48 protein-coding genes and 1 tRNA gene are annotated in these 54047 nt (G+C 33.2%); 23 read left to right on the top strand and 26 right to left on the bottom strand.

The genetic code is table 11. From position 1 onward, the window contains the following. The 3 genes from V7P59_RS12240 to V7P59_RS12230 form a co-directional block, all read left to right on the top strand. Positions 1-1349: T9SS type A sorting domain-containing protein (locus tag V7P59_RS12240; protein WP_333810439.1), on the top strand; the 1349-nt coding region annotated here is incomplete at its 5' end. Positions 1350-1644: 295 nt separating this feature from the next. Beyond that, positions 1645-7677 carry an Ig-like domain-containing protein gene (locus V7P59_RS12235; RefSeq protein WP_333810438.1) on the top strand — a complete coding sequence of 2011 codons (6033 nt, stop codon included), beginning with the start codon at positions 1645-1647 and terminating at the stop codon, positions 7675-7677. A gap of 72 nt (positions 7678-7749) precedes the next feature. Then, positions 7750-8241 carry a GNAT family N-acetyltransferase gene (locus tag V7P59_RS12230; RefSeq protein WP_333810437.1) on the top strand — a complete coding sequence of 164 codons (492 nt, stop codon included), beginning with the start codon at positions 7750-7752 and terminating at the stop codon, positions 8239-8241. On the opposite strand, the gene rluF is transcribed toward V7P59_RS12230, so the two are convergent. From rluF to V7P59_RS12215, 3 genes are all read right to left on the bottom strand, one after another. After that, entirely contained in the window at positions 8238-9026 is a 789-nt protein-coding gene (gene rluF / locus V7P59_RS12225; protein ID WP_333810436.1) for a 23S rRNA pseudouridine(2604) synthase RluF, read from the bottom strand. The two genes, V7P59_RS12230 and rluF, sit on opposite strands and share 4 nt — an antisense overlap. A gap of 226 nt (positions 9027-9252) precedes the next feature. Next, entirely contained in the window at positions 9253-10032 is a 780-nt protein-coding gene (locus tag V7P59_RS12220) for a zinc ribbon domain-containing protein (RefSeq protein WP_333810435.1), read from the bottom strand. Positions 10033-10034: 2 nt separating this feature from the next. Continuing rightward, positions 10035-11129 (bottom strand): Nif3-like dinuclear metal center hexameric protein, encoded by a 1095-nt coding sequence (locus tag V7P59_RS12215; RefSeq protein ID WP_333810434.1) that lies wholly within the window; start codon positions 11127-11129, stop codon positions 10035-10037. A 111-nt stretch (positions 11130-11240) separates the two neighbouring features. On the opposite strand from V7P59_RS12215, the gene lpxK reads away from it, so the two are divergent. Together lpxK and V7P59_RS12205 are read left to right on the top strand one after the other, a co-directional pair. Next, positions 11241-12254, top strand: coding sequence for a tetraacyldisaccharide 4'-kinase (lpxK, locus tag V7P59_RS12210; RefSeq protein WP_333810433.1), 1014 nt, complete (start codon positions 11241-11243; stop codon positions 12252-12254). Further along, entirely contained in the window at positions 12226-13038 is an 813-nt protein-coding gene (locus V7P59_RS12205) for a purine-nucleoside phosphorylase (RefSeq protein ID WP_333810432.1), read from the top strand. Before lpxK ends, V7P59_RS12205 begins: the two co-directional genes overlap by 29 nt. Here V7P59_RS12205 and V7P59_RS12200 read toward each other — a convergent pair. From V7P59_RS12200 to recF, 8 genes are all read right to left on the bottom strand, one after another. Further along, positions 13013-15193 (bottom strand): tetratricopeptide repeat-containing hybrid sensor histidine kinase/response regulator, encoded by a 2181-nt coding sequence (locus V7P59_RS12200; RefSeq protein WP_333810431.1) that lies wholly within the window; start codon positions 15191-15193, stop codon positions 13013-13015. The genes V7P59_RS12205 and V7P59_RS12200 overlap by 26 nt on opposite strands. 89 nt (positions 15194-15282) lie before the next feature. Further along, a complete protein-coding gene (gene gap / locus V7P59_RS12195; protein WP_333810430.1) occupies positions 15283-16281 on the bottom strand; it encodes a type I glyceraldehyde-3-phosphate dehydrogenase in 999 nt (332 codons plus the stop codon). A 103-nt stretch (positions 16282-16384) separates the two neighbouring features. Then, positions 16385-17260 carry a lipoyl synthase gene (gene lipA, locus V7P59_RS12190; RefSeq protein WP_333810429.1) on the bottom strand — a complete coding sequence of 292 codons (876 nt, stop codon included), beginning with the start codon at positions 17258-17260 and terminating at the stop codon, positions 16385-16387. A gap of 200 nt (positions 17261-17460) precedes the next feature. After that, positions 17461-18024 (bottom strand): RNA polymerase sigma factor, encoded by a 564-nt coding sequence (locus tag V7P59_RS12185; RefSeq protein ID WP_111567675.1) that lies wholly within the window; start codon positions 18022-18024, stop codon positions 17461-17463. Then, positions 18015-19124 carry a glycosyltransferase gene (locus tag V7P59_RS12180; RefSeq protein WP_333810428.1) on the bottom strand — a complete coding sequence of 370 codons (1110 nt, stop codon included), beginning with the start codon at positions 19122-19124 and terminating at the stop codon, positions 18015-18017. The genes V7P59_RS12185 and V7P59_RS12180 overlap by 10 nt, the downstream gene beginning before the upstream one ends. A gap of 12 nt (positions 19125-19136) precedes the next feature. Beyond that, entirely contained in the window at positions 19137-19340 is a 204-nt protein-coding gene (locus tag V7P59_RS12175) for a hypothetical protein (RefSeq protein ID WP_026724852.1), read from the bottom strand. Between the two features lie 303 nt (positions 19341-19643). After that, positions 19644-20651, bottom strand: a complete 1008-nt coding sequence (murB, locus tag V7P59_RS12170) for a UDP-N-acetylmuramate dehydrogenase (RefSeq protein WP_333810427.1) — start codon at positions 20649-20651, stop codon at positions 19644-19646. Between the two features lie 141 nt (positions 20652-20792). Further along, positions 20793-21872: a DNA replication/repair protein RecF gene (gene recF, locus V7P59_RS12165; protein ID WP_333810426.1), complete on the bottom strand. Its 1080-nt coding sequence runs from the start codon at positions 21870-21872 to the stop codon at positions 20793-20795. Between the two features lie 136 nt (positions 21873-22008). Between recF and V7P59_RS12160 the strand changes: the two genes are divergently transcribed. The 7 genes from V7P59_RS12160 (at position 22009) to V7P59_RS12130 (ending at position 28290) form a co-directional block, all read left to right on the top strand. After that, positions 22009-22794: a tetratricopeptide repeat protein gene (locus V7P59_RS12160; RefSeq protein ID WP_333810425.1), complete on the top strand. Its 786-nt coding sequence runs from the start codon at positions 22009-22011 to the stop codon at positions 22792-22794. A 2-nt stretch (positions 22795-22796) separates the two neighbouring features. Further along, complete coding sequence (ribH, locus tag V7P59_RS12155) at positions 22797-23282, top strand: 6,7-dimethyl-8-ribityllumazine synthase (RefSeq protein WP_333810424.1); 486 nt, start codon at positions 22797-22799, stop codon at positions 23280-23282. A gap of 114 nt (positions 23283-23396) precedes the next feature. Continuing rightward, positions 23397-23696: a hypothetical protein gene (locus V7P59_RS12150; protein ID WP_333810423.1), complete on the top strand. Its 300-nt coding sequence runs from the start codon at positions 23397-23399 to the stop codon at positions 23694-23696. Continuing rightward, positions 23696-25552, top strand: a complete 1857-nt coding sequence (mutL, locus tag V7P59_RS12145) for a DNA mismatch repair endonuclease MutL (RefSeq protein WP_333810422.1) — start codon at positions 23696-23698, stop codon at positions 25550-25552. The genes V7P59_RS12150 and mutL overlap by 1 nt, the downstream gene beginning before the upstream one ends. Continuing rightward, positions 25549-26346: a rhomboid family intramembrane serine protease gene (locus V7P59_RS12140; RefSeq protein ID WP_333810421.1), complete on the top strand. Its 798-nt coding sequence runs from the start codon at positions 25549-25551 to the stop codon at positions 26344-26346. Before mutL ends, V7P59_RS12140 begins: the two co-directional genes overlap by 4 nt. 36 nt (positions 26347-26382) lie before the next feature. Next, positions 26383-27237: a rhomboid family intramembrane serine protease gene (locus tag V7P59_RS12135; RefSeq protein ID WP_333810420.1), complete on the top strand. Its 855-nt coding sequence runs from the start codon at positions 26383-26385 to the stop codon at positions 27235-27237. Further along, on the top strand, positions 27238-28290 hold the full coding sequence (locus V7P59_RS12130) for an endonuclease/exonuclease/phosphatase family protein (protein ID WP_333810419.1): 1053 nt from the start codon (positions 27238-27240) through the stop codon (positions 28288-28290). It begins immediately after the preceding gene. Here the strand turns inward: V7P59_RS12130 and V7P59_RS12125 are convergent. From V7P59_RS12125 to V7P59_RS12095, 7 genes are all read right to left on the bottom strand, one after another. After that, positions 28287-28901 (bottom strand): WbqC family protein, encoded by a 615-nt coding sequence (locus tag V7P59_RS12125; protein WP_333810418.1) that lies wholly within the window; start codon positions 28899-28901, stop codon positions 28287-28289. The genes V7P59_RS12130 and V7P59_RS12125 overlap by 4 nt on opposite strands. Before the next feature lie 87 nt (positions 28902-28988). Next, positions 28989-30542 carry a signal peptidase I gene (gene lepB / locus V7P59_RS12120; protein WP_333810417.1) on the bottom strand — a complete coding sequence of 518 codons (1554 nt, stop codon included), beginning with the start codon at positions 30540-30542 and terminating at the stop codon, positions 28989-28991. Positions 30543-30578: 36 nt separating this feature from the next. Continuing rightward, positions 30579-31313, bottom strand: a complete 735-nt coding sequence (dapB, locus tag V7P59_RS12115) for a 4-hydroxy-tetrahydrodipicolinate reductase (protein ID WP_333810416.1) — start codon at positions 31311-31313, stop codon at positions 30579-30581. A 44-nt stretch (positions 31314-31357) separates the two neighbouring features. After that, positions 31358-31918 carry a DUF5683 domain-containing protein gene (locus tag V7P59_RS12110; RefSeq protein ID WP_333810415.1) on the bottom strand — a complete coding sequence of 187 codons (561 nt, stop codon included), beginning with the start codon at positions 31916-31918 and terminating at the stop codon, positions 31358-31360. Then, positions 31918-32817, bottom strand: a complete 900-nt coding sequence (locus V7P59_RS12105; RefSeq protein WP_333810414.1) for a ParB/RepB/Spo0J family partition protein — start codon at positions 32815-32817, stop codon at positions 31918-31920. The genes V7P59_RS12110 and V7P59_RS12105 overlap by 1 nt, the downstream gene beginning before the upstream one ends. A gap of 9 nt (positions 32818-32826) precedes the next feature. Continuing rightward, a complete protein-coding gene (locus tag V7P59_RS12100) occupies positions 32827-33591 on the bottom strand; it encodes a ParA family protein (protein ID WP_333810413.1) in 765 nt (254 codons plus the stop codon). A 148-nt stretch (positions 33592-33739) separates the two neighbouring features. Further along, on the bottom strand, positions 33740-34867 hold the full coding sequence (locus V7P59_RS12095) for a methionine aminotransferase (protein WP_333810412.1): 1128 nt from the start codon (positions 34865-34867) through the stop codon (positions 33740-33742). A 311-nt stretch (positions 34868-35178) separates the two neighbouring features. On the opposite strand from V7P59_RS12095, the gene V7P59_RS12090 reads away from it, so the two are divergent. Next, a complete protein-coding gene (locus V7P59_RS12090; RefSeq protein ID WP_333810411.1) occupies positions 35179-35739 on the top strand; it encodes a hypothetical protein in 561 nt (186 codons plus the stop codon). 53 nt (positions 35740-35792) lie between these two features. On the opposite strand, the gene V7P59_RS12085 is transcribed toward V7P59_RS12090, so the two are convergent. Genes V7P59_RS12085 through udk form a run of 5 tightly spaced genes read right to left on the bottom strand, consistent with a single transcriptional unit; the run spans position 35793 to position 40871 of the window. Next, a complete protein-coding gene (locus tag V7P59_RS12085; protein ID WP_333810410.1) occupies positions 35793-36293 on the bottom strand; it encodes a hypothetical protein in 501 nt (166 codons plus the stop codon). Between the two features lie 3 nt (positions 36294-36296). Then, positions 36297-38438 (bottom strand): methylmalonyl-CoA mutase, encoded by a 2142-nt coding sequence (gene scpA, locus V7P59_RS12080; RefSeq protein ID WP_333810409.1) that lies wholly within the window; start codon positions 38436-38438, stop codon positions 36297-36299. Between the two features lie 48 nt (positions 38439-38486). Continuing rightward, positions 38487-39896 (bottom strand): methylmalonyl-CoA mutase subunit beta, encoded by a 1410-nt coding sequence (locus V7P59_RS12075; RefSeq protein WP_333810408.1) that lies wholly within the window; start codon positions 39894-39896, stop codon positions 38487-38489. Positions 39897-39907: 11 nt separating this feature from the next. Further along, positions 39908-40261 carry an FtsB family cell division protein gene (locus V7P59_RS12070; protein ID WP_333810407.1) on the bottom strand — a complete coding sequence of 118 codons (354 nt, stop codon included), beginning with the start codon at positions 40259-40261 and terminating at the stop codon, positions 39908-39910. A 1-nt stretch (position 40262) separates the two neighbouring features. Continuing rightward, entirely contained in the window at positions 40263-40871 is a 609-nt protein-coding gene (gene udk / locus V7P59_RS12065; protein WP_333810406.1) for a uridine kinase, read from the bottom strand. A gap of 191 nt (positions 40872-41062) precedes the next feature. On the opposite strand from udk, the gene V7P59_RS12060 reads away from it, so the two are divergent. The 3 genes from V7P59_RS12060 (at position 41063) to V7P59_RS12050 (ending at position 42772) form a co-directional block, all read left to right on the top strand. Beyond that, positions 41063-41137, top strand: a tRNA-Pro gene (locus tag V7P59_RS12060). Positions 41138-41267: 130 nt separating this feature from the next. Beyond that, complete coding sequence (gene trxB / locus V7P59_RS12055; protein ID WP_333810405.1) at positions 41268-42215, top strand: thioredoxin-disulfide reductase; 948 nt, start codon at positions 41268-41270, stop codon at positions 42213-42215. A gap of 17 nt (positions 42216-42232) precedes the next feature. After that, the gene (locus V7P59_RS12050; protein ID WP_333810404.1) at positions 42233-42772 is read left to right on the top strand and encodes a peroxiredoxin family protein; all 540 of its coding nucleotides are present in this window, start codon (positions 42233-42235) and stop codon (positions 42770-42772) included. Between the two features lie 47 nt (positions 42773-42819). Here the strand turns inward: V7P59_RS12050 and V7P59_RS12045 are convergent, their stop codons facing one another. Further along, complete coding sequence (locus tag V7P59_RS12045) at positions 42820-44268, bottom strand: glyceraldehyde-3-phosphate dehydrogenase (protein ID WP_333810403.1); 1449 nt, start codon at positions 44266-44268, stop codon at positions 42820-42822. Between the two features lie 124 nt (positions 44269-44392). Continuing rightward, positions 44393-45775, bottom strand: coding sequence for a Do family serine endopeptidase (locus V7P59_RS12040; RefSeq protein WP_333810402.1), 1383 nt, complete (start codon positions 45773-45775; stop codon positions 44393-44395). 123 nt (positions 45776-45898) lie between these two features. On the opposite strand from V7P59_RS12040, the gene dapF reads away from it, so the two are divergent. The 5 genes from dapF (at position 45899) to V7P59_RS12015 (ending at position 50089) form a co-directional block, all read left to right on the top strand. Further along, the gene (gene dapF / locus V7P59_RS12035; protein WP_333810401.1) at positions 45899-46687 is read left to right on the top strand and encodes a diaminopimelate epimerase; all 789 of its coding nucleotides are present in this window, start codon (positions 45899-45901) and stop codon (positions 46685-46687) included. 31 nt (positions 46688-46718) lie between these two features. Further along, positions 46719-47249 (top strand): GNAT family N-acetyltransferase, encoded by a 531-nt coding sequence (locus V7P59_RS12030; RefSeq protein ID WP_333810400.1) that lies wholly within the window; start codon positions 46719-46721, stop codon positions 47247-47249. Between the two features lie 13 nt (positions 47250-47262). Continuing rightward, positions 47263-48303, top strand: coding sequence for an endolytic transglycosylase MltG (gene mltG / locus V7P59_RS12025; protein ID WP_333810399.1), 1041 nt, complete (start codon positions 47263-47265; stop codon positions 48301-48303). A gap of 172 nt (positions 48304-48475) precedes the next feature. Continuing rightward, entirely contained in the window at positions 48476-49348 is an 873-nt protein-coding gene (locus tag V7P59_RS12020) for a DUF2279 domain-containing protein (RefSeq protein WP_333810398.1), read from the top strand. 96 nt (positions 49349-49444) lie between these two features. After that, positions 49445-50089 carry a peptidoglycan-binding protein LysM gene (locus tag V7P59_RS12015; protein WP_333810397.1) on the top strand — a complete coding sequence of 215 codons (645 nt, stop codon included), beginning with the start codon at positions 49445-49447 and terminating at the stop codon, positions 50087-50089. Positions 50090-50091: 2 nt separating this feature from the next. On the opposite strand, the gene V7P59_RS12010 is transcribed toward V7P59_RS12015, so the two are convergent. Next, a complete protein-coding gene (locus V7P59_RS12010; RefSeq protein WP_333810396.1) occupies positions 50092-50811 on the bottom strand; it encodes an SAM-dependent methyltransferase in 720 nt (239 codons plus the stop codon). A 314-nt stretch (positions 50812-51125) separates the two neighbouring features. Here V7P59_RS12010 and V7P59_RS12005 point away from each other — a divergent pair, with 314 nt between their 5' ends. Continuing rightward, positions 51126-52874, top strand: coding sequence for a hypothetical protein (locus V7P59_RS12005; protein WP_333810395.1), 1749 nt, complete (start codon positions 51126-51128; stop codon positions 52872-52874). Between the two features lie 8 nt (positions 52875-52882). Continuing rightward, positions 52883-54047 (top strand): GEVED domain-containing protein (locus V7P59_RS12000; RefSeq protein ID WP_333810394.1); only part of this gene is annotated, 1165 nt, incomplete at its 3' end.

Here is a 54047-nt window from a genome sequence, read left to right as displayed (position 1 = left end):
CGATTTCAGGTACACCATCAGCTGCAGGTACATTCAACTATAGTATTCCATTAACCGGAGGTTGTGGAACAGTAAGTGCTACAGGTACTATTACTGTAACTGCTACTAATACAGCTGGAGCTGCTTCATCTTCTCCTTCAGTTTGTATTAATACAGCTATAACGGATATTACTCATACGACAACAGGAGCAACAGGAATTGGTACTGCAACAGGTTTACCAGCAGGTGTGACAGCTACATGGGCATCAAATACGATAACTATTTCAGGTACACCATCAGTTGCAGGTACATTCAACTACAGTATTCCATTAACAGGAGGTTGTGGAACAGTAAGTGCTACAGGTACTATTACTGTAACTGCTACTAATACAGCTGGAGCTGCTTCATCTTCTCCTTCAGTTTGTATTAATACAGCTATAACGGATATTACTCATACAACAACAGGAGCAACAGGAATTGGTGCTGCAACAGGTTTACCAGCAGGTGTGACAGCTACTTGGGCATCAAATACGATAACGATTTCAGGTACACCATCAGCTGCAGGTACATTCAACTACAGTATTCCATTGACAGGAGGTTGTGGAACAGTAAGTGCTACAGGTACTATTACTGTAACTGCTACTAATACAGCTGGAGCTGCTTCATCTTCTCCTTCAGTTTGTATTAATACAGCTATAACGGATATTACTCATACAACAACAGGAGCAACAGGAATTGGAACTGCAACAGGTTTACCAGCAGGTGTGACAGCTTCTTGGGCATCAAATACAATAACGATTTCAGGTACACCATCAGCTGCAGGTACATTCAACTATAGTATTCCATTAACAGGAGGTTGTGGAACAGTGAGTGCAACAGGTACTATCACGGTTAATGCTTTACCAAATGCTACAATTACACGTACGGGAGATACATTAACAGCTACTGAATCAGGAGCAACTTATCAATGGTACACTTGTAGTGCAGGTCCAGTTTATACAATAATATCTGGTGCAACTTCTCAATCATATGTAGTAACAGCTATTGGAAGTTATGCAGTAGAGGTGACTAAAAATGGTTGTACCACTATGAGTACATGTTTTGATGTTACTACATTATCAAATAATTCATTTAACTTAACTCAATTAACTTATTATCCAAACCCTGTGATTAGTAATTTCACAGTAACATATACAAGAGCGATTACATCAATCCAAGTATATGATATCAATGGAAGATTAGTTAAAAACATGAAAACAAATAACAATGAAGTTAATGTTGATATGTCAGATGTAGCTGCTTCAGTTTATATTGTAAAAGTATTTGCTGATGACACAATGGGTGAATTTAAAATAATTAAGAAAGAGTAGTAAAATAATTAAATCTATTTAATACCCCAAAAAATATTTTTTTGGGGTATTTTTTTTTACAACATAGTAGTATTGTTACTTAATTAGATTATAGTAAATTACAATCGATTATGATTTAATTTTAAGATTGGTTTTTAATGAATTTTATGAGATATAATAGCGGGTATAAAAATGCATTTAATCGTTAAAAAATGCATTTCGTCGTTATTTTATTAAAAGCCTTTTTTTTTTACGGAAATTGTAAGGCTTTTGTAAATTAACCAATTTATAAAACCAAATTAACTAATTAAATAATATGAAAAAAAATTACGATTCAGTTGACATGTTCCTATTAACATGTACAACAAGTTTTAAAAAACAAGAAAAGAAATCGTACAATGTAACAAAGCGAAATAGGCTTATGTTATGGTCTGTATTTTTGATGTTTTTTTCTTTTGTTTTTGTTCAAGGTCAAACTACTTTAATTTCTCCTACAGGCGATGGTGGTTTTGAGAATGGAGCAACTTTTGCTGCTAATGGTTGGTCTGTTTCCAATAGTGTAAACAATCCTTGGATTGTTGGACCATTATCTAATGGTTTGATAACTGGTAACGCAGCTTTTGTTTCTAATGATGGAACTACTCCATCCTATAACATTGCTAATGCTAGTTCAAATTATTTTTGGAGGGATGTTACAGTACCTGCGGGCCAAGGTGTAATTCAGTTATCTTTTAATTGGATTGCTAATGGAGAATCGACATGGGATTTATGGCAAGTGTTTGTTGCTCCAACAAGTGTAACCCCTGTAGGAGGAACAACTTACCCAGGATCAGGAGCAGTCAATGTTCCTGCTGCTATAACTGGTTCAACATGGGTGGCAAATGGAAACTTACAAACAACTGTTCAAACCACAACAGTATTGTTGCCAGCTTCACTTGCAGGAACAACTTTTAGATTAATTTTTCATTGGAAAAGTGATACAAGTGGGGGTGTAACTCCACCAGCTCAGATAGATAATATATCTTTAACTTCAAGAGCTGCTGGAACTTTTATTTCTGTTGCGAATGGAAATTGGGGTAATCCTTCCACTTGGGATGCTAATGCGGTGCCTACAGGTGCTGATAATGCAATTGTAGATGCACATACAGTTACAATTAATGCAGTAGGGCAGGCTATTAACAATTTAACTATCAGAGGAACTTTAGATTTTGGAGCAACTCCTACTACCTTTAATGTAAACGGTAATTTAACACTTGAAGCAGGTTCTGAATTTCTTGTATCTAATGCGGGTACAACAGGTAAAGCTTTAGTTGTTACAGGAAATATAGTAAATAACGGAAATATTGATCTTTCTATAGGAGCTACTACGGAAGGCTCTTTAACATTGAATGGAAGTGCTGTTCAGTCAATTACAGGAAGTGGAATATTTGTAAACGATGTTATAAGAAATTTAATATTCAGCAATACTGCAACCGCTACTCCTAACGTAATTTGGGGCTTTAATAATGTTAAAGTTGCAAATAACCTTAATATTACTGGTGCAAGAATAAATTTGAGCGGTAATAAGATTTATTTTGGAAACAATGCCGCAGGAGGAACTTTTACAGCACCTGTAGGAACTGGTTTTATTAATGGTTCTTTTTCAAGATGGTGGACTACGGCGGCTACAGGAACTGCAATAACTGCAGGTACAGATCCTACAGGAACGACAAGTAGATATCCATTTATTACTTCAAATGGTTCTTCAAGAGCTTTATATATTACACGTTCAAGTGCTACAACTACAGGAAATACTGCTGGTTATTTAACAGCCGTATTTAATGATGTGGCAGGATTTACTACTGGTTTGAGTATCGCTGATGGCACTTATACAGTAACAGATAGAACAAATGGAAATTGGCAAATTTCTGCAGAATCTGGATATGTTTATACTTCAGGAACCCATACACTAGTAGGTTTTTATTCAAATGGTATGTTTGTAACATCAAATACTGCTGCTAGATTAATGAATCCAAATTCAGTTGTTGGGACTTTTCAAAACGGTACCACAACTCCAGCGCCACAAAGAACAGGAATTACAACAGCACAATTGCTAGCTGAGCCATTCCATATTGGTGTGAATTCAGTTGATGTTCCTTTTGTATCTGTTGCTTCAGGTGATTGGAATGTAGGTACTACATGGAACAAAGGAACGGTTCCTACTTGCGCTGATTTAGTTACAGTTGCGAATGGTCATACAGTAAGCTCAACTATTTCTGGAAATGTGGCTAGAAATGTAACAATTGCAACAGGAGGTACTTTAGTAGTATCAGCTGGAGATTTAACAGTAGGTTGTACTTTAAATAATAATACTTTAACTAATAATGGTACTTTAACTGTATCAGGAGGATTGTTAGCTGTTAATGGTAATATGGTACACAATGCAGCTTCGATTTTTAATCAAAGTGGTGGAGATATTTTGGTTGACGGTAATGATGGTGGTAATGCTGCAAATTCAGTAGCATCAGGAGTTGCAATTGTTCAGTTAAATTCACAATTCATCAACTGGACTGGTGGAGCATTAACCATTTTAGACCCGCATGCAAATGCTACGGCGTCAAACACTTTAGCATATAATAATAGTACAGCACATGTAAATGTACCAAGTACACATACTCTTAAATTGGGTGATGGTGTTTCTACAGATGCAGGTGGTAATGCTACTAATGGTTTTAGATTAAATACTTGGGTTGGGTCTAATAGAATTTTATTAGGTAATCTTGAAGTTAATACTTTAGGAGGTACTAATCGTATAGTGACAACAAGTTGGACATTAGGTTTTAGCGGAAATGTACTTATTCAACCTAGTTCTGAAGTTTTATTTGGAACTTCTTATGTTGCCGGTAATATCACTAATAATGGAATTTTTACATCTACTACTGAATTTGGTTTAGCTAATTATGCAAACGGAACTGTTGCTGCAACAACCAATGCACAAACTATCGGAGGTACGGGTGTATATAGAAATTTATCTGCTTCTCCTACCGCTAATTTAACATCGTTAACGATTAATAATACTAATGCTACTGGGGTTACATTGAATGTGCCATTATCAGTAAGTGGAACATTAACAATGACTTCGGGTATTATTAATACTACAAATACAAATTTATTAACTTTAGGAACTACAGCTGCTGCCGGGACTTTGGCTGGTACACCAAGTGCTACTAACATGGTTAGAGGTCCTTTTGCAAGAACAATTGCAAACGCAAATGCTAATACTAATTTTATCTTATTCCCAGTTGGTAAAACAACTTATGCTCCTATTTGGGCAGCTCCAGCAACTACTTCAGTAGCGGTAATGAGAGCTGAGACTTTTGATACTAACACAGGTACTCAAAGTGCTGCTATTACAAGTATGGCAACAAATAGAAGATGGGAATTGCCATTGATTTCTGGTACAATTAGCAGTATCAACGTAAGATTAGGTGATGCTGGAATTTTAACAACAAGTATTCCAGTTCAAGCTCCTACTGCTAGTGGCCAATATACAAGTACTTTTGGATCTGTAGCTACTGCTGTTGCTGGAGTTTCAACACAATCAACAACTCCTGTTTTATCAGCTAATTATACAGGTTTCTTAAGTTATGCAAATTCAAATGCTTGTAGTGGTACTCCTACACCTGGAAATACTATTGCATCATCAAATTCAATTTGTTTAGGAACTTCTGTTACTTTAAGTTTACAAAATTTAACAACAGGATCAGGTGTTACTTACCAGTGGTTTTCTTCACCTGATGGTGTAACATATTCACCAATAGCAACTGCAACGAATCCAACTTATACATTAACACCTACAGCTGCAACATATTTTAGATGTGAAGTAACTTGTGCGACGGGTCCTTCAACAGCTTCTTCAACTCCAGTTTATGTTGTTTTTGCAAATGATGTATCGGCAACAGTACCTGGTGTTAGATGTGGAACTGGAACGGTTAATTTAAGTGCAACACCAAGTGCAGGTGCAACTATAAACTGGTATGCGAATGCAACGGGGGGGGCTTCATTAGCATCTGGTTCTTCATTTACAACACCTTCAATTGCTGCAACAACTACTTACTATGCTGCTGCAACAACTACAGCTGCAGGTAGTTTAGTTTTAGGAGCAGGAGCGACAAATTCATCATCAACTGGTGATAGTTTTCTACCAGGATTCTGGGGAGGTGCTAAAACACAATACATAATTAGAGCATCAGAATTAATTCAAGCTGGTCTAACTGCGGGACCTATTACTAATTTGGGATTTGAACCAACAAATTCAGGGCAAACTTATCAAGGATTCTACGTTCAAATTGGACATACTACTGCAACTACTGCTCCAACAACTACATTTATTCCTAATACTGGTTTAAGTTTTGTTTATTCAGGAACAGAAGCAAACGATGGGTTTACTCCAGTTGGGGGTATAGTAAACAATTTAACATTTGGAACAGGTGCAGGAACTACAAGTAGTTTTGTTTGGGATGGAACGTCTAATATAGTTATATCAATTTCTTGGTCAAGAGTTCCTGCTGCTACTACTGCAACTGCTACAACCATGAAAGTTGATAATGTAGGGTTTGTTTCATCGAATTACAGACAAAGAGATAATTTAACTCCTACTGATATGCTTGCAGAAACATCTGTTTCAAGTACTACCTCTAATAGACCTAGATTTACAATTAACGGACAATTAATTTGTTCATCAGGAAGAGTTCCTGTTACTGCAACAGTTTCAACTCCTCCTACTTTAACTTTAAGTGGTACAACTACAACGACTTGTGCTGGGGATTCGACTAATGCAGTTACTTTAACTGCTGGAGGATCTGATTATAATACATTTGTTTGGAGTCCTTCAACAGGAGTAAGTGGAAATGAGATTACGGGTTGGACATTTAACCCTACTGTTACTACAACTTATACTTTAACAGCTAGCCAAACTTCAGGAGCTCTTTGTGCTTCAACGGCAACTTATACAGTTAATGTAAATGCAATTCCAAGCGCAATTAGTTTTAGCCCAGTTAGTCCAATTTCGGCTTGTGAAAATACAGCTACTGCTATTACTGCATCTGGTGGTAATTTCAATTCAAATGCTTTTGTTGAAACAATGAATGTATTACCTGCTAATTTTACAGTTGTAAATACTGCAGGGACGGGTTCAGCAACTTTAAATACTACTTATTACAGCGAAGGTACTGGATCAGTTTTATTTACTACTGCCTCTACTAGTGCAAATGTAAGTTATCAATTAAATTCTAACGTTGATTTAACTGGATCTGCTTCAGCTTCAATTGTATTCTCTCATATTGCAGCTATGGAAAGCCCAACAACTTCATATGATTATGGTATAATTGAATATTCTACAGACGGAGGTTCTACTTGGAATTTAATTCCGGTTGCAAATTATTCAGGTTCAGCTAATGCTGCTGTATTTAATACGAATATTCGTTTTTCAACTAGAAGTTATGCAGATTGGATTGCTACTTTTACTGGAACTACTTCAACTCCAGGATCTGGACCAGCGACCTCTCTATGGAAGACAGAAACTATCAATATACCAACTGCGGCTTTAACTAGTAATCAATTTAGAATTAGATTTAGATATACAACTGATAGTTCGACTAATTATTATGGATGGTTAATTGATAATGTAAGAATTATCAAATCTGCAAATAATATTACTTGGTCTCCAGTTACTAATTTGTATACTAATGCTGCTGGAACTATTCCATATGTTGCGGGTTCTAATGCATCAACGGTTTATGTGAAATCTTCAACAGCAGGTAGCCAAACTTACACTGCGACTTCAACGAATCCATTAACAAGTTGTTTTAATAGCAATACTGTAAATGTTACCGTAAATGCTTTACCAAATGCTACTATTACAAGAGTAGATGATACATTAACTGCTGCTGAAACAGGAGCTACTTACCAATGGTATACTTGTACTGCTGGTCCAGTTTATACAATTATTCCTGGGGCAACATCACAATCGTATACAGCAACTGCAACTGGAAGTTATGCGGTTGATGTAACGCTAAATGGTTGTACTTCAAGAAGTACTTGTTTTGATGTTACAACTTTAGGAAGTTCTTCATTTGATATGAATGCTTTATCGGTATACCCAAATCCTGTAATTAATACATTATCGATTAAATATAATGAAGAAATTACTTCAGTTAGTGTTTATGACTTAAGTGGAAGATTGGTTAAACAAGTTATGCCAAATCAAACAGAAGCTCAAGTTGATATGTCTGAATTAGCTGCTGCAATGTATATTGTAAAAGTTAATGCAGGTGGAAACCAAACAGAAATTAAAGTTATTAAAAAATAATATTTAGTTTTTTTAAGTTAAAAAAAGGGTCAATCTTTATAGGTTGACCCTTTTTGTTTTTATTTTAGCAGTATGAAACTAGTACTTTGTAAAATAGATCAACTTTCAGTTGTTATCGATTTAACCAATAAGATTTGGCCAGTTGCGTATGGAGAAATTTTATCCAAAGCACAATTAGATTATATGATTAAAAAATTTTATAACGAAACCGCTTTGCTCGAATTAATGCAAAAAGGTCACGTTTTTTATTTGGCAAAAGATGATGAGGGCAAGTACGTAGGATTTGTTTCTTATGAAATTAATTGCGAACCTAACAAAACCAAAATTCACAAAATTTACGTGTTACCTGAAACTCAAGGAACAGGTTTAGGAAGACATTTTTTTGAATTGGTAAAAGAAAAAGCAATCGAAAATAACCAAAAAGCCATTTTCTTAAACGTAAACAAATACAACAACGCCATACATTTTTATACCAAACTAGGCTTTACAAAAGTTAAAGACGAAGTAATTGATATTGGAAATGGTTATGTAATGGATGATTATGTAATGGAACTTTGTTTTTAACGATTCCTCTCCCCATAATTCCTCTTTCCAGTAAACTTACCTTTATTACTTGGTAAACTTGCTTCCTCTGTTTTGCTTGAGGGAGCAATTAATTGGTTTAATTCGGTAATTTCTTTATCAGTTAGATGACGGTATTTTCCTTCTGGTACGTCTAATGAGATGTTGATAATTCGTGTACGTTTTAAAGCTGTTACTTCGTAATCTAAGTATTCACACATTCTACGAATTTGTCTATTCAAACCTTGTGTTAAAATAATTCGGAAAACGTATTTACTAATTTGTTCAACTTTACATTTTTTGGTTACTGTTTCCAAAATTGGAATACCGTTTGCCATTCGATCAATAAATCTATCCGTAATAGGTCTATTTACAGTTACGATGTATTCTTTTTCGTGGTTGTTTCTTGCTCTAAGAATTTTGTTTACAATATCGCCATCACTCGTCATGAAAATCAAACCTTCACTGGCTTTATCTAATCGGCCAATAGGAAAAATACGCTCAGGATAATTGATGTAATCTACTATATTATCTTTAATTTTTTGGTTAGTAGTACATTCAATTCCTGCTGGTTTATTGAAAGCTAAGTAGATGTGTTTTTGTTTCTTTTCTTCTACTAAAACACCATTCACGCGAACTTCATCACCAGGCGCTACTTTAGTACCCATTTCTGGAACTTTTCCATTAATTGTTACTCTTCCTTGCTCAATCAAACGATCGGCCTCTCTACGAGAACAAAAGCCTGTTTCGGATAAATATTTGTTGATGCGTACTGTGTTTTCTTCCATGTTGCAAAGATAGAATATTTTAGTGATTTTTTTGTTGCACAAAGTTTCTCAAAGTTTTCAAAGAGTAACACAAAGTTTCTTTATAATTTTTAAAAAAGTTAAACGCTCTGTGTGTTTCTTTTAAATAATCAATCCCGAAGCTTCGGGACAAAAAAACTCTGTGTAATAAAAATAAAAAAAGCCCTTTTTAAAAAAAGGACTTTCATTTATTTTGAAAAGGATTTAATTAGATGCTAGCAAATAATTTTTCCATTTTTTCTCTTTCTTCGTCAGCTAAAACGCCATCTACTAAGATTCTTCCACTGTGCTCATCTGTAATGATTTTTTTACGAGCTGCAATTTCCATTTGCGTTTGTGGTGGAATTGTAAAGAATGAACCAGCAGAAGCACCACGCTCAATAGAAACAACAGCTAAACCGTTTCTAACACTATTTCTAATTCTGTCGTAAGCTGCTAATAAACGCTCTTCAATTTGACCTCTTAATTCTTCTGATTTACCTAATAAGAAGTTTTCTTCTTTTTCAGTTTCAGCCATAATGTCGCTTAATTCTGCTTTCTTATGTTTTAAGTGCGTTTGTTTGCCTTCTAACTTTTCTTTTGTTTGAGCTACAGCTTCTTTTTTGTGTTCAATAGAAGCTTTCATTTCTTTAATGTGTTTTTCAGCCAATTGAATTTCTAATTCCTGAAACTCCACTTCTTTTGTTAAAGAGTTGAATTCTCTGTTGTTGCGAACATTTTTTTGTTGTTCTAAATATTTTTTAATGGCAGCTTTGTGCTCATCGATAGCATTTTTCTTTCCTTTGATTTGCTCGTCAATTGTTTCTAAATCGCTTTTTAATTTTTCTAAACGAGTAGAAAGTCCTGCTACTTCATCCTCTAAATCTTCTACTTCAAGAGGTAATTCTCCTCTTACATTTCTTATTTCGTCTATTTTAGAATCAACTAGTTGTAAAGCATAAAGGGCTCTTAACTTATCTTCTACACTTAGCTCTTTGATTGTTGCCATATTTAAAAGTACTTAACTGGATTTGTATTTTCTTCTGATAAAATGATTGCAAAATTAGTGATTTTTTCTTTAAGAAAATCAACAATATAATTTTTTGTAAATCTTTCGCTTTCAAAATGTCCAATATCTGCTAAAAGTAATTGATTTTCAGCTTCATAGAATTGATGATATTTTAAGTCGGCAGTAAGATAAGCGTCTGCTCCTGAGGTAATTGCATTTTTTATTGCAAAACTTCCACTTCCGCCTAAAACAGCTACTTTTTTTATTAGTTTTCCTGTAAAAGCCGAATGTCTGATACCTCCACATTGTAATTTATCTTTTACCAACTTCAAAAATTCGGTTTCAGAAAGTGGATGTTCAAATTCACCCACGCGTCCTAAACCAATATTTTGATGCTGGTTTTCCAATTGATAAATTTCGTACGCCACTTCTTCATATACATGATTTTTGAATAAAGCCTTCAATATTTTCCCTTGTAAATGCTTTTCAAAAGTCATTTCAATTTTTATTTCTTCGTTTTCTACAAATTCAAATCTCTCGCCAATTTCTGGATTCGAATTTTCATTTCCCATGTAGGTTCCAATTCCTTTCGAATTAAAACTACAATCTTCATAATTACCAATTGTTCCAGCTCCAGCATCAAATAAAGCATTTCGCAATTTTTCAACATTTTCAGGAATTGTATAGGTTACTAATTTTTGTATGTAATTTTCTTTTGGAATTAAAACTTTCGAATTTTTCAATCCTAATGCATCACAGAAAATTTTATTCACACCTTTTTGATGGTTGTCCAAAGCGGTATGAACAGCATAAATTGCAATGTCATTTTTTATCGCTTTCAAAATGGCGCGTTCGACATAATTTTTACCTGTTATCTTCTTAATTCCCGAAAACAAAATAGGATGGAAACAAACGACTAGATTACAATTTTTCGAAATTGCCTCATCAATCACAGATTCAAGTGCATCATGACAAACTAAAACACCTGAAATTTCCTGATTCGGATTTCCAACTAAAAGCCCCACATTATCAAAATCTTCGGCATAACCTAGTGGCGCCATTTCTTCAAGAACCGAAAGTATATTGGAAAGTTTCATGATAAGTAATTTTTAAAAAATGTTTACACAAATTAACGAAATACTCGTTAGAAATGAAATGATAAAAGACATAAACTTTAATATAAAGATAATTTATTATACTTTCGTAATATGAATTTGTTGCGAAAAATACTTTTTCCATTAGCCTTTTTGTATTGGCTAATTACTTATATCCGAAATTGGCTTTACGATAACGGCATTTTTAAAAGCTACTCTTTTGATATTCCAATTATTGCTGTTGGGAATTTAAGCGTTGGAGGCACAGGAAAAACGCCTCAAATTGAATATTTAATCCGATTACTTTCGGAAAAGCATAAAGTGGCTGTTTTGAGTCGCGGTTACAAGCGAACGACTGAAGGGTTTATTTTGGCAGATGAAAACGCTAGTGCGAGTTCTATTGGTGACGAACCTTTTCAGTTTTTTTCGAAATTTCCAAACATTCAAGTAGCAGTTGATGCCAATAGAAAAAACGGAATTGAAAATTTATTGCAACTTCAAGAAAAACTGGATGTAATTTTATTAGACGACGCTTATCAGCACAGAAAAGTTAAAGCAGGGTTTTATATTTTACTTACCGCTTATGACGATTTGTTCTGCGATGATTATATTTTGCCTTTCGGGAATTTACGCGAACCGTCATCAGGTAAAAAAAGAGCAGATATGATAATTGTCACAAAATGTCCGAATGATTTGTCCGAAATTGCGCAGCAGAAAATCAAAGAAAAGTTGAAGGTAAAGCAACAAGTTTTCTTTACTACAATTCAATATGACGATTATGTTTTTGGAAATGATAGTCAATTGTTAGTTTCAGAAATTAAATCCGAAAGTAAAGTATTGGTTGCTGGAATTGCAAAGCCTAAATTGTTTTTCGATTTTCTAAAAAATGAAACGGATGATACTTTGGTTTTTCCAGATCATCACCATTTTTCAAAACAAGATTGTGAGCAAATATTAATAAATGCTAACGGAAGAAAAATAATTACAACAGAAAAAGATTTTGTTCGTTTAAACGGATTGTTGCCAAAAGAGCAATTGTTCTATTTACCAATAAAATCATTTTTCTTAAATACAAACATTGATAAAACGATAGAAGATTATGTGGGAAAAGGTTCAAGAAACAGTTAATTACATTAAAAATAAAACCAATTTCACACCAGAATATGGCGTGATTTTAGGCTCAGGATTAGGCGGATTTACAGAAGATATTGCTATCGAACATACATTACCTTATGCTGAAATTCCGAATTTTCCAATTTCTACTGTGCAAGGTCATAAGGGAGCTTTGGTTTTTGGAACGATTCAAGGGAAAAAAGTGGTAGCAATGCAAGGGCGTTTTCATTTCTATGAAGGGTACGATATGAAACAAGTTACGTTTCCAGTGCGTGTAATGAAATATTTAGGTGTTGAAAAATTAGTGGTTTCAAATGCTTCAGGTGGAGTTAATCCTGAATATGTTGTAGGAGATGTGGTAGTTATTACAGATCACATTAATTTGATGCCAGAGCATCCTTTACGTGGACATAACGATGAACGTTTTGGGCCTCGATTCGTAAACATGAGCGAGCCTTATTCAAAAGCAATGATTGAAAAAGCCTTTGAAATTTCTGAGGATTTAAATGTATATCTTAAGACAGGAATTTATTTAGGGTTGCAAGGACCCACATTTGAAACGCTTGCCGAATATAAAATGGTAAAAGCTTTGGGTGCAGATTGTGTAGGAATGTCAACTGTTCCAGAAGTTATTGTGGCACGACACATGAATATGGAGTGTTTTGGTGTTTCTGTAATTACCGATATGGGTGATGAAGATAATATTGAAGAGGTAAATCATGAAGAGGTTTTAGAAGCAGCAAAAAAAGCAGAACCTCATGTGAGAAATTTAATTAAGAATTTGATTGCTCAGTACTAGTTAAGTGCTTGGTTACTACATTATAAAAATGCTCTGGTTCAAAAGGTTTGGTTATAACTTCATTCATGCCAAAGGACAAAAGCATTTCTCTATTTTCATTCAAAGAAATTGCTGTTAACGCTACAATTGGAGTATAGCTATTGAATTTTCTAATTTCTCTTGTAGCTTCAGTTCCGTTGATGCCTGGAAGGTGGACATCCATAAGAATTAAATCGTAGTTGTTTAGTTTTGTGTCTTCAATAGCGTCTTCACCATTATCTATAATTTTACATGAAATACCTCTTTTTTCGAGCATTTTCTGTGTTATCATTTGATTGATTTTATTGTCTTCAACTAGTAAAACTTTTTTCTCAGTTAATAGACTAAGTTCTGGTTTTGTAATTTCTTCTTTTGTTTTAGTGGCAATTCCTTTTTCAAATTGTAATTCAAAACTAAAGGTACTTCCTTTGCCTGATTCACTAGAAAGATGAATTTCACTTCCCATTAATTCTAATATTTTTTTCACAATAGAGAGTCCTAAACCAGTTCCACCATATGTACGATTAATTTCTACCGAGCCTTGACTAAAGCTATCAAAAATTGCACTTTGTTTGTCTTTTGGAATTCCAATGCCGTTGTCTTTTATCTCAAAAAATAAAATTACATTATTGTCTGTTTCGTGTTTCTTTTTAATGGTACACCATACATCACCATTTTTACTAAACTTGATTGCGTTGTTTAATAGATTGATTAAAATTTGAGATAATTTAGTTGGGTCGCCTTTTAAATTGTAATCAATAGATTTATCAATATTTAAATGACACTTAATGTTGTTTTCATGAATAAATTCTTTGAAAGAAATGACAATGTTTTCAGTTAATTCGCAAAGATTGAAATTGATTTTTTCAATCACCACTTTATCTGATTCTAAACGGTTGATTTCTAAAATGTCATTAATGAAGTTTAAAAGATAATTACCTGAAAACTCTAATGATTTTAAATAGTTTAACTGACTTGCTTTAGGTTTTTCTTGTAGTAAAAGATAGGTAATTCCGTTAATAGCATTTAATGGTGTTCTTAACTCATGACTCACAGTTGATAAGAAATCTGCTCGTGCTTTCGATGCTCTTTCTGCTTTATCTTTTTCAATAGTTAATTCTCTGTTTTTTTCTTTTAGAAGTTTATTGGTGCTAATTCTAATTTTATTATTTTTATACAAAGACAAACTTAATAATGATAAAATTGAAATTAAGGCAATACTCAAAATACTAATTAATTTAGAGAAACGAAGCGTTTTTTGCTGACTTTTTTTCTCTTTATCTAATTGTTCAATGGTTTTAAGTTGTTTGTCAAACTGAATTTTATCTACCGTATTTTCTGCTACATAACTGTTATAATATTGTCCAATAGAATCCGTTAGAGCTATATATTTTTTTAAATATAGATTGGAATTTGATAAGTTTTTATTTCTTTCGTAAGTAACGCTTAGTAATTTGTATATGCGTTTAGTTAACTGAAAATCGTTGTTATTAGATTCGTTAGTTTGGTTTGCAAGATTTAAATAGTTTACTGCTTGATTGAAATTTTTTTTAATAATTTCAATTTCACCTAATTGAATGTAAGCTTCTGTTTTTGTGCTTAATAAGGCATCATCACTAATATTGTCTACAACACCTTTTAAAATTGTGCTAGCTTCATTATATTTTCCTTTTTCTTTTTTTATGATAGCTTCTTGTAGGTTAATTAATTCAATTGCTTCAAGAAAGTTAAGTTTTTTATAAACGGCAGCAGCTTTTTCAAAATAGATTTCGGCTAAAGGAACATTGTTTTTTTTAAGATAACATTTACCTAAACCATAATAAGAAAGCGCAATATTAGATTTTGGTTCGCTTTTGTTATAAATGCTGATTGCTCTGATGTAATAATCTATTGCTAAATCATTTTTTTCAAGTTCGTAAAAAATAGTAGCTAACTGTAAATAGCAATCTGCTAATTTATTGTCTAAATTATTTTTTTTAGCATACTCAATTGCCTTTTCTGTATATAGTATGGCTTTAGTGTATGATTTTTTAGCTTCTTTGTTAAAAAGACCAATCTCTAGGTAATAATCGGTACTGTCACTGATTTTTCCTGCATCTTTATAAACAGATTGTGCGTAACTATTTAAAGTTACCAAAAAAAATAATATGAAAAGTCGATTAATCAAGAAATGACTGAGTTAAATTTAACCCTGCAATTTAAGTTTTTTAGCGATAATAAAAAACTTTATTTTTTTGAAACGAATGTTATTAAATCAATTAATCGTGAAGAATAACCAATTTCATTGTCGTACCAACCTACAATTTTAACCATTTTGTCAATAACAGATGTTAATTGCGCATCAAATAAGCAAGAGTTTTGATTCCCAATAATATCTACAGAAACGATTGGGTCTTCCGTATAATCTAAAATGCCTTTAAAATTAGTTTCGGCAGCTTTTTTGAATGCTAAGTTGATTTCTTCAATAGAAACTTGTCGTTTTACATTGAAAGTAATATCCGTCAATGAACCATCTGGAACTGGAACGCGAATACCGCAACCGCCCATTTTTCCTTCTAATTCTGGGAATATTTTAGTCAATGCTTTGGCTGCACCAGTTGTTGTGGGAACAATAGATTGCGCTGCGCCACGAGCTCTTCTTAAATCTTTATGCGGTTGGTCGTGCAAACTTTGGTCGGTAGTGTAGGAGTGAACCGTGGTGATGTACGCTTGTTCAATTTCGCATAATTCCTGAATAATTTTAATCATCGGAGCTGCGTTATTTGTTGTACAACTTGCGTTAGAAATTATGGTTTCACTTCCGTCTAAAATATGTTCGTTTACACCTAAAACAACGGTTTTTATTTCATCCACTTCAGAAGGTGCTGAAAGAATAACCTTTTTCGCTCCAGCTAAAATATGTTGGTTAATCTCTTCAAACGTTTTGAATTTTCCCGTCGATTCAATAACAATATCAACGTTTACCGACTTCCAATCTAAATTTTTGATTTCTCTTTCGTGAAAAAATAAAAAAGATTTATCATCGATTATAATCAAATTCTCAGAAAAAGAAACGTTCTGATTCAAAACACCGTGAATGCTATCGTATTTTACCAAATGCGCCATTGTTTTGTTATCCGCAATGTCGTTGATGGCAACTACTTCAATAGTAGGATGATTCAAAAGTAATCGGAACAAATTTCGTCCAATTCTTCCAAAACCATTAATAGCAATTCTTGTTTTCATTCTTGAGTTTAAAAGTTTATGGGTTTAAAAGTTTAAAAGGTAATTAAGTTTAGAGGTTTTGCCAACCCTTTTAAACTTATAACCTTCTAATCTCATAACCTTTTTAATGAATATGTTTCTCAGCATGGTAAGAAGAACGCACTAAAGCGCCACTTTCCACATGTCTAAAACCTAATTCTTTTCCTATTTTTTCGTATTTCGCAAATTGTTCTGGCGTGATGTATTCTTTAACTGGTAAATGTTTTTTACTGGGTTGTAAGTACTGACCAATAGTAACAATATCCACTTTTGCATCGGCTAAGTCATGTAAAACTTGAATCACTTCTTCTTCCGTTTCACCCAAACCTAACATGATACCCGATTTAGTTCTTTTGATGCCTTGCTCTTTCAAATAGCGTAACACTTCTAAACTTTTTTCATATTTCGCTTGAATACGTACTTCGCGAGTCAAACGTTTTACGGTTTCCATGTTGTGCGAAACTACTTCCGGAGCTACTTCAATAATTCGGTCTAAATTTCTTGTGTTGCCTTGAAAATCTGGAATTAACGTTTCTAATGTCGTATGTGGATTCATTCGGCGAATCGCTTTCACGGTTTCTGCCCAAATAATTGAACCCATATCTTTTAGATCATCACGATCCACACTCGTAATTACGGCATGTTTGATGTTCATAATTTTGATAGAACGCGCTACTTTTTCAGGTTCGTCCCAATCCACCGTTTCTGGACGACCGGTTTTTACACCACAAAATCCGCACGAACGCGTACAGATATTTCCTAAAATCATGAAAGTTGCGGTTCCTTCACCCCAACATTCACCCATGTTAGGACAACTCCCCGAAGTACAAATTGTATTCAGTTTGTATTTGTCTACTAAACCTCTAAGTTCGGTGTAGTTTTTACCTGTTGGTAATTTTACGCGCAACCATTTTGGTTTGGGTTCTCTTGGTGGAAAAACATTGTCAATAGCCGTGTCCATAATCAAAATTTTGATAGGCAAAGATACGATATGAAATCGCTAAAAACAAACTCGTTTGCTTGCAAACACCGATAAAAAGAAAGCGATTCTATATGACCTTAAAAAAAACAATAAAAGCGCCATATAAAATTTAGAATTTTGAAGTAAGAATTTAGAAAAAGTAAAAACTTTAGTAAAGTTTTAGGAAATGTAAAAGTGAATTACTTCCCTGAAATAATCTCCGCCAATAATTTTTTAGCTCTAAGTAACTTAATTTTGATGTTATTTAGCGGTTCGTCAATTTGTTCTGCCATTTCTTGATAGGTCATTTCTTGAAAATAACGCATTTGAATGACTTCCTGATAAGCAGGTTTCAATTGTTTGATGTATTGAAGTAATTGGGCTAAATTTTGCTCGATAATCAATTCATCTTCAGCAGAATTGGAATCATCGGCAACGCTATAGGCTTGATGGTCTTCTTCATCATTCATTTCAATAAATAATGACGATTTCTTTTTACGAAGCATGTCAATATGTACATTTTTTGCAATCGCAATCAACCAAGTATTAAAACCGTATTCAGGATTGTACGTAGAGATTTTATCGAATGCTTTTGCGAAAGTTTCAATGACAATATCTTCAGTATCGGTTTCGTTTTCGGTGCGTTTTAACATGAAGCCATAAACTTCATTCCAGAAAAAATCCAACAAAAATGTGAAAGCAACTTGGTCTCCCTTTTTTGCTTTTTCAATATTTTCTTGAATGATTACTGAATTTACTTCCAATGTACAGGTTTTGAGATGAGGTTTCTAAAAAATACGCTCAATTGTGTAAAGATAAGTACAATTTCGATAATTGGATACCAATACATAACATCTTTTTCTTTTAGTTTTCCAGCTGCATAACCTAGAGAAATCCAAGCGAATAAATATCTAAATACGATAATTCCAGTCACAATCATCCATTGGAATTGAAACGCTAACAAAACAATAGCCAAAACTAAAAACCAAAACTGACTAAAGAAAAATAATCCCAACTGAAATTTATCAAATCCTTTGTAGTATTTCGCAGTCGTAGCATGTCTTCTTTTTTGGTACACCCAAGATGAAAAAGTAGTTTTTGGCTCCGAAAAAGTAAAGCTTTCTGGAGTATATAAAATTGCTGTATTTTTCTTTGTCGCCGCTTGATTGATAAACAAATCGTCATCGCCCGAACGAATTTTCATGTGATCCATAAAACCACGAACGTTGAAAAATTCTTCTTTTTTGTAAGCTAAATTCCGACCAACACCCATATAAGGTTTACCAACTTTTGCCCAAGAGAAATATTGGGTAGCGGTTAACATCGTTTCAAAACGAATGATTTTATTTAGGAAAGAATTCTTTACTTTTTCGTAAGCGCCATAACCTAAAACAATGGTTTTTTCTTTTGTGAATTGAGTTGAGATTTGCAACAACCAATCGCTTGACGCTGGATAACAATCCGCATCAGTAAATACTAAATATTCGTTTTTTGCGGCTTTAATTCCTAAGGTTAACGCGAATTTTTTATTACCCCAAAACGCTTCGTTGTTTTGAACTTTTACCAATTTTACATTCGCATATTGCTTTTCGTAAGCTTCAAATAATTCCAAAGTTTCATCGCTCGAAGCATCGTCAATTAAGACAATTTCGTAATCAGGATAGTTTTGGGTAACCAAAGTTTGAAAATACTTTTTGATATTTTCTTCTTCGTTTTTAGCACAAACAATAATAGAAATAGGTAAACGTTTCGGAGTTCCTTCTTGGTTTTTACCAAATGAGAATTTTCCGAAAATAAAAAGGTAATAAATAAATTGAATAAACACGATAACCGCAAAAGCGATTAAGAGTATTGTTAGTATCATAAATTTTGAAAATTAAGAGTGCGAAGGTTCGCTGCAGTCTTTCATTTGCTCAGGAGTTTTTCCGCAGTAGCTACAGTTTTCTCCATCTTTATTCAAAAACGGACTTTGGCTAGCACAAGTTCCAGCGAATTTTCCGTCTTTTTTTGCCCAAATTTTTATCGCGATACCTGCAAACGCAAGTCCTAAAAGTCCAATGGTTACTAATACAAGTTTCATCTTTTTCTATTTTGAACTGCAAAATTAATTAAAATCCAAATAACAAATCTCAAATTCCAAACAAATCTCAAAAACAAATTCAAAATTTTTGGAATACAGATTGAAGAAATGGAAGAAATCTTTAAAGTTGAAAAATTTAGCTCGCGGATAGAACAGATTTGCTAATGCAAAACGCGGATTAAAACAGATTACTTATGTTCACTATGTCAAGTGAAATGCCTAAAATCAACACAAAGCAAATCTAATGTGTCTATGTGTTAAAAAAAGAACATAAAGATTTTACTCCCAACTTCTAACTCCTAACTAAATAATATTCACTTCTGCTTCTATCTCAATTCCGAATTTTTCTAAAATCGTTTGTTGGATATTTCTCGAAAGCGCTACAATTTCGGCTCCAGTTGCCGTTCCGTAATTCACTAAAACTAAGGCTTGATTTTTGTGAACTCCAGCATCGCCAAAACGTTTGCCTTTAAAACCAGCTTGTTCAATTAACCAACCGGCAGGAACTTTTACTTCGGTTTCAGAAACTACATAATGTGGCATTTCTGGGTGAAGTGCTTTTGCTTTTTCGTAGGCTTCTTTTGAAATAATCGGATTTTTAAAGAAACTACCGCTGTTGCCTAATTCTTTTGGATCTGGTAATTTACTTTGACGAATGGCAATTACAGCATTACTAACATCTTTTAAGGTTGGGTTTTCTATTCCGTTTTGTTTTAATTCCGTTTCAATTGCACCATAAGTCGTGGAAACTTTATGATTTCTTTTTGTTAATTTAAAACTAACCGAAGTGATAATGTATTGGTTTTTCAATTCGTTTTTGAACACACTTTCACGGTATTCAAATTTGCATTGAGCAGTAGTGAAAGTTTCAATTTCTAATGTTTTCAAATTCAAAGCATGGCACGAAAACATCGTATCTTTAATTTCAACTCCATATGCTCCAATATTTTGAATTGGAGTTGTACCTACATTTCCAGGAATCAAAGATAAATTTTCAATTCCACCAAAATTTTGATCGATACACCAAAGTACAAATTCGTGCCAATTTTCTCCGGCTTGAGCTTTTACAATGACAAAATCATCGTTTTCTTCAACAATTTCTCTTCCTTTTAAATTAAGATGAACGACTAATTTTTCAATGTCTTGCGTTAACAACATATTGCTTCCGCCACCCAAAATAAAAATATCGTTGTTTGCTCTCAACACTTCTTTTAATTCATCGATAGAAGAAACAGAAACAAACTGTTTAGCTTTAGCTTCAATTCCAAAAGTGTTATAATTTTTTAAGGAGAAATTGGTTTGAATATGCATTAGAATATTTTTTTTCAAATGTAATGTTTATGTGGTAATTTTCAAATTCAACATTATGGAGTATTTCTTTGGAACACAGATTAAAGAAATTTTAATGATTTTTAAAATCTGTTCCATCAGTGTTTCTAAAATTATTGAAATTTAAATTGGAAATATTTTATAAGATTGATGTGTTTCTTTAATAATCATCTCTGTTCGTTCAGCATGAGTGTCAGAAATAAAAATTTGTCCAAAAACGGCATCATTTACCATGGTGACAATTTTTTGCACACGTGTTTCATCTAATTTATCGAAAATATCATCGAAAAGAAGAATCGGTAATTCGCCACTTTGTTTTTTCATGAATTCGAATTGCGCCAACTTTAAAGCAATCAAAAATGATTTCTGTTGACCTTGCGAACCGAATTTTTTAATTGGAAAACCATCCATTTCAAAAATCAAATCGTCTTTGTGAATTCCAGAACTTGTATATTGAATAATTCTATCTTTTTGTAGCGATTCTTCTAAAAGCGATAATAAATCTTTTTCGAACAATTGACTTTCATAGCGTAAAGCAACCGATTCATTTCCGCCCGAAATATTGGTGTGATGCTTTTGGAAAATCGGAATGAAATCGTTTAGAAACTGGTTTCTTTTTTCAAAAATCAATTGTCCGGTTTCGCTCAATTGTTCGTTGTAGATCGATAAATTATCTGCATCAAAAGTCTGGTTTAAAGCGAAGTATTTCAATAAGGCATTGCGTTGTGCCAACGTTTTTTGATATTGAATCAACAATTGCAAATATTGGTTGTCCAATGTTCCGATAACGCTATCAATGAATTTTCTTCTTGTTTCGCTTCCTTCCACAATTAAATCTACATCAGATGGTGAAATAATTACTAAGGGAATCAATCCTAAATGTTCTGAAAGTTTTTCGTAAACCTTTCCATTGCGTTTGATGGTCTTTTTTTGTCCTTTTTTTAAACTGCAAATAATTTTTTCTTCTTTGTCGCCTTTTTCTAGTAAAGCATCAATTACAAAAAACTCTTCGCCATGTTTGATGTTTTGAACTGCTAACGGATTGAAATAACTTTTTCCATAAGCTAAATGGTAGATAGCATCTAAAATATTGGTTTTCCCAACACCATTTTTTCCTACAAAACAATTGATTTTAGCGTCAAAATCAAACTCGATTTGGGCTAAATTTTTGTAATTAAGTAATGATAACTGTTTTAAAAACACGATAAATTTTAGGTTGTTATATGACTAAAAGTAAGACTTCTTGCAAAAGTAAATTGAAAATCTTAAAAATATCTACAAAAATGGTTTTAAATTTTAATAAAAATTATATTTTTGCACCTCATTAAATTAAAAATAAATGGCAACATATAACAAAAGAGGTTACAAAGCTCCAAAACCTGAAGAAGCAAAAGTTGAAAATGAGTTTGAAGAAGTAGAAGCTATTGATGTACAAGATAGTACTACTGCTGAAGTTTTCAATACGTTAGATGAAACGGCTTCAAAAACTGAGGAATGGGTAGCTAAAAATCAAAAAGTACTTTTAGGTATTGTAGGTGCAATTGCGATTGGAACATTAGCATACTTATTATTCAATCGTTTTGTTGTTGAGCCTAAAGAAGAAAAAGCAGCTAACGAAATTTTCCAAGCACAACAATTTTTTCAACAAGCAGTTGACGCTACAGAGAAAAACGATTCTTTATACAATTTAGCACTTAAAGGTGGTGAAGGTAAATTAGGATTTTTAGCAGTAGCAGAACAATATTCTGGAACTGCAGCTGGAAATTTAGCTAATTATCATGCAGGTATGGCTTATTTAAATTTAGGTGATTTTAAAAATGCAATTATCTATTTAGAGAAATTTAAGTCGAATGATGAGATTTTAAAACCATTAGCTTTAGGAGCAATTGGTGATGCTTTAGCAGAAACTAACAAAGTTGACGATGCAATTGCTCATTATAAAAAAGCAGCAGAAGCTTCTGAAAATGATTTTACAACGCCAAGATTTTTATTAAAAGCAGCTCAATTGTCTTTAACAGCTGGTAAAAAAGCAGAAGCTCACAAATTATTTGTAGAGATTAAAGAGAAATATGAAACGTCAAAAGAAGGAATGAATATTGATGCTTTCATTGCAATGACCGAATAAAAATGGCAACAGAAAATAAAAATTTATCCAATTACGATAAAAACACAATCCCAAATGCGAAAGATTTTCGGTTTGGGATTGTTGTTTCAGAGTGGAACGAACAAGTAACAGAAGGTTTGTATAACGGAGCTTTTTCTGCTTTAACCGATTGTGGTGCTTTACCAGAAAACATTATCCGTTGGAATGTACCTGGAAGTTTTGAATTGATTTTTGGAGCACGCCAAATGCACGAAAAATTAGAGCTAGATGCTGTAATTGTAATAGGTTGTGTAATTAAGGGCGAAACCATGCATTTTGAATTTGTTTGCGAAGGCGTAACTCAAGGAATGAAAGATTTAAATCTTTTATATGATGTGCCAACAATCTTCTGTGTGCTAACTGATAATAACATGCAACAATCGTTAGATAGAAGTGGTGGAAAGCATGGAAACAAAGGAATAGAAGCTGCTATTGCTGCAATTAAAATGGTAGATTTGAATAGAAAATAAAAGTCTTTCTTTTAAATTCATATACTAATCCCGATTTTATCGGGATTTTTTTGTTAACAAAAATTTGGAGGTTAAACGCATAAAAATCCCTAAATTTGAAAAAAATAATGCGATATGTTTAAATTTGGAAGAGGGTCATTTAAATTGCCACAAAATAAGAGATTTAACTATACTCCGCGCCATTATCAAGGTAAGGAAGTAGAAAATCCATTTGATTTTGATTCTGCAATACGAAGAGATCGTGAGTCGGTTAATTACAATGATTTTAGAGCACATTGGAGTGAAGCGCGAAAAAACAGTCGACACCGTGGTAATCGTCAATTTAACATGCGAATTTTAATTATTGTATTGGTTTTATTATTGATTTTCATGTATATCATCGATTTTGATTTATCTATATTTAGAAAAAAATAATGGCAGCAAGTATTATTCAACTTTTACCTGATCATGTTGCCAATCAAATTGCTGCAGGAGAAGTGGTGCAACGGCCAGCTTCTGTGGTTAAAGAGTTGTTGGAAAATGCGGTGGATGCTAAATCAACAGATATTAAATTAATTGTTAAAGAAGCTGGTAAAACATTAGTTCAGGTTATCGACAACGGATTAGGAATGAATACAACTGATGCTCGGTTGTGTTTCGAGCGTCATGCTACTTCTAAAATTCGAAAAGCAGAAGATTTATTTGATTTACATACCAAAGGGTTTCGTGGCGAAGCATTAGCTTCTATTGCTGCGATTGCTCATGTGGAGTTAAAAACAAAGCAAGACCAAGAAGAACTTGGAACTCATATCATCATTGAAGGAAGTAAATTGGTTACCCAAGATGTCGCGGTTTTACCTAAAGGAACGTCATTTGCCGTAAAGAATTTGTTTTTTAATATTCCAGCCAGAAGAAATTTCTTGAAATCGGAAACGGTAGAATTTCGTCATGTAATGGATGAATTTCAACGTGTTGCGATGGCGCATCCTTCGATTTCGTTTACTTTGATTCATAACGGAAGTGAATTGTACAATTTACCAAGTTCTAATTACCGCCAACGTATCGTAAATATTTTTGGTGGAAAAACGAATGAAAAGTTAGTGCCAGTTTCAGAAGAAACCGAATTAATTACCATTTCAGGATTTGTTGGAAAACCTGAATTTGCTAAAAAGAGTAGAGGCGAACAGTTTTTCTTTGTTAACGATAGATATATCAAAAGTGCGTACTTACATCATGCCATCATGAGTGCTTATGAAGGTTTGCTGAAAGAGGGTAATCAACCAAGTTATTTCTTGTATTTACAAGTGCCACCACATACAATTGATATCAACATTCATCCAACCAAAACCGAAATCAAGTTTGACGATGAACATTCGCTATACGCGATTTTGCGTTCGGCTGTAAAACATAGTTTAGGGCAATTTAATGTGGCACCCGTATTAGATTTTGAACGCGATGCTACTTTAGATACGCCATACGAATATAAAAACAGAGAAGCAGATTTTCCAACCATTCAAGTGGATTCGAATTTTAATCCTTTTGCGACTGAAAAACCGAGTTCAAAACCTTTGTCTTCTTTTGGAAGTTATAAAAAAGAAACAGTTAGTGCGAGTTGGGAAAGTTTGTACGTAGGGCTAAAACAAGATACGCAAGAAATAGATGCTTTTTCGTTTGAAAGTGAAGAAGTTACCAGTAAATTATTTGAAGAAGATGTGGTTGAAACCAAAACTACTTCTACCTATCAAATTCATAAAAAATATATTGTTAGCGCAATAAAATCAGGAATGTTGGTAATTGATCAAGGTAGAGCACACCAACGTGTGTTATACGAACAATTTCTAACAAGTATTACAGTTCAGAAAGCTTCGAGCCAACAATTGTTATTTCCTTTGGAATTATATTTTTCTTCTGATGAGATGATTTTATTGAAAGAATTAAAATCGTCACTAGAAAATACTGGTTTTGTTTTTGATGCTTTCCATACCGATTCTGTTCAAATTTCTGGATTACCTATTGGAATGGCAGAAAGTGAAGTTTCTATTGTTTTAGAAGAGTTGATTGGGAATCTACAAAATGAAATTCCCGAAAGTAGTTTTTCACAAAGCGATAGTATTGCCAAATCGATGGCAAAAAGTATGGCAGTAAAAACCGGAACGTATTTAACCGAAAAAGAGCAAGAAAATTTAGTAAATTCTTTATTTGCGTGTAAAGAGCCTAATGTTTCTCCTTTTCAAAAACCAACTTTTATCACGCTAACGGTTGAAGATTTAGATAAAAAATTTGCAATATGATGAACATGACCGAAACTGTAAAACAGTTACTAATTATTAATGTTTTATTTTTTTTAGGAAGTTATTTTGTGCCACAAGCCAATGAATTACTAGCGCTTCATTATTTTGAAAGCGATGCTTTTAAATTTTGGCAACCGATAACTCATATGTTCATGCATGGAAGTCCAATGCATATTTTCTTTAATATGTTTGCCTTAATTTCTTTTGGAAGTGCTTTAGAACACTTTTGGGGTGCAAAGAAATTTTTGTTTTTCTATTTTTCTTGCGGAATTGGAGCTGCATTAATTCATTCAGGAGTAAATTATTACGAAATTCACTCATTATTAAATCAATTACAAAACACAACCATTTCTTCTGCTGATATTCACACTATTTTAAATACAGATTTTGTTAGTGGAAATCAATATCAAGGAAGACTATTATATGAAAATGCGCAAGCAACTTTTGATAAATTGAATTTAAACGAAAGTGATTTCAGAATTTTATTTGATGCTGCAATTAAAAATCAATCTGCGGCAGTAGGAGCTTCAGGTGCAATTTATGGTTTATTAGTAGCGTTTGCTTTTATGTTCCCAAATGCAGAGTTAATGATGATGTTTATCCCAGTTCCTGTTAAAGCTAAATATTTTGTGCCAGTGATAGTATTGTTAGATTTGTTCTCTGGTGTAACTGGTTTTAGTATTTTTGGTGGAAATATTGCTCATTTTGCTCACGTAGGGGGAGCGTTAATTGGTTTTATCATGATGTGGTATTGGAAGAAAAATCAATTTAATCAAAATCGTTGGGATAGATAGTTTTTTAGAAAAAAGAATAAAGAACAAAGAGAAAAGATGAACATTTTAGACGATTTAAAACTACAATACAAAACGGGTGGTATGGTACAAAAGTTAATCTTTTGGAACATCGGTTGCTTTTTATTGTCTTTAGTGTTTTTTTATAGTTTTTCTGTTGGAAGTTTTCAAATCCCAACATGGATTGCTTTATCATCTGATATAGGAACGTTTGTCAAAACACCTTGGACATTAATTACGTTTAATTTTTTTCATTTCGGATTTTTTCATTTGATTTTTAATCTGTTGGTGCTTCATTTTTCAGGAAGATTATTTTCCACTTATTTCACGGATAAACAATTATTTGGAGTTTATATTTTAGGCGGAATTTTCTCTGGATTAACCTTTGTACTCTCTTATATTATCATTGGAAAAGCTGGTTTGTTAATTGGTGCGAGTGGTGCCATTATGGCCATTTTGTTAAGTGCAACAACTTATGCTCCTTTTATGTTATTGAGAATTCCATTAATAGGAATTGTAAAACTCTGGCATGTAACTTTTGTAATTTTGCTAATCGATTTGCTTCAGTTGCCATTGAATAATACAGGAGGTCATATAGCACATTTGGGAGGAGCACTTTTCGGATTTTTATACATTAAACTCTTACAATCCGGAACCGATTTAAGTAAAGGAATTTCGATAATTATAGATTTCTTTTTGAACCTTTTTAAACCTAAGAAAAAAACTCCTTTTAAAAAGGTGCATCGTAACACAACAAAAAAAGCTGTAAATTCGTTTTCAGAGAAAGATATCACACAAAAACAAATTGATGATATTTTGGATAAAATTAGTAAATCAGGGTATGATAGTTTAACCAAAGAAGAAAAGGAATTTCTCTTTAAAGCTGGAAAATAAATGCGCGAACAAACGTGGCTGAGTAAAATAATGTTCTTTTTTAATATAGTACTAACTGTATTGACTTTCCTTGCGTATTCGTTACCGTTTTTAGCACCAAAAGCCTTTCCTTTTTTGAGTGTTTTGACCCTAATCTTACCTTTGTTTTTAATCCTGAATTTTTTCTTTTTTGTGTATTGGTTGTTGCAATTCAAACGATATATGTTATTGTCAGGATTGGTTTTGTTGTTAGGAATTACATTTATTAATAGATTTTATAAATTTTCTGAAACTAATTTGCCAAAGGAGGAGGGCGATTTTAAGGTAATGACTTATAATGTCCGTTTGTTTAATATTTACGAATGGTTACCAAAAGATGATGTTGCCCAACAAATTTCGAAATTAATCAATGAAAAATCACCAGATATTTTATGTTTGCAAGATTTCACTAACAATGAAGATGCTGATTTTAGTCAATATCCTTATTCCTATATTAAATTGAATGGCGAAAAATTGAAATATGGGCAAGCCATTTATTCTAATTATAAGATTATAAACAAAGGCGAAATTCAGTTTCCAGATTCGTTTAATAATGCCATTTTTGCTGATGTTTTGAAAGGAAAAGACACCATTAGAATTTATAGTATTCATTTGCAATCTGTTAAAATTAGCGCCGATATTCATGAGAAAATTGATGAAGCAAAATCAAAGTTTATTTTAAAACGTTTGAGTTTAGCTTTTAAAAAACAACAACAACAATCTGAAATAATTAAAGAACATTTTGAAAATTGTTCCTATCCCAAAATTATTTGTAGTGATTTGAATAATAGTGCATTCTCATATGTTTACAGAACTATAAAAGGAGAAATGAAAGATGCTTTTGAAGAAGCCGGAACTGGTTTTGGAAAATCGTATAACTTTAAATATTATCCTGCTAGAATCGATTTTATATTAGTTGATAAATCTATTGAGGTAAAGCAATTCAGAACTATTGATACTTTTTTTCAAAGCGACCATTTTCCTCAAATTGTCCGATTAAATTTAGACAATGAAGTTAATGAAAAAGAGAATTAAATCTGTTGGTTTTTTAAATAATCAACAGCATATCTTCCTTCATTAAAAAGCAAGTCTAAAATACTTAAGTTGTTGATGAAACCATGTTTATCTCCAAAAACTTGGGTATATTCTTCTAATTGTGTAGTGTCTTTTTTTCCGTTTGCCAAATATCTGAAATCCATATAATTTGGAACTTCGTGAAAATATTCTGTGGTTTTCTCTGTTGCAATTTGTATTCCTAGACTTTCATTTACCAATTCAAAAATTTCCAAATTTAAATCCATGATAAACTCATGCTTTTTTTCGAATAATGGGCGAAAATCATCTTCAAAATATTCAAAAAAAGGCGAAGTTCTATAGGCTGCTTCTAGCGATTTAAAGTGGTTTTTCTGCCATCCGAAATCATTTTCAATACGAACATCTTTGTATTTTTGATGTTTATCTTTTGAATGTTTGATGGGAATATTTAACATTTGAATTCCATTTGGACTATAAATATACATCCTGTTTCTATTGGTTTGTTTTTGGAAATTGTCTTCCATTTCTAATGTAACGGAATCCGCTTGAAGTATTGCCACATAATGACTAATAGAAGGGAAGTAAGTAGGATGTATAAGAATGTTATTCATGATAAAATATTGTTTTTAAAACACGAATTTCACTAATTATCACAAATTAAATCGTGCTAACTAGTGAAATTTATGCTACAAATATAATTAAGCTTCTTCTTTGTTTTTCTTTTTCTTTCTAAAGTAATCAAATGCAAAGTAAGCTGCCAATGCAATTAAGAAATATTGGAAATACGATTTTGGTTGACCATCACCACTAACAGTAGTAAATAATCTGTCCCAACGAATGCTCCAGTTTCTAATGCCGTCATTAATCCCATCGATACTCATCCAAATGAAAATTGGTTTTCCAACAATGTGATCTGCAGGAACAAATCCCCAATAACGCGAATCTAAAGAGTTATGACGATTATCTCCCATCATCCAATAGTAGTCCTGTTTAAATGTGTAAGAAGTGGTAACCTGACCATTAATGCGGATTTCGTCACCGTTTACTTTCAAGTCATTTCCTTCGTATTCACCTATAACTTTTTTATAAAAAGGTAAAGTTTCTTTATTTAACTCAACTGTTTTTCCAGCTTCAGGAATGTATATAGGACCTAAGTTATCGACATTCCAATCTTTTGTTCCCGGGAAAATAGATTTATCAGTTTCTTTATGAATGATGCGTTCTACTTTTGTTAATCCAGGGATATTTCTTAATCTATCTACTGAGGCTTGTGGTAAAGCGCTAAAAATTAAAGTGTCTTTTGCAATTTGTCCAAAAGCATCTGTTATGTGAAGTTCTTTTTTAATGTAATCTAAATCAACGGGTGTTTTACCATCCCAAGCGACTTTGTAAGAATACTGCGGTTTCGCTCTTTCAGGAAGTATTGATTCTTTACCATTAATAAAAATGATTCCGTCTTTAATTTCGATTTTATCTCCAGGAATTGCAGTACAACGTTTTACGTAATTGGTTTTTTTATCAATAGGTTTGTCATATCTTTTATCAGCCGCTTTGTACATGTGAAATAAAGTATCCGCTGGCCAGTTAAAAACCACAATATCATTACGTTCAATTTTTTGTAATGCAGGAAAACGGAAATAAGGTAATGAAGGTTTAGCACTGTATGATTTTACTTTTATCAATGGTAAAGTATCGTGAACCATTGGAGCCGCTATTGGCGTCATTGGAGTTCTGGCTCCATAATGAAACTTACTTACAAATAGAAAATCGCCCACCAATAACGATTTTTCTAATGATGAAGTTGGAATCGTGTAAGGTTGAATAAAATAGGTGTGCACTAAAGTTGCCACTACAATTGCAAATGACAACGAACCTAAAGTATCCATGGTTTTGTTAGGTGCTTTTAAATCGCGATTTTCGTGATAAGTAGTTTCTTGTGTATAATTTACATAAGCAATGTAAAGTCCCAGTGTTACAACACCTAAAACCATATCTACGGTAGATTTTTTACCAAATGTTCTAAGAGTTTCAATCCAAATGATAGGAAACATAAATAAGTTGATCACCGGAATAAACAATAAGAAAATCCACCATTTCGGGCGGTTAATAATTTGCATTAATATAATTCCGTTATATACCGGAACAAATGCTTCCCATGCTTTTCTACCTGCTTTTACATATAATTTCCAAGTTCCAATTCCGTGAATTACTTGAACTAATAGAATAAATAGTAACCAACTTGATATTTCCATTTTTAATATCGTTTAATTGTTAAATAGTATAATTTTTTATTTTGAGGATAACCCTAAAACATCTTTCATAGTGAAAACTCCTTTTTTGCCTACCAACCATTCTGCAGCAACTACTGCTCCTAATGCAAAACCTTCTCGGCTGTGTGCTGTATGCTTGATTTCGATTTGGTCCACTTCGCTATCATAAAAAATACTATGTGTTCCAGGAACATTTTCGATACGTTTTGCTTCAATGTGAATTTGCTTCGCCTGTTCGCTATTGCTCGAGTCATTGCTAATTGGAGTTTCTAATGTCCAATTTGCATAATCTGTATGTTTGATAACACCTTCAGCCAAAGTAATAGCTGTTCCGCTTGGAGCATCTAACTTTTGAGTGTGATGAATTTCTTCCATTGAAACATTGTATTGTTTCAAGTTGGCCATCATTTTGGCTAAATATTCATTTAATTCAAAAAAAACATTTACCCCTAAACTAAAATTAGAAGCATAAATAAAACTTCCGTTTTTTTCTTCACACAATTGTACCATTTTAGGATAATCTGCTAACCAACCTGTTGTTCCTGAAATGACTGGAATTCTATTGTTTAAACATTCAGAAATATTGGTAACAGCACTATGAGGAACGCTAAAATCAATAGCAACATCAGCAAGTAATAATCCTTCAAAAGTATTTTCTTGATCTTTTTTTAATACGATTTCATGACCTCTTTCTAAAGCTATTCTTTCAATAACTTTTCCCATTTTTCCGTATCCTAAAAGTGCAATTTTCATAGTGGTTAGTTGTCGTTAAAAGTGTATTGTTACCCAATATTTTGTTAAAAACTATAGGTTAATGTCATGCCGTAGTTGAATTTGTAATCTATTTGATTTTGATTCATATCGGGTTTTAAAGAAAGATTATCATTCACATTGAACTGCATCAAATGCGCGTCAATATTAGCATCAATGATATTTAAAATATAAATTCCAGCCGTGATTAATGCCGATAAATCTCTGTTTCTTTGATGGAATTTTTGAGCGCGAATCAACCTATCATTGTCTAATCCACCATAAATAGGGTGATTAGGATCGGAAGTGCCGTCTAATCTTCTTTTATATTCGTCTCGAAACTTGTGATATTCTCTCTGATTAAAGTTATATGAATAAATTCCAACTCCTAATCCAATGTAAACAATTGGTACTTTCCAATATTTTTTGTTGTAAGCTTGCCCAAGTCCAGGAACCAAAGCAGAATAAAAAGCCGCTCTAGCTGGGCGATTTGGGTCGATAATCGATTTAACGGTATCTTTTGATTGCAACGTCATTTCCTCTTGTGCTCTTCCTTTAAAACTTAGAAAAAGACAAGTCAAAATAAATATGTAGTGGAGCTTTCTCACTAAGAGTTGATTAATTTTAAAATACGATTAAAGTCTTCTTCAGAGTGGAATGGAATGGTAATTTTCCCTTTTCCGTTTCCTGCTACTTTAACGTCAACTTTAGTTCCAAAGTAGTTTGCAAATGCTTTTTTCTCCTCTTCTTTAATATCAAATGAGTTTCCTTTTGCAGGTTTTGCTGTTTTTGGTTTTAAACTATCTTGATAATTTTTAACCAAAGCTTCGGTTTCTCTAACCGATAGATTTTGTGTAACTACTTTGTGATAAATATCGCTTTGAACATCTTGATTTTCAATGTTGATCAACGCTCTGCCGTGCCCCATTGAAATAAAACCATCTCGCATTCCTGTTTGAATGATTGGATCTAATTTCAGCAAACGTAAATAATTAGTAATTGTTGAACGTTTTTTGCCTACTCGCTCACTCAATTCTTCTTGCGTTAAATTGATTTCGTCAATTAATCTTTGATACGAAATAGCTACCTCAATTGGGTCTAAATCATGACGTTGGATGTTTTCCACCAAAGCCATAACTAAAGACTCGTTATCATTTGCCAAACGAATGTAAGCTGGAATGGTTTTCATTCCTATTGATTTAGAAGCACGTAAACGACGTTCTCCAGAAATCAATTGGTATTTATTGAAATCTAATTTTCTAACAGTTATCGGTTGAATTACACCTAATTCTTTGATTGATTTGGCTAATTCTTGTAAGGTTTCCTCGTTGAAATTCGTTCTCGGTTGAAAAGGATTAATTTCAATTGATTCGATATCAAGCTCAATAATATTTCCTACAACTTTATCTGCGTTTTTATCCTCAACTGATTTAATATCGTTTTCAGGATCTTTCAATAAAGCCGATAATCCTCTACCTAAGGCTTGTTTTTTTACCGCTTTTGTCATCTTACTCTATTATTGATTTTTCTTAATAATTTCTTCTGCTAAGTTCAAATAATTAGAAGCACCTTTACTGGTAGCGTCATAATTAATGATACTTTCTCCAAAACTAGGAGCTTCACTCAATTTAATGTTTCTTTGAATTACTGTTTCAAAAACCATATCGTTAAAGTGTTTTTGAACTTCTTCCACCACTTGGTTCGATAATCGTAAACGAGAATCATACATGGTTAGTAATAATCCTTCAATATCTAAACTTGGATTGTGAATTTTTTGCACACTTTTAATCGTGTTTAATAATTTTCCTAAACCTTCTAAGGCAAAATATTCACACTGAATTGGAATAACCACGCTATCAGCAGCAGTCAAAGCATTCAAGGTTAGTAAACCTAATGAAGGTGCACAATCAATTAAAATATAGTCATATTTGTCTTTTACACTTTCCAATGCTGTTTTTAGCATGTACTCGCGATTTTCTTTGTCTACCAATTCAATTTCGATAGCTACCAAGTCAATATGAGCTGGAATCACCGAAACATTTGGAGCCGTACAAGAAACAGTCGCTTCTTCAGGAGTAGCGCTATGTTCTAGAACTTGGTATGAACCAATTTCCACACTTTCTACATCAATACCTAAGCCTGAACTGGCATTAGCCTGTGGATCAGCATCGATTAAAAGTACCTTTTTTTCTAAAACACCAAGAGACGCCGCTAAGTTTACTGATGTAGTTGTTTTTCCTACACCACCTTTTTGATTGGCAATTGCAATGATTTTACCCATTTGATTATTGAAAATTTTAAGCTGTAAAAATACAATTATTTATGGTTTTTTCAAGGCAATTTTGTTAACAATGGGTTAAAGTGTTAGATGTCTTGATGTTAATTGTTTTTTTGTTCCAAATTGATTTAAAAAATAAGGTTCTTAACAATTATATTTGATTTAATTTTTCGGCTGCAGCAATTAATGTTTCATCTGTTTTAGCAAAACAAAAACGCAGCATGTGTCTATCCGTAGCATCATTATAAAAAACCGAAATCGGGATGGAAGCTACACCATGATTTACGATTAATTCCTTAGCAAAATCAACATCGTTTTTAGATGAAATTTGGTTGTAATTTACCACTTGAAAATACGTTCCATCACAAGGCATCAACTCAAAGCGACTGTCTTTGATTAAGTTTTGAAACAAATCACGTTTGCATTGGTACATTTTCGAAACTTTACTAAAATCCACCACATTCAAGTATTCCGAAATCGCATGTTGCGAAAAACTATTCACACTGAACACTAAAAATTGATGCACTTTCTTCATTTCGAACATTAGATTTTCCGGAGCAATTAAATAACCCACTTTCCAACCGGTAACGTGTAATGATTTTCCAAAAGAAGAAGCAATAATGGTTCGCTCCACTAATTTCGGACGTGTATTAAATGAAATATGCGGTTGTGAAAACGTAATGTATTCGTATACTTCGTCACCCAAAATAAGAATTTGAGGATGTTTTTCTAAAATGGTTTCCAAAGCTTCAAAGTCACTTTCTGTCCAAATTCTTCCTGTAGGATTGTGCGGATTATTAATGACAATTATTTTTGTTTTAGCTGAAATAGCGCTTTCAATTCGGTTGAAATTCGGCGTATAATCATCGTTTAAGGAAACACGAACGGGTTTTCCACCCGCTACCAAAACCGAAGGTTCGTAACTGTCATAACTTGGATCTAAAATCAACACTTCATCACCATGATTCACAAATGTGTTAATAGCAGTAAAAACGCCTTGTGTAGCACCAGCGGTAATCAATAGTTCAGTTGCTGTATTGACTTTTCTACTGTATTGTTTTAAAGTCTGATTCGCAATTTTTTCTAGTAACGAAGGCAAACCCGCCATCGGTGTATATTGATGAATGTTTTCTCGTATAATACGCACCGAAATTTGCAATAAACGTTCGTCTTCAGGGAAATTTGGAAATCCTTGTGATAAATTTATGGCTCCATGCTCATTCGCTAATTGCGACATTACGGAAAATATGCTAGTAGTTATGTTTGGTAGTTTTGACATGAGATAATTTAGTGAAAACGAAAATGCAATTTAAATATAGTTATATTGTTAATAATTTTCTTATGGATAATGGATTAACCACATAGAAACATAGTTAAAAAGATAGTTATAGCCAATTCATTGTTACACATAGCTATGTTTTCTATTGCAAAGTGAAACGACTTTTTAGAGTCTAATACCATCTATGTTTCTATGTGGTTTAAATTTTAAAAAGCAAATTCAATTTGATTTTATAATTCTTCAAAAATATAAAAAATATACACGCTCTAATTTCTTCAAATTACTTTATTTTGTGATTTAATTCTAAGATTTTGAAGATTGTAATACTAACACCAATGGAAATTGAGCGAGAAAAAGTCCTAAACGCTTTAGCTCGAATTCCGAATTTGAATCATAAGTACGAAGTAATCGTTTCTGGAATTGGTCGTGAAAGTACGGCTAAGGCGATGATGCAAATGCCACCACACGATATTTGTGTGTTAATGGGTTTTGCCGCTGTAGTTGGAAAAGAAGCCCATTTACCAGATTATTTGCATTTAGGAAAACCTATCGAAATTACCAATGCTTCGCTATACGGTTATGAAGGCGGTTTGTTTGAAAACGGAAAACCCATTATCACCGAAAAGCCAAAACTCAACTTACCTTGTTTGTCTTCTTTAACTTCTGATAAGTTTGTAAGAACAACCGATTTAGCCGAAAAGACGGTTGTAAATATGGAAGATTACACGTTTAAATATTTGAAGAAACCACAAGATTTTATCGTGCGCATCATCTCCGATTTTTTACCTCACGAAACCGAAATCGACTTTTTTGAAGAAGTGAAAAGTATTGATTTTTTAGAGGGTGTGAAGGCGGTGGATGGGATTAAATAAGAAAACCAGCTGTGAGGCTGGTTTTTTGTATAATATTAAAAAGGTTTGATTTTTTATTCGATGCTATCTCTTATTATTGTTGGGATTTGACAACGAAGAGTAGTTTGTTTAACAATATATTTTTTGTTTTCAAGTATTTTGAATTTCAAGTAATATTCTAAACTCAATTTGAATAAATCATCGTCTAAATTAATTATAGTGTCTATTGGAATAAACTGTTTGTTGAAATTATTTATTTCAGAATCTATAAGTTTAATTTTCTTTATTTCAGAATGCAAAAATTGTTTGTTTTGTTTCAATTCATTTGCATTAAGTTTTAATAATTTATTTGAAATCGAATCTATTTTTAGACTTTTATAATATTTTTTATTTCCACTTGGATGAATCATTTCATCTTCAATCATTAGTTTGATAACTTCTTCATTATAATAGATTTCTTCGTTTAAAAAATCTATTTCATGTTTTAGATTTATTTTTAAAGCTAAATCAGAATTATTTCTACAAGAAAATAATAAAATTGAAATTACAAATATTGTGATTGAATTTTTTAACATCATTTACTCCTCCAATAAAACCTCCAAAATTGTAATCGCGGCATCGCTAATTTTAGTTCCAGGACCAAAAACCGCTACAGCTCCTGCGTCGAATAAGAATTGGTAGTCTTGTGCTGGGATAACTCCTCCAACAATTACCATAATATCTTCTCTTCCGTATTTTTTTAGTTCTTCGATAACTTGTGGTACTAAAGTTTTGTGTCCCGCTGCTAAGGAAGAAACACCTAAAATATGTACGTCGTTTTCAACCGCTTGTTTCGCAGCTTCTTGTGGTGTTTGGAATAACGGACCAATGTCAACGTCAAAACCTACGTCGGCATAACCTGTTGCTACTACTTTCGCACCACGATCGTGACCGTCTTGTCCCATTTTCGCAATCATAATACGAGGACGACGCCCTTCTTTCTTCGCGAAAGCATCAGCTAATTGTTTTGCTTTTTCAAAACTTTCGTCGTTTTTAATTTCTTTACTATACACGCCGCTAAAACTTCTAATTTGTGCTTTATATCTTCCAAAAACTACTTCTAAAGCATCACTAATTTCACCTAATGTTGCTCTGTTTCTTGCTGCTTCTACGGCTAAAGATAGTAAATTTTCACCACCATTTTTAGCGCTTTCGGTTAATTTTGCTAAACATTCGGCAACTTTAGCGTTATCGCGAGTGGCTTTGATTTGTTCTAAACGTTCAATTTGTTGTTTGCGCACCATTTGGTTATCCACATCCAAAATATGTAACGGATCTTCTTTTTCCAAACGATATTTGTTCACCCCAACAATAATATCTTGTCCGCTGTCGATACGTGCTTGTTTTCGTGCGGCTGCTTCTTCAATTCGTAGTTTTGGAATTCCTGCTTCAATGGCTTTTGTCATTCCGCCAAGTTCTTCTACTTCCTGAATTAAAGCCCAAGCTTTTTCAGCAATTTCAGCCGTTAAACTTTCTACATAATAACTTCCTGCCCAAGGATCCACCGTTTTACAAATTTTGGTTTCTTCTTGTAAAAAGATTTGGGTATTACGAGCAATTCGTGCTGAGAAATCGGTTGGTAAAGCAATCGCTTCGTCCAAAGCATTGGTGTGTAAAGATTGTGTTCCTCCAAAAGCCGCTGCGGCTGCTTCAATAGCAGTTCGAGCCACGTTATTAAAAGGATCTTGCTCGGTTAAACTCCAACCCGAAGTTTGGCAATGCGTTCTTAAAGCCAATGATTTTTCGTCTTTTGGGTTGAATCGTTTCAATAGTTTTGCCCAAAGCATACGACCGGCACGCATTTTTGCAATTTCCATAAAATGATTCATTCCAATTGCCCAGAAAAACGAAAGGCGAGGAGCGAACGTATCAATATCCATTCCCGCTGCTAAACCAGTGCGAATGTATTCCAAACCATCTGCTAAAGTGTAAGCTAATTCAATATCAGCAGTAGCTCCCGCTTCTTGCATGTGGTAACCCGAAATCGAAATCGAGTTGAATTTCGGCATATTTTTACTCGTATATTCGAAAATATCCGCAATAATTTTCATTGAAGGCGTTGGTGGATAAATGTAGGTATTTCGCACCATGAATTCCTTCAAAATGTCATTCTGAATCGTTCCCGACAATAGGTTAGGAGCAACGCCTTGTTCTTCCGCAGCCACGATGTAGAATGCCATAATTGGTAAAACCGCACCATTCATCGTCATAGAAACCGACATTTCACCTAACGGAATTTGGTTGAAAAGGACTTTCATATCTTCCACTGAGTCAATCGCAACTCCAGCTTTTCCAACATCACCAACTACTCGTTCGTGATCCGAATCGTAACCTCTGTGTGTCGCTAAATCGAAAGCAACGGATAAACCTTTTTGTCCGGCTGCAAGATTTCTTCTGTAAAAAGCATTACTTTCTTCCGCAGTAGAAAATCCCGCATATTGACGGATTGTCCAAGGACGGCGAACGTACATGGTTGCGTAAGGTCCGCGTAAATTGGGTGCAAAACCAGCTCCAAAACCAAGGTGTTCTAAATCGGAAATATCTTCTTTAGAATAGGTTGGTTTTACTTCAATTCCTTCGGCAGTTGTGAATGAGTTTGGAGTTTGGAGTTTAGAGTTTGGAGAAACTTCTAACTTCTGACTTTTAACTTCTAACTTTAAATGTTGTATATCTTTTCTCATCTTTAGAGAATTTTTCAAATTAATAGAATTGGCACATTGACTAATTAGCTAAATTGCCTCATTATTCAATCGTTCTTGTTCTAATTTTTCAGCCAAACGTTTTTCAATTATCGGTGTGATTAACGTTTTTCTAGCGTTTTGTTTTACGAAAGGATACAATTCCAAATCGTTTTTCATTTGGTCGTTTTTGTTTGGATATTTGTTGGTTCCCAATAAAACTTCTTTCCCTGAATCGAAAAGTTCTTGTTCTTTTTGAGCGCTTTCGTTGATTTTTCTTTGAATCGTTCCATCGATTAATTGCGAAATCAAACCGCCATTTTTCTCGATATCTTTGAATAATTCCAAAGCTTTCTCGGCTAATTGTTCTGTTAACGTTTCGATATAATACGCACCGTCAGCAGGATTATTCACTTTATCGAAATAACTTTCGTGTTTTAAAACTAACAATTGGTTTCTCGAAATTCTATCGCCAAATTCGTTGTCTTTGTGATAAATAGCATCATAAGCTAAATTCGCAACTGCATCAGCTCCACCTAATATTGCCGACATACATTCCGTAGTCGTACGTAACATGTTTACGTTGTAATCGTATAAGGTTTTATTGCGTTTGGTTGGAGTTGCGATGATATGACAATCAAAATTATGATTGTATTCTGCTGCTAATGTGTTGAATAATATTCGTAAGGCTCTTAGTTTTGCTATTTCGAAAAAGTAATTCGTTCCAACTGCAACTTCAATCGTAATTGGTTGATTGATAGCTGGAATTCTATTGAAATATTCGTTTGCTTGTGCTAAAGTGTAAGCCAATTGTTGTAGAATATTCGCACCAGCATTTTGATAAATTCCACTTGAAATAGTTAAAAATGAAACCACCCCGCCCGTTGGGCACCCCTCCAAAGGATGGGAATTCTTAGCGATGATATCTAGCTTTTCGAAATCTTTTTCAAGGTTTTCAAACCAATTTCCATCTTTTGCTAATTGTCCAATTGGATCATTTTGGACGAAGATATTGGCTTTGTTTTTTGAAGCAAACTCGTTTATTTTATTCGAAAATTCTACAGAAAGAAAAGGTAAATTGAAATAATAATTCACATTTTCTAACGGAAGATTTTGCATCAATTCTTCAATTGAAATTGTATCGTTTTCAAAAGTAAAACGAACGCTCTCTGCTCCTCTTTGTAAGGTTTCTACCGCACGAGCATTCGATTTTTTTACATCATGAACAAAAATATTTTGAACAATTGCAAAAGGTTTAGAAGGAGTGATTGCATCAAGATTAACTTTTTCCGATACTTCGGAATCATCATTGTGATAAAACGGTTTCACTTTAATCCCTTCTGGACTTTCCCAAACTAAAGTTTCGTTGTAATCAGCACCTTTTAGTTCGTATTGAATTTGTTGCTTCCATTGTTTAGAAGAAACGGCTTCAAAATCGGAAAATAAATTGTTGTTAGCCACGAATTATATGTTTAATTGTTACTATTTGTTTTTTCGGCAGCCGCTTTCTTTTCGTCTTCAAATTCGATGATGTAGATGTCTTCGTTATCGCGTTTCATGTAATATTTTTCGCGAGCGTATTTTTCTACACGATCATCGTTTTTCAATTCTTTTATTTTTATGCTGTCTTTTTTGATTTCATTTTTGTAATACTGAATATTATCTTCGATTTCTTCAATTTCTTTATCTAAAACACGATGTTCCAAATACGAATAATTGTCGAAAAAAAGCATCCATATCGTAAAGAGCACTAAAAACACAATATATCGATTCACTAAAATTTTCAGTGAGGGATATTTTGTAATTAAACTCTTTATCTTTTTCATTTTAAGCGATTCTTTGATTGATTACGGCACGCACTACGTCAATGGCAACCGTATTATATTTGTCATTTGGAATAATGATGTCAGCAAACGCTTTTGTTGGCTCGATGAATTGTTCGTGCATAGGTTTTAAAGTAGTTTGATAACGATTCAAAACTTCTTCCATATCACGACCACGTTCTGCAATATCACGTTTTAAACGGCGAATCAAACGCTCGTCAGAATCCGCATGAACGTATACTTTAATATCAAACATTTCTCTTAATTCCGGATTCGTTAAAATTAAGATACCTTCTACAATCATTACTTTTCTTGGATGGGTGATAACTTTGTCGTCAGTTCTGTCATGTGTAACAAAAGAATAAACGGGTTGTTCAATTGTTTTTCCTGCTTTTAAATCTTTAAGATGTGCTACTAATAATTCAAAATCAATTGCTCTTGGATGATCGAAATTGATTTTTGTTCGCTCTTCATAACTTAAATGATGCGTTTCTTTATAGTATGAATCTTGAGAAATGATACCTACTTCAGAAGAAGGTAACTCATTCATGATCTGATGAACAACTGTTGTTTTTCCACTTCCGGTGCCACCGGCAATTCCAATAATTAACATATAAAAGGTTGTCTTGTTTAATTTTAGCAAAAATAGAAATAATATTCTAAGTGTTTTTTGTTTTTGACTAGAAAGTTTCAACTTACTATGCTAAAAAAATATAGGTGAAAAAGGAACTAAAATTTATTTTAAAAAAAGAATTGATTTGTTTGGAACAATAGAAATTAGTTATATATTTGCAACCTCATTTACGGGGTGTAGCGTAGCCCGGTTATCGCGCCTGCTTTGGGAGCAGGAGGCCGCAGGTTCGAATCCTGCCACCCCGACAAACCTTCTTGAAATCTCAGGAAGGTTTTTTATTTTTAAAAACTATACATTTATAATTAAAACTAATTTATTTTTAAGAAATAATTTTAATTAAAAACATACATTTGCTATTCTTAAAAGATTAAAAATATGTCAGATACAATTGAAAAAGTAAAATGTTTAATTATAGGTTCGGGTCCTGCGGGTTATACTGCGGCAATTTATGCGGCCAGAGCTAATATGAATCCCGTATTATATCAAGGTACACAGCCAGGCGGTCAGTTAACGACAACTAATGAAGTGGAAAATTTTCCAGGTTACCCAGATGGTGTAACAGGTCCGGAAATGATGGTGCAATTACAAGCACAAGCGCAACGTTTTGGAACTGATGTTCGTGATGGATGGGTTACAAAAGTTGATTTTTCTGCTGAACCACATAAAATATGGGTAAATGATACCAAAGAAATTCATGCTGATACGGTTATCATTTCTACAGGAGCTTCGGCTAAATATTTAGGATTAGAATCGGAGCAACATTATTTAAAATTAGGTGGAGGTGTTTCTGCCTGTGCGGTTTGTGATGGTTTTTTTTACAGAAATCAAGAAGTAGTAATCGTTGGAGCAGGAGATAGTGCTTGTGAAGAAGCACATTACTTATCTAAATTATGTAAAAAAGTAACGATGTTAGTGCGTAGTGATAAATTTAGAGCTTCTAAAATTATGGCAGAGCGTGTACAAAAAACAGAAAATATCGAAATTTTAATGCACACGGAAACAGAAGAAGTTTTAGGTGACGGACAAGTGGTTACTGGAGTAAAAGTTAAAAACAGGGCTACAGGAGAAACGAAAGAAATTCCAGCAACTGGGTTTTTCGTAGCGATTGGTCACAAACCAAACACAGATATTTTTGCGGATTACATTACGTTAGACGAAACAGGTTATATCGTAAATGTACCAGGAAGTTCTAAAACAAATGTACCAGGTGTTTTTGTAGCTGGTGATGCAGCAGATCATGTATATCGTCAGGCAATTACGGCTGCGGGAACAGGTTGTATGGCAGCTTTAGATGCAGAACGTTATTTGGCTTCAAAAGAGTAATTGTAAATTGCAATATCATGAAAACTAAGAAAATTTTTTTATTGGTATTTTTTATTGGTGTTTCTGTATTGGTTTATTATTTTGCTAATTCCAAAAAGGCATCATATTTACCTTCACCAAAATTTATTCCTGTTGAAGAACAGAAGGTAGTTGGGTTTTATGATTGGTCATTAATTGGTCCAACTGCAGTAGAAAAAAGTATGTATGTGGATCAAAATAATGTTATTCTAATTCATATGTGGGATGTAAATGATCCAAATGTGGTGGAAGAATTAGAAACGTTACAAACCATATATGATGAGTATAAAACCAAAGCTCAGTTTTATTTTGTAACTAAAAATTCGCAAATTGAAGTTCGAAATTTCATTGAGCAACACCAGTTTACTTTTCCGGTATATTTTAGTCTGAGTCGAATTCCGAAACCTATGGAGTTTACTTTTCCAACAAGTACTTATTTGCTAAGTAAAAAAGGAAGAATTGTTGTAGAATCTAAAGTAGCAACCAATTGGGATGATGATGCGCTTAGAGTAGTTATGAACAACTTGGTAAAGCAATAAACAAAAAAACTCCTATTTAATAGGAGTTTTTTATTTATGGCCATCTACTAATAGTAGCTGTATCTTCTTACTTTAGCAATGTATTTCGCTAAACGAATTACTTGGTGGCTATAACCGTACTCGTTATCGTACCAAACGTACATTACAATGTTTTTTCCATCTCCAGAAACAATGGTAGCATTACTGTCAAAAATTGCAGGAGCAGAAGTTCCTACGATATCAGAAGATACTAATTCATTATTTAAAGAGTATTTAATTTGCTCTACAAGATCGCCTTCTAAAGCATATTTTTTCATGATGTTGTTTACTTCTTCAATTGAAGTTTCTTTTCCAACTTCTAAATTCAATACTACTAATGAACCATTTGGAACAGGAACACGGATTGCATTTGAAGTTAATTTTCCAGCTAATGCAGGTAAAGCTTTTGCAACAGCACTTCCAGCACCAGTTTCCGTAATAACCATGTTTAATGCAGCAGCACGACCTCTACGGTATTTTTTGTGCATGTTATCTACTAAGTTTTGGTCATTCGTGTATGCGTGAATCGTTTCTAAATGCCCTTTAACCACTCCTAAAGTATCTTCAACCGCTTTTAAAACTGGAGTAATTGCATTAGTTGTACAAGAAGCTGCAGAGAAAATATTTACTTCGTCTGGATTGTAATCTTCGTGATTTACTCCATAAACGATATTTGGAACTCCTTTTCCTGGAGCTGTTAATAACACTTTGTCAGCTCCTTTTGAAGTTAAATGACGTTTTAATGCTTCTTCTGTAGTGAAAGCTCCAGTGTTGTCGATTACTAAAGCATCTTCAATTCCGTAAGCCGTATAATCAATTTCTTCAGGTGTGTTTGCTGTAATGATGTGAACTGTTGTTCCGTTAATCAATAAAGCATTGTTTTCTGGATCAGCTATAACCGAACCATTGAAATCGCCATGAACTGAGTCGTAACGTAATAAAGAAGCTCTTTTTTCTAATAAAACAGCATCATTTTTATCTCTAGTTACAATAGCTCTTAAACGTAATTGTTGTCCTTTTCCAATTTTAGACATCATTTCACGAGCTAATAAACGACCAATTCTACCAAATCCGTATAATACTACATCTTTTGGTTTGATTTCTTGATAGTTTTTTGCATTCTTTAATTTGTCAATGACAAATGCTTTAGCATCATTATATTTATCGTCTTCTAAATGATATTCGTAAGTTAATTTTCCAATATCAATTCTAGATGGTGGTAAATCTAGGTCTAAGATGGCATTTGCAATTTCAACTGAATCAAAAACGTTAATTGGTTTTCCAACGAAAGCACCAGCATATTCATGTAAGTTGATGATTTCGCTAACGTTTTTGTCGATTAATTGATTGCGGAATAAAACCAATTCAATTGATTTATCATACCATAAATCACTAATGATTTTAATGAATTCTACACCAGCTTTTCTTCTATCTGCTTGAAAAGCTAATTCTTTTTCGTATAAAGAGATATTGCTCATGAAAATAAATGTGTTGTTTTGTGGTGCAAAAGTATAGATTTCAATCGTTTTCGTAAAATTTTTTTAATAAAAAAACCAGACCTTTTATAAGTCTGGTTAGAAATCAATATCCTTATGGATTTTTTTACATAATAATACTATACATCTGACCGTTTTTTGAAATAATTTGGTATCTCGCTTTCTGATTTTCTTTCTTAGCTAAATAGCTAGAAACGGTTTCCATATCTTTTGCAGGTCTACCATCGATACTTAAAATTACAGCTCCATTTAAAATATTACTGTATTCTGTAAATTCTGGGTTATTTACTTTTTTAATTTTGATGCCTTCTTTTACATTGAATTGTTTTTTGTCAGCTGCATCCAAATCTTCAAACTCAATTCCGTTGAATTCGTAATTCAAAATTTCCTTCTTAGTTAACTTTACAGGAAGTGTTCTTTGTTTACCATCGCGTAAGATACTAACTTGAATTACATCATTTGGACGTTTTGTGTTGATATAAGCAGATAATTCGGCAAAACTATTAATTTTTTTATCATCTAATTGAACAATAATGTCGCCTTTGGTTAAACCTGCTTTTTCAGCTCCAGAATTTTTAGTTACTTTATTAATATAAAAACCTTGTGTTTCTTTGATGCCTAATTCTTTGGCGTAGTTTGAGTTTAACTCACCACCTTCAATTCCTAAAACGCCTCTTTGTACATTTCCAAATTGCATCAAATCTTCGATAATTTTTCGAGTCAAATTCGAAGGAACAGCAAACGAGTAACCAGCATAACTTCCTGTGGGTGAAGAAATCATCGTATTAATTCCAACCAATTCTCCACGAGTGTTTACTAAAGCACCACCACTGTTTCCCTGATTAACCGCAGCATCCGTTTGAATAAACGATTGAATTCCATTATTAGATAAATTTCTGGCTTTTGCTGATACAATTCCTGCAGTAACAGTAGAGTTTAAGTTGTATGGATTTCCAACTGCTAAAACCCATTCGCCTACTTTGATGGCATCAGAATCTCCAAAAACTACATAAGGTAGTTTTTCGTCCGCTTCCACTTTTAATAAGGCAATATCCATTTTGGAATCGGTTCCAATCAATTTCGCTTTATAAGATTTGTTGTTGTTTAGTGTTACTTCTAATTCTGTTGCATCTTGGATAACGTGATTGTTGGTCACAATGTAGCCATCTTCTGTAATAATAACTCCAGAGCCTGTGCCAATTTGCGTTTGTTCTCTAGAACCTTGATAGCCATAGAAAAATTCCATTAAAGGATTGCTAGGAACTTTTGAAACACTCACATTTTTAACGTGAACTACAGCATGAATAGTATTTTCCGCTGCGGTAGTAAAATCTATATTTTCTGCACCTAAGCTAACATTTTTAGCATAATTAGGTGAAGCTAGAGTTAATTTTCCTGAATTATCAGGTTCTAAAAATAATTTGTAAGCGCCTAATGTTATAGCTCCACTGAATAATGATACGAATAGTAAACTTCCAAATTTTTTCATAATTTTTAAATTTATGTTATTCAAAATTAAAAACATTTTTATTTCACAAAATCACTTTAACGCTCGATTAACAATGTTTAACATCTTATTAATAATTCGTACTTTTGTATAAATTAATAAGCAATGCAACTTACATTTTATAAATATCAAGGAACAGGAAATGATTTTGTAATGATTGATAATCGCACAGAATTTTTCCCCAAAAATAATACCAAACTTGTTGCACAATTATGTGATAGAAGATTTGGGATTGGTGGCGATGGTTTAATTCTATTAGAAAATCATCCACAATATGATTTTAAAATGGTTTACTATAATTCGGATGGTAATGAAAGTTCGATGTGTGGTAATGGTGGAAGATGTTTGGTTGCATTTGCTAAACAAATGGGTGTTATCGAAAATAAAGCCGAGTTTGAAGCTGTAGATGGTTATCATTACGCAACCATAGATAATAATGGAATTGTGGCGCTTCAAATGAAAGATGTTGATACAATTCATCAGCATGAAGACTATACATTTTTAAATACGGGTTCGCCACATCATGTGCAATTGGTTGACAATTTAATAGAATTAGATATTAAAACGGAAGGAGCAAAAATTCGTTATTCCGATTTGTATGGAAAAGCAGGAAGTAATGTTAATTTTGTGTACCAATTAGCAAATGACATTTTTGCAGTTCGTACTTATGAGCGTGGAGTGGAAGATGAAACTTTGTCGTGTGGTACAGGAGTAACAGCCGTTGCCATCGCCATGCATCAAAATGGAAAAACAAATAATAACATCATCGATTTAAACGTAGAAGGCGGTAAATTAAAAGTACAATTTGATGTAGATAATGGAAAATATACCAACGTTTTCTTAATAGGACCCGCAACTTTTGTTTTTGAAGGGAAGATTAATTTAGATTTTTGAATTTGTAATTGAACTTGAACTTGAAATCGAAATGATAACACTTAAAGGAAATACCATATACTTACGTGCACTTGAACCTGAAGATTTAGAGTTTATTTATGCAATAGAAAACAATGAATCAATTTGGGAAGTGAGCAACACACAAACCCCTTATAGTCGATTTTTGATTCGTCAGTATCTAGAAAATGCACATCAGGATATTTACGAAGCCAAACAATTGCGCTTAGCTATTTGCTTAAATGATACTTTCGAAGCAGTGGGTTTAATCGATTTGTTTGATTTTGATCCTAAAAATAATAGAGCAGGAGTTGGGATTGTAATTTCAAATGAAGCTAATAAAAATTTAGGTATTGGTTCAGAGGCATTACAACTTGTTATCAACTATGCTTTCCATCAATTACAATTGCATCAATTATATGCAAATATTGGTTCAAAAAATGAAATTAGTATTTCTCTTTTTACTAAATTTGGCTTTCAAAAAATCGGAATAAAAAAAGATTGGAATCAAATTAACAATCAATACGAAGACGAAATTTTGTATCAATTAATCAATCACATTTAAAAAAGATAACCCCTTGAACCTAAAAAAACTTATTTCGATAATAGCAGTAGCTGGAATCGTAATCGCATCGATAGTAGGAACTTATGTTTATTTTAAAGCATTTACAGCTAATACACAATTTGCACAAGATGAGGTATTTGTTTTTGTGCCCACAGGAGCTAATTATGCTGAAGTAAAAGAAATGTTAACACCTTTAGTTAAAGATATTGAAAAATTTGATTTTGTAGCAACATCTAGAAATTACGATACCAATGTAAAATCAGGTAAGTTTTTGTTAAAAAAGAACATGACGAGTTTTGATATTGTTAGAAGTTTACGCTTGAATGTTCCTGTAAAAGTGGCATTTAACAATCAAGAAACTTTAGGGAAGTTAGTGCAACGATTAGCTACTCAATTAGAACCAGATAGTTTAAAATTAGAAGTAGCCTTCACTAATACACCTTTTTTAGAAGAAAATGGATTAACCGAAGAAACAGCATTAGCTCTTTTTATTCCTAATACTTACGAGTTTTATTGGAATACACCTGCAGAAAAGATTGCCGAAAAATTAGCAAAAGAATATCGTATTTTTTGGAATAATGAACGCTTAGAGAAAGCAAAAGCTAAGAATTTAACTCCAATTCAAGTATATACATTAGCTTCAATTGTACATAAAGAAACAGCAAAAGTTGATGAAAGACCAACAGTTGCAGGGGTTTATTTGAATCGTTTACAGCAAGATATGCCACTACAAGCTGATCCAACTATTATTTTCGCAATTAAAAAACGTTCTGGCGATTTTGATCAAGAAATCAAACGTGTTTTCTTTAATGATTTGCGAATTAATTCTCCTTACAATACTTATGTAAATAAAGGTTTGCCACCTGGACCAATTGCTATGCCTGATGTTTCGGCTATAGATGCAGTTTTAAATGCTGAAAAACACGATTACATTTATTTTTGTGCTAATCCAGATAAACCTGGCTATCACGCTTTTGCATCTAGTTATGAAGCGCACCAAGTAAATGCTAAAAAATATGCAGAGTGGGTGACGAAGTTAGGAATTGATCGTTAATTTTTAGAAGCGAATGGCTTGGGCTTTATCAGTAAACCATTTTCCTGCTTTCCATTTCAATCTATGCTTTCAGCATAGGATTTTCATTTCAAATGCTAATTCAACGAACACCAAAAACAAATATAAAATTAGTGAGTTAATCAGGGCTAGTTGGCTATTCGTTTTTCTGTTTGTGTCTGTTTTTTCTCAGGCACAATCAAATATCAATATTTTCTTAAAACCTTCTGATACTGTAAATAAACCAAGAAGAACAGCTGTTTATGTGGGTGAATCAGTCGTTCTAGGAGCAACTCTAATTGGTTTAAACCAACTTTGGTATAAAGATTATCCAAAATCAACTTTTCATTTCATTAACGATAATAATCAGTGGTTACAAATGGATAAATTAGGGCATCTGTATTCTACTTATCATTTAGGTAGGGTAGGTGCTGAAATGTTGCAATGGAGTGGCGCTTCAAAAAAAGAACAACTCATTTATGGTTCCACTCTTGGATTAGGATTTTTAACTGTAGTGGAGGTTTTTGATGGTTTTTCGCAACAGTGGGGTGCATCATCAGGTGATATTTTTGCAAATGTTTCTGGAACAGCACTATATGTCTCACAAGAATTACTCTGGAAAGAACAACGCATTACTCCAAAATTTTCATTTCATCAAACAAAATTTGCTTCCCAACGTCCGGAAACACTCGGCTCATCTTTAAACGAAGAAATTTTAAAAGATTATAATGGACAAACGTATTGGTTGTCATTTAATATTCATTCGTTTACAAAAGATAAGTTGGTTCCAAAGTGGCTAAACCTTGCAATTGGCTATGGTGGAGAAGGCATGTTATATGGAAATGATGAAGAAGCAATTGAAAATGGAGTTATTCAAAATCCATATCGTCAATTTTATCTAAGTTTGGATGTTGACTTAACGAAAATTCCTACAAAATCACATTTTTTAAAGACACTTTTTTCCGTTTTTAATACTATAAAAATTCCTGCGCCAACTTTGCAATATGATGATTTTAACGGACTTAAAGCGCACTTCATCTACTTTTAGGAATTATTAACATGCTGTAAATCAATATTCTAATTTTTTTTGTATATTTGCATCGGTAATTTCAGATGGGTGACAGACGCTGAGAAATAACAATTCATGATAAAAAAAAGGTCGTATTTCATAGGATTGACACTCCTAGTTTTATTAGTTTCTTCGGGTTTTATAACTTTTAAAGAAGAAAAATTGGAAGGTTTTCATTTGTCGAATTTTGAAGTAATAAACTATCATGTTCCAAATGAATACGAAACAGAAGAGGTTTTATTGGTAAAAGTACCGCATGTAGGTAAATCATTTGCTGGTTTTGCACAAAAAATGGCTTACAAAGAGTCAAGAGGTATGTTACATTTGATTAACCCTTATGGTTACATGGGTAAATACCAATTCGGAAGAAGTACACTACGTACTATAGGTATTTATGATTTTCAAGAATTTTTACGTAATGCTGAATGGCAAGATGAAGCTTTCAAAGCTTTAATAGCACGTAATAAATGGGAATTACGAAAAGAAATTCAAAAATACTCAGGTAGAGTTATAAATGGTGTTGAAATTACAGAGTCAGGTTTAGTAGCTGCAGCTCATTTAGGAGGAGCAAGTTCTGTAAAGAAATATTTGAGAAGTAACGGTCGTAATGGTTTCAAAGATGGTTTTGGAACATCGTTATCAAGCTATATAAGAAAATTTTCAAATTATGATATTTCACACATCGAAGCAGATGCGAATGCTAAAGTAGATTTAGAGTAATTCTACATTTTATGAATAATAAAAATACAAGGTCGATTATGTAAATCGGCCTTTTCTTTTTTCCATTGGTTTATAGTTTTGGTTTTGATGAATTCTGTTGGTAACGTAATATCACAAGCAACACATAAAAGTGTGTTGGGTTGTAAAATTTGCAACAAATCTTCCATTAATTTATTGTTTCTGTAAGGTGTTTCAATAAACAATTGTGACTGATTTTTATCTTGCGACAAACGTTCGAAATTTTTTAATGCTTGTTTTTTATCGTTTTTGTCGATAGGTAAGTATCCATTAAAAGCAAAACTTTGCCCGTTCATTCCACTAGCCATCAAAGCTAATAAAATAGAACTTGGACCTACTAAAGGTACTACTTGAATTCCTTTTTCATGAGCTAACTTTACAATAACAGCACCTGGATCAGCAATTCCTGGGCATCCAGATTCACTCATTAATCCAATATTTTCTCCTCTTAATAAAGGTTGGATAAATTCGTTATATTCAGCAATATCTGTATGTTTATTTAGAACAGAAATCTTTAAATCGGGTTGTTTTTTTTCCGGATGAATGCTTTTGATAAATTTTCGGGCGGTTTTCTCGTTTTCAACAATGTAGTGATCGATAAAATTAATGGCTCTTTTGATTGTTTGAGGTAAAACATCTTCAGGAGCTACCGTAGTTTCACCAGGATTAGATAATGTACATGGAATTAAATATAGTTTGCCCAATTTTTTCTTTTTTGCAAATTTAACTAATTAATTATAAAAATTTTCGATTTTATCTTTTATCTAATGTTTTTAATAATGATTTTTTAATAAAATTTGTTGTGTATTTTTAAAAATTATGTATATTTTTTTTAAAAAAATTATATATATTTGTCCAACAGGTATTATTTAATGAAGAAAAAATAAAGGATATTTAAAACCTTTTTTAAACTTCAATTTTATTTAACTCAATCTGTCTCGTCAATTATCCCTATAAATTTGTCGAATTCGGTTTTATGACCGTTTATTTTTAATTTATTTTAAAACTATAAATTTGTATGGAAAAAAAATTACCCGCAACAGTTGGATTATGTAAACTTAATTTTAAAAGTAAATTTTTATTTTTTAATTTTTTTCTATTTTTAATCATTCCATTAAGTTCTTATGCCCAGACTAAAGGAGGAGCATTGTTTGATAGATTAATTTTTACACAGTCTACTGGTTCTTATGTACCAATTTCAGGTGGTACTATTTGGCAAACAGGAAGTGCTTTAAGTACCGATGCTGTAACAACTGCTCCTATCGGTTTTAATTTTGTTTTTGATGGTTCGAGTTATTCAACTGTAGGTATTTCTAATAATGGATTTATTACTTTTGGTACTACAGCATCAGCTACAAATAATTATAATCCAATCGCTTCAACTACTACTTATTCAGGTGCTATTTCAGGTTATGGTATTAATCTAGTTGCATCCCCAGTTTCAGGGGTTTCACCTGAAATTAGATATGAAACAATAGGAGCTTTACCAAATAGAATTTTTGTTGTGCAATTTCAAGATTTGGGACGTACAGGAATTGCGGGAGATCGAATGAATTTTCAAATACGATTATCTGAAACGACAAATATTATTACTATTGTTTATGGTACTTGGGCAGCATCAACAACAACTACTTCAGTTGCGAATTTTGGTCAAGTGGGTTTAAGAGGTGAAGATAGATTCGATTATCATACAAGAATGGTAACTGCAACTTCACCATACACAACCTGGTTAACTTCTGGAGGTGCTGGTGATCATGGAGGAACTACGCAATTACAAACTGCAACATCTTCAACTACAGCAGCTGGTCCAAATCAGGTTCGTTATAACAATACTTGCATCCCTGCTTCAGGTACTACATATACATGGACACCTATTTCAAGTTCTTTTTATCAAACATTAACAGCTGGTTCTTACTCGCAAAATTTTGATTCATGGTCTAATCTTCAATCCATCAATGATGTACCAGGAAATGGAATTATAGTGCATCCATCAAATAGCGCTTTGTCAATTAGAAGAAACTCTGAAACTACAGCAAATGCAGCTTGGGCATCATTAAGTGGTGCTTTTACAATTTCTTCACCAGCCTCAGGTTCTACAGCAAGATTTCATACTTATGACGCGCCAAATGCAGCATCTGGTTTTAAAGGTTATATGGACTTTTTTATTGACTTGAGCCCTATGGGAAGTAAAGTATTAACTTTTGATTTTATTAATACTTCTACTACCACGGTACCTGAGAATTTCAAAATATATTTATCAACGGATGGAGGTCAAACTTTTGGCTCTGCATTGTATACAACAGGGGTTGTAGGTTCATGGACTACACAAACGGTTTCTCTAGGAAATGTAATGTCCCCTACTTCAGTAATAAGATTTGAAGCAACGGGAGATTTTGGTACGACTGATATGGGTATAGATAATGTTCTGATAACAAATTCAGCATTTACATGCTCAGGAACTCCTAATGTTGGAACTTCATCTATTTCTTTTGGGACTTGTGCAACTTCAACATATACTTTGTCAAATAATGGAGTTTTTAGTGATACGGGATTATCTTTTCAGTGGAAAAAATCAATTGATGGGGGCAATGTTTGGTTAAATCTTGGATCTGCTACTTCGTCTTATACCAATATAACAGATGTGCCTGGTAGTAATGCTTTGTATAGATTAGATGTTACTTGTTTAAATATAGGGGGGGGGCTACCAGTTCTAATGTTGTTTCTTTTACTTCAGGTTTGTGTTATTGTATTCCTACAGGTAATTTAACAAGTTCTTTGCAAAATATTTCTAATGTTAATTTTGCAGGTATAAATAATTCTTCTACTTACGTAGCTGGTGTTTTTTATGAAGATTTCACAGCAACACCTCCAGCTAGTGTTGTACAAGGAAATACCTATCCAATTACTGTTTCTTTTCCTGCTCCTGGAGGCGGTACAACTTCATATTTAAATGTTTTTGTAGATTGGAATCAAAATGGAGTTTTTACAGACCCTGGTGAAGAATACCAAATAGGCACAGCTTCTGGTAATCAAACTACATCGCTCACGGGGAATATTTTAGTACCTTCTAATGCGAATTTAGGATTTACAAGGATGCGAGTTATGTATAGAGTTACAGGGAATTATTCAACTCCTTGTCAAACATCTGTTAATTATTTTAATGCAGAAGATTATACTGTGAATGTATCTTCACCTCCACTAGCAATAACAAGTTTTACATCTACATCAGTTTGTACAGGTTTATCAACCTCGATTGTGATAACGGGCTCTGCTTTTTCCAATGTAACCGATGTTTTATTTAATGGGGTTTCCGCTGCTTCTTTTACGGTTAATAGTACCACTCAAATTACTGCAACCACACCAACAAATGTTTCAACAGGATTAATAACAGTGGTAACATCAAGTGGTTCAACCTCTAGTAGTATAAACTTAGTGGTAAATCCAAATAATACTGTTGGAGATGCTTCATCAAGTCCTACGGCTTGTATTAATACAGCGATAACAAACATCACACATACTACAACTAGCGCAACAGGAATTGGAACTGCAACAGGTTTACCAGCAGGTGTGATAGCTACATGGGCATCGAATACGATAACGATTTCAGGAACACCATCAGCTGCAGGTACATTCAACTACAGTATTCCATTGACAGGAGGTTGTGGAACAGTAAATGCAACAGGCACTATTACGGTAACTGCAGCTAATACGGTAAGTGCAGCCTCATCAAGTCCTACGGTTTGTATCAATACATCGATAACAAATATCACGCATACCACAACAGGAGCTACAGGAATTGGAGTTGCTACAGGATTACCAACGGGAGTAACGGCAGCTTGGGCATCAAATACGATAACGATTTCAGGTACACCATCAGCTGCAGGAACATTCAACTACAGTATTCCATTGACAGGAGGTTGTGGAACAGTAAATGCAACAG

Source organism: Flavobacterium sp. (genome assembly GCF_036782315.1).
Taxonomy (GTDB): domain Bacteria; phylum Bacteroidota; class Bacteroidia; order Flavobacteriales; family Flavobacteriaceae; genus Flavobacterium.
Note: the sequence above shows the minus strand (reverse complement) of the source record. Positions and strands in the feature narration are given on the sequence as shown.

Coding starts and splice junctions, on each gene's coding strand:
- V7P59_RS12205 (WP_333810432.1), top strand. CDS start 12,226: ATGTGGGAAAAGGTTCAAGAAACAGTTAATTACATTAAAAATAAAACC.
- V7P59_RS12235 (WP_333810438.1), top strand. CDS start 1,645: ATGAAAAAAAATTACGATTCAGTTGACATGTTCCTATTAACATGTACA.
- trxB (WP_333810405.1), top strand. CDS start 41,268: ATGTCAGATACAATTGAAAAAGTAAAATGTTTAATTATAGGTTCGGGT.
- V7P59_RS12100 (WP_333810413.1), bottom strand. CDS start 33,591: ATGGGTAAAATCATTGCAATTGCCAATCAAAAAGGTGGTGTAGGAAAA.
- V7P59_RS12005 (WP_333810395.1), top strand. CDS start 51,126: ATGGAAAAAAAATTACCCGCAACAGTTGGATTATGTAAACTTAATTTT.
- V7P59_RS12125 (WP_333810418.1), bottom strand. CDS start 28,901: ATGAATAACATTCTTATACATCCTACTTACTTCCCTTCTATTAGTCAT.
- udk (WP_333810406.1), bottom strand. CDS start 40,871: ATGTTAATTATTGGAATTGCCGGTGGCACCGGAAGTGGAAAAACAACA.
- V7P59_RS12105 (WP_333810414.1), bottom strand. CDS start 32,817: ATGACAAAAGCGGTAAAAAAACAAGCCTTAGGTAGAGGATTATCGGCT.
- ribH (WP_333810424.1), top strand. CDS start 22,797: ATGGCAACAGAAAATAAAAATTTATCCAATTACGATAAAAACACAATC.
- V7P59_RS12130 (WP_333810419.1), top strand. CDS start 27,238: ATGCGCGAACAAACGTGGCTGAGTAAAATAATGTTCTTTTTTAATATA.
- V7P59_RS12045 (WP_333810403.1), bottom strand. CDS start 44,268: ATGAGCAATATCTCTTTATACGAAAAAGAATTAGCTTTTCAAGCAGAT.
- V7P59_RS12095 (WP_333810412.1), bottom strand. CDS start 34,867: ATGTCAAAACTACCAAACATAACTACTAGCATATTTTCCGTAATGTCG.
- V7P59_RS12085 (WP_333810410.1), bottom strand. CDS start 36,293: ATGTTAAAAAATTCAATCACAATATTTGTAATTTCAATTTTATTATTT.
- V7P59_RS12140 (WP_333810421.1), top strand. CDS start 25,549: ATGATGAACATGACCGAAACTGTAAAACAGTTACTAATTATTAATGTT.
- V7P59_RS12030 (WP_333810400.1), top strand. CDS start 46,719: ATGATAACACTTAAAGGAAATACCATATACTTACGTGCACTTGAACCT.
- lpxK (WP_333810433.1), top strand. CDS start 11,241: ATGAATTTGTTGCGAAAAATACTTTTTCCATTAGCCTTTTTGTATTGG.
- scpA (WP_333810409.1), bottom strand. CDS start 38,438: ATGAGAAAAGATATACAACATTTAAAGTTAGAAGTTAAAAGTCAGAAG.
- V7P59_RS12175 (WP_026724852.1), bottom strand. CDS start 19,340: ATGAAACTTGTATTAGTAACCATTGGACTTTTAGGACTTGCGTTTGCA.
- dapF (WP_333810401.1), top strand. CDS start 45,899: ATGCAACTTACATTTTATAAATATCAAGGAACAGGAAATGATTTTGTA.
- V7P59_RS12015 (WP_333810397.1), top strand. CDS start 49,445: ATGATAAAAAAAAGGTCGTATTTCATAGGATTGACACTCCTAGTTTTA.
- V7P59_RS12160 (WP_333810425.1), top strand. CDS start 22,009: ATGGCAACATATAACAAAAGAGGTTACAAAGCTCCAAAACCTGAAGAA.
- rluF (WP_333810436.1), bottom strand. CDS start 9,026: ATGGAAGAAAACACAGTACGCATCAACAAATATTTATCCGAAACAGGC.
- lepB (WP_333810417.1), bottom strand. CDS start 30,542: ATGGAAATATCAAGTTGGTTACTATTTATTCTATTAGTTCAAGTAATT.
- lipA (WP_333810429.1), bottom strand. CDS start 17,260: ATGGACACGGCTATTGACAATGTTTTTCCACCAAGAGAACCCAAACCA.
- V7P59_RS12070 (WP_333810407.1), bottom strand. CDS start 40,261: ATGAAAAAGATAAAGAGTTTAATTACAAAATATCCCTCACTGAAAATT.
- V7P59_RS12040 (WP_333810402.1), bottom strand. CDS start 45,775: ATGAAAAAATTTGGAAGTTTACTATTCGTATCATTATTCAGTGGAGCT.
- mutL (WP_333810422.1), top strand. CDS start 23,696: ATGGCAGCAAGTATTATTCAACTTTTACCTGATCATGTTGCCAATCAA.
- murB (WP_333810427.1), bottom strand. CDS start 20,651: ATGCATATTCAAACCAATTTCTCCTTAAAAAATTATAACACTTTTGGA.
- V7P59_RS12135 (WP_333810420.1), top strand. CDS start 26,383: ATGAACATTTTAGACGATTTAAAACTACAATACAAAACGGGTGGTATG.
- dapB (WP_333810416.1), bottom strand. CDS start 31,313: ATGAAAATTGCACTTTTAGGATACGGAAAAATGGGAAAAGTTATTGAA.
- gap (WP_333810430.1), bottom strand. CDS start 16,281: ATGAAAACAAGAATTGCTATTAATGGTTTTGGAAGAATTGGACGAAAT.
- V7P59_RS12220 (WP_333810435.1), bottom strand. CDS start 10,032: ATGGCAACAATCAAAGAGCTAAGTGTAGAAGATAAGTTAAGAGCCCTT.
- V7P59_RS12150 (WP_333810423.1), top strand. CDS start 23,397: ATGTTTAAATTTGGAAGAGGGTCATTTAAATTGCCACAAAATAAGAGA.
- V7P59_RS12050 (WP_333810404.1), top strand. CDS start 42,233: ATGAAAACTAAGAAAATTTTTTTATTGGTATTTTTTATTGGTGTTTCT.
- V7P59_RS12180 (WP_333810428.1), bottom strand. CDS start 19,124: ATGATACTAACAATACTCTTAATCGCTTTTGCGGTTATCGTGTTTATT.
- V7P59_RS12215 (WP_333810434.1), bottom strand. CDS start 11,129: ATGAAACTTTCCAATATACTTTCGGTTCTTGAAGAAATGGCGCCACTA.
- V7P59_RS12230 (WP_333810437.1), top strand. CDS start 7,750: ATGAAACTAGTACTTTGTAAAATAGATCAACTTTCAGTTGTTATCGAT.